Source organism: Saccharopolyspora sp. NPDC045941 (genome assembly GCF_056431445.1).
In genome coordinates this window covers 1-45,194 of record NZ_JBWKKU010000064.1, presented here as the reverse complement: position 1 = coordinate 45,194, position 45,194 = coordinate 1, and the positions used below count along the sequence as shown (strand labels likewise).

At 71.4% G+C, this 45,194-nt stretch carries 38 protein-coding genes, 1 pseudogene and 2 riboswitches; of the genes and pseudogenes, 25 read left to right on the top strand and 14 right to left on the bottom strand.

All coding sequences use genetic code 11. The features are described from left to right. Positions 1-104: 104 nt before the first annotated feature. The 4 genes from gdhA to AC07FN_RS36295 all read right to left on the bottom strand — a co-directional run bounded on the left by gdhA (position 105) and on the right by AC07FN_RS36295 (position 4,816). Positions 105-1,451, bottom strand: a complete 1,347-nt coding sequence (gene gdhA / locus AC07FN_RS36310) for an NADP-specific glutamate dehydrogenase (RefSeq protein ID WP_452616587.1) — start codon at positions 1,449-1,451, stop codon at positions 105-107. A 141-nt stretch (positions 1,452-1,592) separates the two neighbouring features. After that, entirely contained in the window at positions 1,593-2,990 is a 1,398-nt protein-coding gene (locus tag AC07FN_RS36305) for a mycothione reductase (protein ID WP_478399718.1), read from the bottom strand. Positions 2,991-3,004: 14 nt separating this feature from the next. Beyond that, on the bottom strand, positions 3,005-4,030 hold the full coding sequence (locus AC07FN_RS36300) for a VanZ family protein (RefSeq protein WP_478399717.1): 1,026 nt from the start codon (positions 4,028-4,030) through the stop codon (positions 3,005-3,007). A gap of 240 nt (positions 4,031-4,270) precedes the next feature. Further along, positions 4,271-4,816: a YbhB/YbcL family Raf kinase inhibitor-like protein gene (locus AC07FN_RS36295; protein ID WP_478399716.1), complete on the bottom strand. Its 546-nt coding sequence runs from the start codon at positions 4,814-4,816 to the stop codon at positions 4,271-4,273. A gap of 175 nt (positions 4,817-4,991) precedes the next feature. Here AC07FN_RS36295 and AC07FN_RS36290 point away from each other — a divergent pair, with 175 nt between their 5' ends. The 4 genes from AC07FN_RS36290 (at position 4,992) to AC07FN_RS36275 (ending at position 8,878) form a co-directional block, all read left to right on the top strand. Next, complete coding sequence (locus AC07FN_RS36290) at positions 4,992-5,981, top strand: sugar kinase (protein WP_478399715.1); 990 nt, start codon at positions 4,992-4,994, stop codon at positions 5,979-5,981. After that, a complete protein-coding gene (locus AC07FN_RS36285; protein WP_478399714.1) occupies positions 5,978-6,580 on the top strand; it encodes a bifunctional 4-hydroxy-2-oxoglutarate aldolase/2-dehydro-3-deoxy-phosphogluconate aldolase in 603 nt (200 codons plus the stop codon). The genes AC07FN_RS36290 and AC07FN_RS36285 overlap by 4 nt, the downstream gene beginning before the upstream one ends. Before the next feature lie 65 nt (positions 6,581-6,645). Next, positions 6,646-7,557: a D-isomer specific 2-hydroxyacid dehydrogenase family protein gene (locus AC07FN_RS36280; protein ID WP_478399713.1), complete on the top strand. Its 912-nt coding sequence runs from the start codon at positions 6,646-6,648 to the stop codon at positions 7,555-7,557. Positions 7,558-8,071: 514 nt separating this feature from the next. Further along, complete coding sequence (locus tag AC07FN_RS36275) at positions 8,072-8,878, top strand: S1 family peptidase (RefSeq protein WP_478399712.1); 807 nt, start codon at positions 8,072-8,074, stop codon at positions 8,876-8,878. 57 nt (positions 8,879-8,935) lie between these two features. On the opposite strand, the gene AC07FN_RS36270 is transcribed toward AC07FN_RS36275, so the two are convergent. Beyond that, positions 8,936-9,841 (bottom strand): LysR family transcriptional regulator, encoded by a 906-nt coding sequence (locus AC07FN_RS36270; RefSeq protein WP_478399711.1) that lies wholly within the window; start codon positions 9,839-9,841, stop codon positions 8,936-8,938. Positions 9,842-10,059: 218 nt separating this feature from the next. Here AC07FN_RS36270 and AC07FN_RS36265 point away from each other — a divergent pair, with 218 nt between their 5' ends. Then, positions 10,060-11,286 (top strand): MFS transporter, encoded by a 1,227-nt coding sequence (locus AC07FN_RS36265; protein WP_478399710.1) that lies wholly within the window; start codon positions 10,060-10,062, stop codon positions 11,284-11,286. Here the strand turns inward: AC07FN_RS36265 and AC07FN_RS36260 are convergent. After that, positions 11,200-11,832 carry a LysE family translocator gene (locus AC07FN_RS36260; RefSeq protein ID WP_478399709.1) on the bottom strand — a complete coding sequence of 211 codons (633 nt, stop codon included), beginning with the start codon at positions 11,830-11,832 and terminating at the stop codon, positions 11,200-11,202. The genes AC07FN_RS36265 and AC07FN_RS36260 overlap by 87 nt on opposite strands. A 291-nt stretch (positions 11,833-12,123) precedes the next feature. On the opposite strand from AC07FN_RS36260, the gene AC07FN_RS36255 reads away from it, so the two are divergent. Beyond that, positions 12,124-12,939 (top strand): S1 family peptidase, encoded by an 816-nt coding sequence (locus tag AC07FN_RS36255; protein ID WP_478399708.1) that lies wholly within the window; start codon positions 12,124-12,126, stop codon positions 12,937-12,939. Positions 12,940-12,999: 60 nt separating this feature from the next. Here the strand turns inward: AC07FN_RS36255 and AC07FN_RS36250 are convergent, their stop codons facing one another. Further along, positions 13,000-13,149, bottom strand: a complete 150-nt coding sequence (locus AC07FN_RS36250; protein WP_478399725.1) for a hypothetical protein — start codon at positions 13,147-13,149, stop codon at positions 13,000-13,002. Here AC07FN_RS36250 and AC07FN_RS36245 point away from each other — a divergent pair. After that, positions 13,079-13,554: pseudogene (locus AC07FN_RS36245) on the top strand (DUF4291 domain-containing protein). The gene AC07FN_RS36250 and the pseudogene AC07FN_RS36245 sit on opposite strands and share 71 nt — an antisense overlap. A 45-nt stretch (positions 13,555-13,599) precedes the next feature. On the opposite strand, the gene AC07FN_RS36240 reads toward AC07FN_RS36245, so the two are convergent. From AC07FN_RS36240 to AC07FN_RS36225, 4 genes are read right to left on the bottom strand one after another with little or no spacing between them, the layout of a single operon-like run. After that, a complete protein-coding gene (locus AC07FN_RS36240; RefSeq protein ID WP_478399707.1) occupies positions 13,600-14,061 on the bottom strand; it encodes a hypothetical protein in 462 nt (153 codons plus the stop codon). A 1-nt stretch (position 14,062) separates the two neighbouring features. Then, the gene (locus tag AC07FN_RS36235; protein ID WP_478399706.1) at positions 14,063-18,514 is read right to left on the bottom strand and encodes an RHS repeat-associated core domain-containing protein; all 4,452 of its coding nucleotides are present in this window, start codon (positions 18,512-18,514) and stop codon (positions 14,063-14,065) included. Positions 18,515-18,516: 2 nt separating this feature from the next. Beyond that, positions 18,517-18,825, bottom strand: a complete 309-nt coding sequence (locus AC07FN_RS36230; protein ID WP_478399705.1) for a type VII secretion target — start codon at positions 18,823-18,825, stop codon at positions 18,517-18,519. A gap of 20 nt (positions 18,826-18,845) precedes the next feature. Further along, positions 18,846-19,298 carry a YbaB/EbfC family nucleoid-associated protein gene (locus AC07FN_RS36225; protein WP_478399704.1) on the bottom strand — a complete coding sequence of 151 codons (453 nt, stop codon included), beginning with the start codon at positions 19,296-19,298 and terminating at the stop codon, positions 18,846-18,848. Between the two features lie 189 nt (positions 19,299-19,487). Between AC07FN_RS36225 and AC07FN_RS36220 the strand changes: the two genes are divergently transcribed. Then, entirely contained in the window at positions 19,488-19,955 is a 468-nt protein-coding gene (locus AC07FN_RS36220) for a GNAT family N-acetyltransferase (protein ID WP_452616602.1), read from the top strand. Between the two features lie 313 nt (positions 19,956-20,268). After that, a riboswitch (cobalamin riboswitch) is annotated at positions 20,269-20,441 on the top strand. A gap of 32 nt (positions 20,442-20,473) precedes the next feature. Next, positions 20,474-22,492, top strand: coding sequence for a putative cobaltochelatase (locus tag AC07FN_RS36215; RefSeq protein WP_478399703.1), 2,019 nt, complete (start codon positions 20,474-20,476; stop codon positions 22,490-22,492). Between the two features lie 162 nt (positions 22,493-22,654). Here the strand turns inward: AC07FN_RS36215 and AC07FN_RS36210 are convergent, their stop codons facing one another. Then, positions 22,655-23,830, bottom strand: coding sequence for an MFS transporter (locus AC07FN_RS36210; RefSeq protein WP_478399702.1), 1,176 nt, complete (start codon positions 23,828-23,830; stop codon positions 22,655-22,657). Positions 23,831-24,051: 221 nt separating this feature from the next. On the opposite strand from AC07FN_RS36210, the gene AC07FN_RS36205 reads away from it, so the two are divergent. The 13 genes from AC07FN_RS36205 (at position 24,052) to AC07FN_RS36145 (ending at position 39,824) form a co-directional block, all read left to right on the top strand. Continuing rightward, entirely contained in the window at positions 24,052-24,456 is a 405-nt protein-coding gene (locus tag AC07FN_RS36205; RefSeq protein WP_478399701.1) for a hypothetical protein, read from the top strand. Positions 24,457-24,484: 28 nt separating this feature from the next. Further along, a complete protein-coding gene (locus AC07FN_RS36200) occupies positions 24,485-25,006 on the top strand; it encodes a DUF3558 family protein (protein ID WP_478399700.1) in 522 nt (173 codons plus the stop codon). 44 nt (positions 25,007-25,050) lie between these two features. Continuing rightward, positions 25,051-26,463 (top strand): PPE domain-containing protein, encoded by a 1,413-nt coding sequence (locus AC07FN_RS36195; protein ID WP_478399699.1) that lies wholly within the window; start codon positions 25,051-25,053, stop codon positions 26,461-26,463. Positions 26,464-26,546: 83 nt separating this feature from the next. Continuing rightward, complete coding sequence (locus AC07FN_RS36190) at positions 26,547-27,338, top strand: ESX secretion-associated protein EspG (protein ID WP_478399698.1); 792 nt, start codon at positions 26,547-26,549, stop codon at positions 27,336-27,338. Between the two features lie 52 nt (positions 27,339-27,390). Next, positions 27,391-28,005, top strand: coding sequence for a cob(I)yrinic acid a,c-diamide adenosyltransferase (gene cobO / locus AC07FN_RS36185; RefSeq protein WP_478399697.1), 615 nt, complete (start codon positions 27,391-27,393; stop codon positions 28,003-28,005). Beyond that, positions 28,002-29,363: a cobyrinate a,c-diamide synthase gene (locus AC07FN_RS36180; RefSeq protein WP_478399696.1), complete on the top strand. Its 1,362-nt coding sequence runs from the start codon at positions 28,002-28,004 to the stop codon at positions 29,361-29,363. Before cobO ends, AC07FN_RS36180 begins: the two co-directional genes overlap by 4 nt. A gap of 232 nt (positions 29,364-29,595) precedes the next feature. Then, the gene (locus AC07FN_RS36175) at positions 29,596-29,856 is read left to right on the top strand and encodes a hypothetical protein (protein WP_478399695.1); all 261 of its coding nucleotides are present in this window, start codon (positions 29,596-29,598) and stop codon (positions 29,854-29,856) included. After that, entirely contained in the window at positions 29,850-31,154 is a 1,305-nt protein-coding gene (gene cobM / locus AC07FN_RS36170; RefSeq protein ID WP_478399694.1) for a precorrin-4 C(11)-methyltransferase, read from the top strand. The genes AC07FN_RS36175 and cobM overlap by 7 nt, the downstream gene beginning before the upstream one ends. A 281-nt stretch (positions 31,155-31,435) precedes the next feature. Beyond that, positions 31,436-32,638 (top strand): precorrin-6y C5,15-methyltransferase (decarboxylating) subunit CbiE, encoded by a 1,203-nt coding sequence (cbiE, locus tag AC07FN_RS36165; RefSeq protein ID WP_478399693.1) that lies wholly within the window; start codon positions 31,436-31,438, stop codon positions 32,636-32,638. A gap of 534 nt (positions 32,639-33,172) precedes the next feature. Continuing rightward, entirely contained in the window at positions 33,173-34,864 is a 1,692-nt protein-coding gene (locus AC07FN_RS36160) for a cobalamin biosynthesis protein (protein ID WP_478399692.1), read from the top strand. Between the two features lie 381 nt (positions 34,865-35,245). Next, complete coding sequence (locus AC07FN_RS36155) at positions 35,246-36,676, top strand: pyridoxal-dependent decarboxylase (RefSeq protein ID WP_478399691.1); 1,431 nt, start codon at positions 35,246-35,248, stop codon at positions 36,674-36,676. Between the two features lie 707 nt (positions 36,677-37,383). Beyond that, entirely contained in the window at positions 37,384-39,234 is a 1,851-nt protein-coding gene (locus AC07FN_RS36150; protein WP_478399690.1) for a histidine kinase, read from the top strand. After that, positions 39,186-39,824, top strand: a complete 639-nt coding sequence (locus AC07FN_RS36145) for a LuxR C-terminal-related transcriptional regulator (RefSeq protein WP_478399689.1) — start codon at positions 39,186-39,188, stop codon at positions 39,822-39,824. Before AC07FN_RS36150 ends, AC07FN_RS36145 begins: the two co-directional genes overlap by 49 nt. 195 nt (positions 39,825-40,019) lie before the next feature. Here the strand turns inward: AC07FN_RS36145 and AC07FN_RS36140 are convergent, their stop codons facing one another. Beyond that, positions 40,020-40,937, bottom strand: coding sequence for a DMT family transporter (locus AC07FN_RS36140; RefSeq protein ID WP_478399688.1), 918 nt, complete (start codon positions 40,935-40,937; stop codon positions 40,020-40,022). Between the two features lie 91 nt (positions 40,938-41,028). On the opposite strand from AC07FN_RS36140, the gene AC07FN_RS36135 reads away from it, so the two are divergent. Next, entirely contained in the window at positions 41,029-41,883 is an 855-nt protein-coding gene (locus AC07FN_RS36135) for a LysR substrate-binding domain-containing protein (RefSeq protein WP_478399687.1), read from the top strand. A gap of 50 nt (positions 41,884-41,933) precedes the next feature. Here the strand turns inward: AC07FN_RS36135 and AC07FN_RS36130 are convergent, their stop codons facing one another. Then, positions 41,934-42,203, bottom strand: coding sequence for a DUF1876 domain-containing protein (locus tag AC07FN_RS36130; protein ID WP_358504236.1), 270 nt, complete (start codon positions 42,201-42,203; stop codon positions 41,934-41,936). 254 nt (positions 42,204-42,457) lie between these two features. Further along, positions 42,458-42,582: riboswitch (cobalamin riboswitch) on the top strand. 77 nt (positions 42,583-42,659) lie between these two features. On the opposite strand from AC07FN_RS36130, the gene AC07FN_RS36125 reads away from it, so the two are divergent. Next, a complete protein-coding gene (locus AC07FN_RS36125) occupies positions 42,660-43,715 on the top strand; it encodes a HoxN/HupN/NixA family nickel/cobalt transporter (RefSeq protein ID WP_478399686.1) in 1,056 nt (351 codons plus the stop codon). A 145-nt stretch (positions 43,716-43,860) separates the two neighbouring features. Beyond that, positions 43,861-45,084, top strand: a complete 1,224-nt coding sequence (gene cobA, locus AC07FN_RS36120) for a uroporphyrinogen-III C-methyltransferase (protein ID WP_478399685.1) — start codon at positions 43,861-43,863, stop codon at positions 45,082-45,084. Positions 45,085-45,194: the final 110 nt, after the last annotated feature.

Below are 45,194 nucleotides of genomic sequence, written 5' to 3'. Positions count from 1 at the left end.
AGGACCTTTTTCTCTTTTCTTTTGCCCCCTGTCTTTCGCCACTTTTCCCCGTTTTTCCCCCCCCCCCCCCCCCTCCCCCCCCCCCCCCCCCGCACCCCGTTCGGTCAGACGAGGCCGAGGCGGAGCATCGCGTCGGCCACGTTGGTGAAGCCCGCGATGTTCGCGCCCGCGACGTAGTTGCCCGGCATGCCGTACTCCGCCGCCGTGGCGTAGCAGCGGGCGTGCACGTCCTTCATGATCTCTTCGAGGCGCTTCTCGGTGAACTCGAAGCTCCAGCTGTCGCGGGACGCGTTCTGCTGCATCTCCAGCGCCGAGGTGGCCACGCCGCCCGCGTTGGCGGCCTTGCCGGGGCCGAACGCGATGCCGGCTTCCTGGAAGCTGCGCACCGCCTCCGGCGTGGTGGGCATGTTCGCGCCCTCGCCGACCGCGATGCAGCCGTTGGCGATCAGGGTGGCCGCGTCGGCGCCGGTGAGCTCGTTCTGGGTCGCCGACGGCATCGCCACGTCGCACGGCACTTCCCAGACGCTGCGCTGCGCGACGAACTTCGCGCCCGGGCGGCGTTCGGCGTAGGTCGCGATGCGGCCGCGCTCGACCTCCTTGATCTGCTTGATCAGCTCGACGTCGATGCCCTTCTCGTCGACGACGTAGCCGGAGGAGTCCGAGCAGGCCACCACGGTGCCGCCGAGCTGGTGGACCTTCGCCATCGTGTAGATGGCCACGTTGCCCGATCCCGACACCACGACCTGCTTGCCGTCGAACGACTGGCCGCGGGCCGTCAGCATCTCCTGCACGAAGAACGCGCAGCCGTAGCCGGTGGCCTCGGTGCGAACGCGGGCGCCGCCGAAGGACAGGTGCTTGCCGGTCAGCACGCCGGATTCGTAGCGGTTGGTGATCCGCTTGTACTGGCCGAACAGGTAGCCGATCTCGCGGCCGCCGACGCCGATGTCACCGGCCGGTACGTCGGTGTACTCGCCGATGTGCCGGTGCAGCTCGGTCATGAAGCTCTGGCAGAACCGCATGACCTCCCGGTCGGAGCGGCCCTTGGGGTCGAAGTCCGAGCCGCCCTTGCCACCGCCGATGGGCAGCCCGGTCAGGGCGTTCTTGAAGATCTGCTCGAAGCCGAGGAACTTCACAATGCCCTGGTAGACCGACGGGTGGAAGCGCAGGCCGCCCTTGTACGGGCCGAGCGCGCTGTTGAACTCCACCCGGAAGCCGCGGTTGATCTGCACCTCGCCGCGGTCGTCCTCCCACGGCACGCGGAAGACGATCTGCCGCTCGGGCTCGCAGATCCGCTCGATGATCTTCTGCTCGGCGTACTCGGGATGCTTGTCGATCACCGGACCGATGCTCTCCAGCACTTCCCGGACTGCCTGGTGGAACTCGTCTTCGCCGCGGTTGCGCTGGACCACGTTCTCGTAGACCGGTTCGAGGCGTTCGTGAAGCACAGGCAAACTCCTTTGTCCGATGACGTTCCTGGCCGCCCGGCCCGCTCCGCCACGGCGGGAGCGCAACAGCGAGCAGCCCGATCCTCCTAAGGTGACCCGTTAAACTGGAACTACTCAAGATGACGCCCGACACATCGGGCGCAACGGTCACTTCAGCGGCAGGTTGAGCAGCGCGTTCTCGACGAGCTCCGGCATGCCCGGATGGATCCAGTACTGGCCGCGGGCCATCGTCCGGGCGTCCAGGCCGAACTGCATCGCCTGGATCAGCGGCTGCAGCAGCGTCGGCGCCTGCGGGCCGACGATGTGGGCGCCCAGCAGCTGTCCGGTGTCCGGATCCGCCAGGAGCTTGGCGAAGCCGGTCTTGTCCTCCATCGCCCAGCCGTAGGCGATGCCCGCGTAGTCCTGAATGGAGGTCACGTAGTCGACGCCGCGCTGCTGCGCCTCCTGCTCGGTGAGGCCGACCGAGGCGATCTGCGGCGCGGAGAACACCGCGTGCGGCACGAACCGGTGGTCGGACTCGATCGGCTCGTCCGGGTGCAGCAGGTTGTGCTGGACGACGCGCATCTCGTGGTTCGCGACGTGCTTGAGCTCGTACTCCGAGCTGATGTCGCCCATCGCCCACACGCCGTCCACCGAGGTCAGCTGGGTCGCGTCGGCTTTGATCTTGCCGTCGGCGGTGAGTTCGAGACCACCTGCGGCGGCGTCCAGCAGGTCGGAGTTGGGCACCCGCCCGATCGCGATGAGCAGCGCCTCGGCCTCCACCACCTCGGCGCCCTCCGGGCCCTCCAAGTGCAGCCGGACGAGGTCGCCGTCGCGCTCGACCGAGATCTCCTTGCGGTTCAGCCGCAGGTCCCAGCGCGCGGCCGCGAGCTCGGTGAACCGCTCGGAGATGTCGGTGTCCTCGGCGCGCAGCACCCGGCCGGAGCGGCCGATCATGGTCACGTCGACGCCGAGCGCGCTGAACACGTGGGCGAACTCCGCGCCCACGAAGCCGGTGCCCATGATGATCATCCGGGCGGGCAGCTCGTCGAGCCGCATCACCGTGTCGCTGGTGTAGTAGCCGGCCTGGTCCAGGCCGGGGATGTCCGGGATCGCCGGGCGGCCGCCGGCGGCCACCACGAAGCGGTCCGCGGTGATCGTCTCCGGGCCGGTGGCGGTCTCCACGGTCAGCTGCTTGACCCCGGTGAACCGGGCGACGCCCTCGTAGAGGGTGACGTTCGGGCTGCCCTCGGCGCGGTACCGGCGGCCGCCGGTGGAGATCTCGTCGATCCGCCCGAAGATCCGGTCCCGGATGTCGTGCCAGCGCACGTCGCGCAGGTCGAGGTCGACGCCGAGCTTCGCGCCGCCCGCCGGGGCCGCGGCCACGTCGGCGGTGTGCACGAACATCTTCGTCGGGATGCAGCCGACGTTCAGGCAGGTGCCGCCGTAGGCGTCGTTGGGGCCGATGCCCTTCTCGACCACGGCGACGTCCCAGCCGGCGAACCGGTCGTCGAGGATCGAGTTTCCGGAGCCGGAACCGATGATGACTAGATCGAAGTGCCGCACTGGTCCATCCTGCCTCAAGTCGGGCGCGCCAGGTCCGGCGCGCCGTGGCTTCTTCGGGCGTCGATCATCTCCAACCCGGCGACGAGCCCCGTGATTCCGCGATGATCTCGGGTTCTGGTCACACCCCAGGCGTGCGCGGCGCACCACAGCACGCCGAGCACGGCACTGGGTTCCCCGAGCGTTCCCTCCGTCACGCCCTGCGCCACGGCCAGCCCGCCGATGCCGGCGGCCCACCGCAGCAGCGCGGCGGCCGGCGGTGGGCGGCCGTTGGGCGCCCTGGCGCGCAGCATCACCGCGTGCTGGCCGAGCGAGGTGCCGTGCCCGATCAGCATCGTTACCAGCAGCAACGCCGCCGGGGCGAGCCACAGCGCGGCCGCCTCCCACCACCGCGTCGGGGCAGTGCCGGTGAGCCGCAGCGCGATGTCCGCGGCCCGGGCGCAGGCCACACCGAGCAGCCACAGCACCAGGACGTCGCAGCACATGCCCAGCAGCCGCCGGGCGGCGGTGACCGGGCGCGGCTGCGTCGCCGGGCGCCCGCTGGTGCCGACCGGCAGCCGCTGCCGCAGCGGCGCGAGCAGGCCGCCGAGCAGCGCGCCCGCGGTGTTCGCGATGACGTCGTCCACGTCGAAAACCCGGTACGGGCAGGGGAAGGCGAACCAGAACCCGGTCAGCTGGGTCAGCTCGATCAGCACCGATGTCGCCGCCCCGGCCAGCACCGCTGCCGACCGGCCGCCCCGCACGAGAGCGCCCAGCGGGACGAAGAGCGCGACGTTGCACGCGAACTGGGCCAGCATCGCGGGGCTGGTCAGCCCGGCGAGCGGTCGCCACTGCGGCGCGAAGCAGGCCGCGCCGGACGGGAACGGCAGGAACACGTAGGAGAACAGCCCGAAGGCGTAGAGCAGGACGGCGAAGCGCTGCAGCGCGATGCCCACGCGCAGCTCGCCGTGCCGCCGGTGCTCACCGGCGACGAACGGCGCGAACAGCAGCGCGGCCACCCCGGTGGCGGCCAGCGCGGCGAACGACCCCGGCAGCACGCTCATCTCGGCCTCCTGACTCCCGGAAAACCTCCCGCAGATAAAGAGGAGCGAGGTGCCGATTCAGATACATCTCGATCGGGCGATCCCGGTACGCGAAAGGGCCGCGCTTCCCTCGCGGGAGGCGCGGCCCTTTCGCGTACCGGCTCTGCAGCTGTGGAAGCCTGGACGGGCAACAGCGGCGTCAGGCAAGCGGCGAGGCCGCTTTCTCCTGCAACTTGCACCACCGCGGGTTCTCAGGCGACGTCAGTGCTGGTACGTCGGCGTGAGGACGGCTCGGGCGACGGTGTGGAAGGCCAGGTTGAAGCTGACCACCGCCGGGCTCGCCTTCTCGTCCACGCCGAGCTTCTCGGTGTCGACCGCGTGCACCACGAAGTAGTAGCGGTGCGGGCGGTCGCCGGGCGGCGGGGCGGCGCCGGCGAACGCGTGCTCGCCGAGGTCGTTGGCGACGTGGAAGGCCCCGGCCGGGATGCCGTGGCCGTTGCGGTTGCCCGCGTCGGCGGCCAGCTCGGTCACGTCGGCGGGCACGTCCACCAGGGTCCAGTGCCAGAAGCCGCCGGGAATGGGCGCGTCGGGGTCGAAGCAGGTCACCACGAAGCTCTTGGTGGTGTCCGGGAAACCGGTCCAGCGCAGCTGGGGCGAACGGTTCTCGCCGTCGGCGCCCATGCCGTCGTAGGCGTGGGCCTTCGCCATCGGCCGGCCGTCGGCCACGTCGTCGGAGGTGACGGTGAACGCCGGAACCGCGGGCAGCAGCGAGTACGGGTCCGGATCGATCGGGCGCTCCAAGCTCATTCGAGCATCCTCCCTTTCCTGGGGTGTGCGTGATCACCGGGTTCCCAGCCTAGTTGGCCGCCGGGGCTCGGGCCGGAGTCAGTGCGTTGCAAGATGTGCAACGGAGATGTGCATTTCGCAGCATCGAGCGGTTAAGCTGTCCGGCGACGAATGCCGCGGGACCGAGGAGGCGAAGGTGGCGGAGTCCGGCAACGACCCCGAGGTGCTGTGCCTGGGGGAGACGATGTCGCTGGTCGCCCCGGCCGTCCCGGTGTCCCTGGAGCAGGCGCGGACGTTCACGCTCTCGGCCGGCGGTGCCGAGTCCAATGTGGCCATTCACCTGGCGGCGCTGGGCCACCGCGTCGGCTGGGCGAGCCAGGTCGGCGACGATCCACTCGGCCGCCGGATGCTCGCGGCCATCGCCGCCGCCGGGGTGGACACCGGCCTGGTGGAGGTGCGCCCGGACGCGCCGACCGGCGTCTACTTCAAGGACCCCGGCCCCGCCGGCACCAAGGTCTACTACTACCGGGCGGGTTCGGCGGCGTCCACAATGGACGAGAGCTTCCTGGCCGGTGAGCAGCTCGACGCGCCCCGGCTGCTGCACCTCAGCGGCATCACCCCGGCGCTGTCCGACGGCTGCGACCGGCTCGTCCGGCGGCTGCTGACCCGCGAGCGCCGCGCCCGGATCACCTTCGACGTCAACTACCGCCCGGCGCTGTGGCCGGTCGAGCAGGCCGGTCCGCGGCTGCGCGAGCTCGCCCGGCTCGCCGACGTGGTGTTCGTCGGCCTGGACGAGGCGGCCACCCTCTGGGGCGTGGAAACCGCCGAGGACGTGCGGAAACTCCTGGATGGGCCGGGCGTCGTCGTGGTCAAGGACGGTGCCGACGCCGCCTACGCGCTGAGCACCGAGACGGTGATCGTGCCCGCCCCGACGGTCCAGGTCGTCGAGCCGGTGGGCGCCGGTGACGCGTTCGCCGCCGGTTACCTCTCCGGCGTGCTGCGCGGCGAGGACGGCGTCCGCTGCCTGCGGCTCGGGCACATCCTGGCCGCGCACAGCCTGCTCAGCACCGAGGACCACATGCCGCTGCCGGATCGCGGGGCGGTGGCGGCATGGCTGGGCTGCGACGAGGAGCAGTGGCGCACCCTCAGCTTCGGCGGCGGTGTTGCATCCGAAGAGGAGGAATGATCGTGGGTTTCTTCGACGAGCTCTTCACCGGTCCGGTGATGGCGATCCTGCGCGGGATGGACCCGCAGCGGACCGTCGAGCTGGCCGAACGGGCCTGGGACCTGGGCATCGAGGCGGTCGAGGTGCCGATCGAGACCTCGCGCGCCGAGCCGTCGCTGCGCGCGGCGGTGGAGGCCGGGACGCGGCGAGGCCGCCTGGTGGGCGCCGGGACCGTGGTGAGCACGGAGCAGGCGCACACCGCCAAGGAGCTGGGCGCGGCGTTCACCGTGGCGCCGGGGCTGGATCCCGCCGTGGTGCGGCTGAGCGCGGAGCTCGGCGTGCCGCACCTGCCCGGCGTGGCCACGCCCAGCGAGATCCAGCACGCCCACCGGCTCGGGCTGTCGTGGGTCAAGGCCTTCCCGGCGGCCGAACTGGGCGCCGGGTGGTTCAAGGCGATGCACGGCCCGTTCCCCGGGCTGCGGCTGGTGGCCACCGGCGGGATGAACGCGCGCAACGCACCGGAATTCCTCTCCGCCGGGGCCACCGTGGTGGCCGTCGGTTCGGCGTTGGAGGATGCCGAGCAGTTGCCGGCGCTGGCGAAGTTGGTCGAGAGCTCGTGAGCGTTGATTCCGGTTCTCGCCGGAATCAACGCTCGCGACCCGGTCCGAGCCGAGATGGAGAAGTCGTGAAGGTCCACATTGGTCCGGTCGCCCCGCCGGAGCTGACGGCGGCCGTCGTCGCGGCAGGCGCCGAGATCGGTCCGGCGGCGGAGGCGTCCGCGCTGGTCTGGTACGGCAGCGGCCCCGAGCGGTTCGCCGAGTTGGACCACCCCGGCCTGGAATGGGTGCAACTCCCGTCGGCCGGCATCGAAACCTGGGTGACCGCCGGCGTGCTGCGCGACGGGATCACCTTCACCTCCGCCGCGGGCACCTACGCCCAGACCGTCGCCGAGCACACGCTCGGGCTGATGCTGGCAGGGGCGCGGCAGCTGCACGCGGTGGCGCGCGCGGACCACTGGGCGCGACCGGCCGGCATCCGCAGCCTCGTCGGGGCCACGGTCGGCATCCTCGGTGCGGGCGGCATCGGCCGGGCGTTGATGGAGCTGCTGCGGCCCTTCGGCGTCCGGGTGCTGGCGGTGAACCGCTCCGGGAAGCCGGTGGACGGGGCCGCCTGGACGTGCTCGGCCGACGACGCGTCCGGGGTGCGGCGGCTGCTGGCCGAGTCGGACTTCGTCGTGGTGGCCGCGCCCGCGACGGCCGAGACGGCGAAACTGATCGACGCCGACGCGCTGTCCCTGATGAAGCCCGACGCGTGGCTGGTCAACGTCGCGCGCGGATCGCTGGTCGACACCGACGCGCTGGTCGCGGCGCTGGACGCGGAGAGCATCCGCGGCGCGGCGCTGGACGTGACCGACCCGGAACCGCTGCCCGCCGGGCATCCGTTGTTCCAGCACCCGCGCGCGATCATCTCGCCGCACTCGGCCAATCCGAAATCCTTGCTGATCCCGGCCCTGGCCCGGCGGGTGGAGGACAACGTCCGGCGACGCATCGCCGGTGAGCCGCTGCTCGGCGTCGTCGACCTCACCGCGGGCTACTGAGCTTTTCCGATTTCGCCTGGGAATGGGCTTTTCGCTCCGTGACCGCCGGAATCGGCCGCAGGGCGGGCTTTCCGAATTCGCCTGAAATTGGGAACCCCTTCTCGATGCCGACCTGAAGTGGATCTCGCCGTCCGGCCGCGCCACCAGGTGATCTCGATCCGGTGGCCACAGTGGACCGTCTGTTTCGGCTTCGTCGCGCGTGCGGGATGATGCCCTTCGTGCGGTTCGCCCGGGATTGCGAAATGCGGTTGGAGAACCGAGTTTTGCGCAAGCGTGGAACTACTTGCTTCCCGGTACGGTGATCGCCCACGTAACGTATGTCCTATTTGGACGGTCTAGGTAGACCGTTCGAGTGGTAAATGGGCTGATTTTCCACCCGATCGGATTGCCTTGCCTAACTCAGGTGTATCCAAAAACGGGTTCTGATCCTCTTTCTCATGGACACTCTTGGTCGAGCCGGAGGTGGCAGGTCGAACGACGGCGTGCCGATGGCTCCGGGGGAGGAGGCAACGTGATGGCAGACATCAGGCGCCGGATGTGGTCGGTGGCCGGGCTGCTGGCGGCGGCGACGCTGTCGTCGGGCTTGCTGACGACGGTGGCGAACGCGTCGGACCGCGATGCATCGGCGGCGAAGGTTCCGCCGATCGTGGGCGGCCAGCCCGCCAAGATCGCCGATCACCCGTGGGTGGTGTACCTGACGGACACCCAGGGCAACCAGTTCTGCGGCGGCACGCTCGCCAAGGCCAACAAGGTCGTGACCGCGGCGCACTGCGTCTCCGGGGAGAAACCGGAGTCGGTCCAGGTCGTGGCCGGGCGGGAGGACAAGCAGACCAGCGAGGGCAAGGTCGCCAAGGTCACCGGCATCTGGGTGCATCCGAACTTCCAGAACGCCAACAGCGGCGCCGACGTCGCCGTGCTGACCCTGGACCAGGAGCTCCCGCAGCAGCCGCTCGCAGTGGCCGGCAAGGGGGACACCTCGCTCTACGAAGCGGGCAAGACGTCCGCAGTGCTCGGCTGGGGCGCCACCGCCGAAGGTGGCCAGGCGTCGCAGACCCTGCAGAAGGCCGAAGTGCCGCTGGTCACGGACCAGGAATGCCAGAAGGCGTACCCGCAGTACAAGTCCGACGCGATGGTGTGCGCCGGACTCCCGCAGGGCGGCGTGGACAGCTGCCAGGGCGACTCCGGCGGGCCGCTGGTGGTCGAGAACAAGCTGGTCGGCATCGTCTCCACGGGTAACGGCTGCGCCCGGCCCAACGCTCCGGGCATCTACACCCGCGTGGCGACCTACCACGACGACGTCCAGGCACAACTGGGTTCCTGACCCGAACGGACGTGGCCGGGGCGCAGCTGCAGCGCCCCGGCCGCGTCATGCCGGGCGTCAGGTGGCGGTCAGGCCGAGCCGAGGACCGAGCTCCCTGGCCAGGCTGGCGGCCAGCGAGCGGAACGCGCGCACGGCCGGGTTGCGGTCGTCCGCGCGGACGGCCAGGACGCTGTGCTCCGGCGGAGCGTCCAGCACCGGCACGCAGACCGTGCCCGGCCAGGGGTAGTAGCGCTGGAAGGATTCCAGCGCCGATCCGGCGCCGCGCCCGGCCGCCGCCGTGGTCAGGACCTCGTGCGGCGTCACGGCGTGCGAGCTGCTGCGGTGCGGCGACAGGCCGCCGCGCGCCTCGGCGAAGTAGAGGTAGTCGGAGAACTGGCGCGGGGTGTGGTCGGGCAGCGCGATGAACGGCAGGTCGAGCACGTCGGCCATCCGCACCGACGGCGCGTCGGCCAGCTCCCACGACGCGGGCACGACCACGATCCGCCGCTCGGTGGTCAGCACGTCCACCGCCACCCGCTCGTCGTCCGGCGCGGGCCGCACGAACGCCACGTCGACCTTGTGCCGCACCAGCGCGGAGACGTGCTCGGTGAAGTCCAGCGCCACGAACTCGACCCGGATTTCCGGGCAGGCGCGGTGGAAGGCCTGCACCACCGCGGGGGTGAGCTCGGCCGAGCCGTTGCTCATCACGCCGATCCGCAGCGTCGACTCGGCGGCGGCCTCGGCCACGTCCGCGACCGCGGCGTCCATCGCCGCCAGCAGCGAGCGCGCGTGCCCGACGAACCGCTCGCCGGCCGGGGTGAGCCGCACCGGGGAGCGGTCGAGCAGCCGCACCCCGAGTTCGCGCTCCAGTTGCTGGACGTGCGCCGTCACGGACGCGGGCGACCGGAACAACCGCGTCGCGGCCTTGCCGAAGTGGCCTTCTTCGGCGACCGCCAGGAACGACGCCAATCGCCGCAAATCCATGCCTGCAGCGTACGAAGCGCGGGAAGGGTCGGCACCGGTCAGTTTGCGGCAGGGCGCGCGCGAAGCGCCGTGCCGAGCCGGCGGTTTCCGGCAAAACGGGCCAAAGTGCGGCGGGTTTCCGCAGCGCGGAAGGAATGGCGAGGCGCAGATCACGGCCGTGTTCACGAATCCTGAACGGCCGGTGCGGTCGCACGTTCGACCGGCATAGAACCGATGCCGTGCGGAACAAGTGGTTGCCTGCCGCGTTCCTGCTGACCGCGGCGGGCTGGGGCGCGAATCAGTTCTCCTCGCTGCTCGGCGGCTACCAGTCCGAATTCGGGTTGTCCGGGCAGGCCGTGACCGGCCTGCTCGTGCTCTACGTGGTCGGGCTGCTCCCCGGGCTCCTGCTGGGCGGCCCGATGGGCGACCGGTACGGCCGGCGACCGGTCGTGTTCGGCGCGATCGCCATCAGCGTGGCCGGGACAGCCGCGCTGATGGCCGGGGCGATCGCCACGCCGTGGCTGGTGGTGGGGCGGCTGCTGGCCGGGGTCAGCACGGGTGCGGTCCTGGCTGCGGGCAGCGCCTGGGTGCGCGACCTGTCGCACCCGCCGTTCGGCACCGCGGTCGAGGATGGCGTGGGGGCTCGTCGCGCCGGGGTGGTGCTGTCGCTGGGGTTCAGCGTGAGCGGGCTGGTGTCCGCGCTGATCGCGCAGTGGGGGCCGAACCCGCTGGTCATCGCCTACATCCCGCACCTGGTGCTGAGCGTCGCTGGCCTGGCGCTGGCGGTGTCGTGCCCGGAGACGCGGCCGCGCGAGGTCCAGCGCAGCTCGCAGGCCAGCGGCATCCGGGACCCGCGGTTCAGGCGGTTGGTGCTGCCGGTCGCGCTCTGGGTGTTCGTCGGGCCGACGGTGGCATTCGGCGTGCTTCCCGCGCAGGTCGCCGCCGAGGTTCGCGGATTCGAGCTGGTCTACGCCGGAGTGGGGGCGCTGCTCGCGCCGGGGTTCGGGGCGGTGGTGCAGCCCTTGGCCCGGCGCGTCGCGCGGCGAGGTGAGCGCGCACCGGCGATCGTCGGGCTGCTCGCGTTGACCGCCGGGCTCGCGTTCGCGGCGGTCGCGGCGTGGCTGGTTCGGCCGTGGCTGGGGCTGTTCGCGGATCTCCTGCTGGGCGCTGGCTACGGCTTCTGCGTGACCTTCTGCCTGACCGTGGTCGGTCGCATCGCGCCACCGTCCGCCCTGGCCAGGCTGACCGCGGCGTTCTGGGTGATCGGCTACCTCGGCTTCTGCACGCCGCTCGTGGTCAGCCTGCTGGAGCCCGTCGTCGCGGTGCCGGTGGTGTTGGCGGCGCTGGGCGGCCTGGCGCTGGTGACCTGCGTCGTGGTGTCAGCCGGCGACCAGCCCGACCGAGATGGTCAGGAACGCCGCCGCGCTGACCACATCGAGCGACTTCGCGACGCGGGGGTGCTGTAGCCGGGTGGCGATCTTGGCGGCCCCGAGCACGATCGTGAGCTCCCAGATCGCCGCCAGCACCAGGAAGACCACGCCGAGCAGCACCAGCTGCAGCGCTGGTTGCGCGGCGGCGCCGACGAATTGCGGCAGGAAAGCCAGGCTGAACAGCAGCATCTTCGGGTTGGTGAGGTTGCTGAACAGGCCGCGCAGGTAGGGGTTCGCGGAATCCGCCGGGGCCGTGGTGAGCGTGCCCGCGGCGGACTCCTTCCTGGTCAGCCACAGCCCGCGGATGATCGTCGCGGCCAGGTAGACCAGGTAGGCGGCGCCGATCCACTTCAGGACGGAGAGGACCGCCGGATTGCTGGTGATCAGCGCGCCGAGCCCGGAGATCACCACCGCGACCTGGATGATGCTCGCGGTGTGGATGCCGGCGAGCGCGAACAGCCCCGCCCGGCGGCCGGAGTTCAGCGACGTGCGCAGCAGCAGGAAGACATCCACGCCGGGGGTGAGGATGACGACCATGCTGGCGAGCAGGAATGCGGGCAGCGGGGTCAGGTCCAGGAGCACAGCGTTCCTCCTTCGCGGCGGCATGCGGCAGCAGTGATCACTTGATCGGGCGTAGTTCTGTCACCTGTTCAGGCGCAATTCGCGGACCCGGCGCTGTGTGCGTTCCGGGCCCGTGACGGATCGGGAAGGATGAGTAGCCGCCCGCGGCGGCCTGGGCCATAAAATTTCCCGATGTCATCCATATTAACGAAATATTTTCCTGCCGACGTGTGAGTTGTGCCTCGTGATGTTTCGGTATCGGGGTGACTACGGTGTGCGCTCGGCAAGATCGGCGACGGCTGGAGGCACGACGTGGGGTGTGGCAGTGAGCGCAAGACCGGAGCGGCACGCAGCGGTGCGCTGCTGCGCCTCGTGGTCACCGGCGCGGTGACGGCGCTGGCCGGACTGCACCCGGTCGCGGCGAGCGCCGAAGAACGCCCCGAAGCGCGGGTGCTGGGCGGCGCCGATGTCGCGGCGGACGACGCGCCCTGGGCCGTGGCCCTCACCGACGAGTACGGCCGCCAGTTCTGCGGCGGCACTCTGGTGAGCCCGATCAAGGTGATCACGGCAGCGCACTGCGTGGTCTCGCCGATGACGGGCGCCAAGCGGGTCCCGGAGGAATTGCTGGCGATCGCGGGGCGCACCGACCTGCGCACGGAACAGGGCACGGTCGGCGAGGTCGAGGGGATCTGGGTCCACCCCGGCTTCCGGGACTACACCAGCGGCGACGACGTGGCGGTGCTGACGCTGCGGGCGCCGATGCCGCAGCGCCCGCTGGAGATGGTGGGCGCGGGCGAAACGGAGCCGTACCGGACGGGCACGATGGCCCGGGTCTACGGCTGGGGCCGGACCAGCGAGTCGGGGCCGCCGTCGGACACCCTGCGCTCGGTGGAGGTGCCGGTCACCACCGAGGAAGCGTGCCGGAAGACCTACCCGAACTACGACGGCCGGAGCATGTTCTGCGCGGGATTCCCGGAGGGCGGCACGGATGCCTGCGGGGGCGACTCGGGAGGCCCGATCGTGGCGGACAACCGCCTGATCGGCGTGGTCTCCTACGGAACGGGCTGCGGCCGGCCGAACACGCCGGGCGTGTACACGAGGCTGTCGAGCTACAGCGGCGAGCTGTGATCGGGGAAATCTAGGTTGAGCGATCCCGCGGTGTTGCCGCAGGATCCGGGATGTGAAAGATCAGGAAAACCGGTACCGCGCCGTCCGAGCGCGGTACTCGGAGTCCATCATCACCGCGTACCAGGCGTATTCGCCGGCAATCGCGGAAGCGGCCCTGGCGGCGGGGAAGTTCGTGCCGCCGTTCAAGCGCGAGCGGATGACGTGGATCAAGCCGTCGTTCCTGTGGATGGCATACCGGTGCGGCTGGGCGACCAAGCCGGGCCAGGAGCGGGTGCTGGCGGTGGAGATCACCCCGAAGCCGACACCCACGGCAGCCGGGAGGCGTGGGCGGAAGCCAAGAAGGCGAGCCCGGTCCGGGTCCAGTGGGACCCGGAACGCGACCTCCACCACCGCCCGCTGAACTACCGGTCCATCCAAATAGGACTGGGCGGCGAGTCGGTGGCCCACTACGTCGACGACTGGACCGTGTCGATCAGGGATGTGACGCCGCTGATGCGGAAGACGGCCGAACTGGTGGCGGTGGGGAACCTGGAAGCAGCGACGGCGCTGCTCCCGGAGGAGACGCCGTACCCACTCCCGGGGCGCGTCGGTCAGCCCCTCGGCGTCACCGAATAGTGCTGTTGCTCGCTGTACTCCCGGTTGTCCAGGGAGTCGGTCTGCTCATGTTTCGATGTTGCCGTCAGGGCTCACGCTGAGGAAGTGCTTCGTTTCTCTTGGGGTGATCGATTCGGGGATCAGCGCCACTCGCTTGTCCGTGATTCGCGCGATTTCCTTCATGAATTCGACGATGTCGGACAGGTCTTCGAGGCTGGTCGCCCTATCGGGATCGCCCTGAAAGTCGATGCAGTCGGGGGACTGGAATGAAGTCCACCAGGTCTGTGCGCCCACCTTGACGAACAGCGTGGCGTGTACGTCGCCGTCCTCCGTGAACGTGTCGCCGGTGATGTTGATGCCCGGCTCGTTGCGATCTGACTCGAAGGACGAAACGCGGTTCGTCTCGCCGAGTCGTTCGACGACTTGCTGCCAGTCGGCGAGGCTGGTGTCGAACGCGTAGATCTCCACCAGTCCGCCGCCTTGCATGGCGAAAGATTCGAGTATCGGCCGGAAGTCGACTTCTGCCATTTCAGTCCAGGAACCCCACGAATTGACCTGTCTGTGTCCAACGGGCCCCGATGTCGGGGAGTATCACGTCGTATACGGCGCCGTGCTGCCCGTGCGTCCACGATTGTACTGCGGAGCGGGGATTGGTCAGGAGATCATCGATCAGGTGTTCCGCCATGTCCCGCCTGTCCCTGGCCGCCGAGATGGGAATCAACTCGGTGCCGGGGCGGTTCATGTGCTTCTGGTAGGCGCGGCTGGCGTTGGTTTCACCGACCGCGGTTCCATCTGGTTTGTAGCGACCGTTCACCGAGTCCATAGCGCTGTCGCGCATTTGCTGCCGCATTGCCGGACACGGCGAGAGCCCAAGCGGGTCCAGCCAGTTGGAAGTGTTGTGAACATATGTGTGCGGGTTGGGGCCGCCGCCGAGACCGAGCGGATCTGAACTGCCGTATCGACCCGTCATGGGGTCGTAGTGGCGGTGGTAGTTGTAGTTGAGGCCGGTTTCGGGGTCGTGGTACTGGCCCGGGAAGCGCAACGGCGTGTAGGCGCCGGTACGGCTCTGGTCCGTCGTGCCTCCCCACACCGTCGTCCGGTGGAACCAGGCGATTCCGCCTTGGTCGTTGATCAGCTCCGTGGGGGAGCCGACGAGGTCCGTGACGATGGAGTAGAACTGCTCGTCCACCCACTGCTGCGGGGCGTGGCGCAGCGGCGATCGTTCGGTCTGGGTCATCGGCCGGAAGGTGCCGGGTTCGTAGTTCCAGACCGTCACGCGACGATCGCCGAGCTGGGGGCCGTTCGGCACGCCATCCGTGTGCGCCTGTTCGGCGACCACCGTGCCGTCCCAGACGAACTCGGTCTGCTCGACGATTCGCGCACCATCGGGGGTGAGCCGTTGCTTGGCCACACGACGGCCGAGGGGGTCGTAGCGATAGCGCCAGCGGGAGCCGTCCGGCGTGAGCACTTCGACGAGCCGATCGTCGGAATCCCAGAAGTACCGCCAGCTCTCCGGTTTCTGCGACAGGCGTTTGCGCTGGCGCAGCACGACCCGGCCTTGGGCGTCGTGCTCGTAGCGGACGTTTCCGGCGCGGCGCACGAGGGTTCCGCTGTACTCCCGCTCGCCCAGTACCTCGGAATCCGGTGACCCCGGCTGCGCCGGCCAGGCCGCGTCGGCGATGTTGCCTGCGGCGTCGTACGCGTAGCGTTCGGTCCAGCCCGTCCCCCGGACGGCGGTGATCCGGCCGAGCTGGTCGAGTTCGTGGGTGCGGGAGCCGGTGAGCTGATCGTCGACGCCGGTCAGGTAGCCGTCCGCGCGGTAGGTGTAGGCCCGGTGCTGGATCGACCGCCCACCGGCCCCGCTGAGCTGCTGGGACACCAGCTGGTCGTTGGCGTCCCAGTCCTGCGTGAGAACGGCGTTCGGGCCCAGCGCCCGCCGGAGCTCACGCCCTGCCGCGTCATAGTCGAACCGCAGGGTGCGGCCGGAGATGTGCAGTGCCGTGGGGCGGCCGTTCGCGTCGTAGTCCCACACGCTTTCCGCGCCGGATGGCGTGCGGCGGCGGGTGCGCCGGCCCAGTGCGTCGTAAGCCGAGGCGACGGTCCGGCCGTTGATCGTTTCGGTGAGGACGCGGCCGAGCGGGTCGCGGCGGAGCGTGACCTGGGTGTCGGGATCTCTCGCTTCGACGAGCCGGCCCAGCTCGTCGTAGGTGAACGTCGTGGTGCTCGAGCTGTTCCGGCGTTCGATGACGTTGCCGAGCTCGTCGCGGGCGAAGTAGGTGACCTCGCCCGCGCCGTTGGTGCGTTCGAGGAGCCGGCCGGCCGCGTCGTGCCGGTAGGCGATCACTCGGCCGTTGAAGTCGGTCTCACGGACCAGGTTCCCCGCCGGGTCGTAGTCGTAGCGCCAGGCCAGCCCTTGTTCGTTCGTGACACCGGTCAGGCGGAGCTCGGTGTCGTAGGCGAACTCCAGGCGCGTGCCATCGGGCTTGACCTCGGCCGACGGCAGGTCGAAGTGGGTGATCTCGGTGTGCGTTTCCTGGCCCAGGGCATCGATGTGAGTACGGACGTTCCCCTCGCCGTCGTAGACCCACCGCTCGGTAGCACCGTCCGGGAGAGCCCGCCATGCGGGTTTCCCGTCCACGGTCCAGCCGAATCGGGTCGTTCCGCCGAGCGGGTCGACCTTCGCCGTCAACCGGCCGAACGCATCGCGCTCGTAGCGCGTTGCGCTGCCCAGCGGGTCGGTCACAACGGTGGGAAGCCCGGCTGCATCGGTTTCGACCCGGCGGGTGCTGCCGAGTGCGTCGGTGGCCTCGGTGAGATGTCCGCGCTCGTCGTAGGTGTAGCGGGTGACCGAACCGAGCGGATCGACCGTGCCGACCAGGTTCCCGCGTTCGTCGTACTCGCGGCGGGAAACCGTGCCGTCCGGGGCGATGATGGTGATCGGGAGGCGGAGCTCGTTGTACTCCCAGCGCGTTTGGGCGCCGCCCGGGCGGGTCACCGCGACGAGGTTCTCCGCTTCGTCGTACTCGTAGCGGACGGTGCGGCCCAGCGGGTCCGTTCGGGAGAGCAGCCTGTCGTAGGCGTCCCATTCGGACAGCGTTTCTCCGCCGAGCGGGTCGATTTCGCGGACCACCTGGCGCTTTTCGTTCAGGTGGAACGTCGTGACGTGGCCGAGGGAGTTGGTGAGGCGGGTGACTCCTTCTTCGTACTCGAACGTGCCCGTGAGGAAGCCGCCCGAGCCTTCCGTGCCGATGCAGCGGCCTCGGTGGTCGTAGGTGTAGCGGTACCAGTGGGCGTTTCGGTCCGTCCAGCTGGTTATCCGGCCCGCTTGGTCGTAGTCGAACTTCAGCGGTAGGCCCGAGGCGTTGACCACGCCCGTCAGGCGTTGGCCGGTGTACTCGTAGCGCATCAGCAGGAGGTCTTCGCCGTTGTCCGCTTCGCGCAGGTAGAGCGCCGTGATCAGGCCGTTCTCGGCTTCGATCCGGATGCGGTAGCCGCCCGTGTGGCGGATCTCCACCGGCGTGCCGGCGGCGTCGTGGTCGAATTCGATCCGGTTGCCGTTGCGGTCGGTGATGCTGGTCAGCGGCAGGACGCGGTTTCCCGGCGCGAAGTGGAAGCGCTTGCCGGACTGGATCTCGGTCAGCGTGTAGCCGTCGTCCTCGTGCCTGGTGAGCGTGTTGCGCGAGCCCTCGAACTGGACGGTCGAGCCCGCCGCGGGATTCGGGCCGAACAGCAGTTTCCCGTCTTCGGCGGCGAAGGACACGCCCGCGCTGCCGACCTCCAGGCGCTGGTCCAGGGTGGACGTCCAGGGCGGGCCGAAGTGCAGTCCCACCCGGTACGAGGACAGGTGCGTCCGCTTCAGCACCAGCGGGAGCACTGCCGCGATCTCCACATCGGTTTGCGGCAGGATCATCTCTCCGGTGGCGACGTCGATCGGGTCGTTCTCGCACTTCCGGTTGCCATCGTCCCGGTTCGGCGTCTCGGGATCGTCGGTCTTGCCCTGGAGATTGCCGTCTTCGCTCTTGGACTTCGGGTTGTCCGGCGATGTGCCGTCCGGGCTTGAGGACGTGCTGTCGGGGGAGGTGCTCGACGGGGACGTGTCGGGGGAGGTGCTCGACGGGGACGTGTCGGGGGAGTTGGGGGTGGCGTCCGGGGCGTCGGGTTTGGGGCTTGGGGCGTCCACGCTGGACGGTTTCGTGCTTGCCGGGCCGTCCACCTTCCGGAGGCCCTTCAGGGCGTCCTTGATGCCTTCCCAGATCTCGTCGAGCTTCTTCAGCAGCGGCTGCAGCTTGTTCAGGGAGCGGGTCAGCTTGGTGATGACGTCCGAGATCTTGCTGACCCACTTGGCGATCATCCCCGCCGCTTCCGCGACCACCGCCGGGGTGCCGATGCCGAGGGTGCCGCCGATTTCCGCGATCCAGCGCGGGATCCGGGTGATCAGCGCCGCCACGCACTCGGCGACCAGGTCGCGCACCAGCTCGCGGACGATGCCGACCAGCACGCCGACGATCTCGACGACCGTGCTGATCGTGTTCGCCGCGCCGCCCGCCGCCTTGATCTGCTCGGCCTGCTTCGTCGTGGCGTTCTTGTAGGCGTCGGCCGCCTCACCGGTCCAGGTGCCGGTGATGTTGTTGACCTCGTTGGTGAAATCGGCCGCGACCTGCTCCACCGACTTCGCGACGTTGCCCCACGTCTGGGCGTAGGCGGAGATCTGGTCCGGGTCGCCGGCCAGCCAGTCCAGGGCGTCCGACAGCGGCTTGACGTGCTCCATCAGCCAGGACACCGCGTACGAGACCAGCGTGCCGACCGGGTCCATCACCATCGACAGCGCTTCCAGGCCCGTGCCGGCCGCGCCGAGCGCGATCTCCGACCAGGAACCCGATTCGATGCCGGACTGGAGGTCGCCGACGGACTCGAGGATGCCGATGCCGCTCACCGCGGTGGTGGAGTCCTCACGCTGCGCGACCAGTGGGTTGTCCGCCATCGTCACACCTCCCAGCCGGAGAAGCTGTCGGCGTTCGCCTGGTCACCGGATTCGTAGGTCTGCGCGGTGTCCGCGACGTTGCCGGCCTGATCGCTCATGGATTCCGACGCGGTGGACAGGGCGTCGACCCCGGGCTGCGAAACCGCCTGCACGATCGGCACGAAGAACGAGCAGATCACCCCGTATGCCTCGGAGCCCATCGTGACCTGGTTCGCCGCGTCCAACGCGGTCTTCAGCTGGTCTGAAAGCGCGTCGAGCTTGCTGGCGTGCGCCCGGAGTTCCTCCGGCGACACGTCGAATGCGTTCGTCATCGTCATCCCCCAGGCGACGGTCAGCGCAGGTAGGAGTCGTCCTCGAAGTCTTCGTCGTCGGGCGGCCGGTGCTCCGCGCCGTCCTCGGCCTCGGGATCGGGGAAGCGCTCGCGGTAGGCCGACACGACCGCGTTGACGGTCTCGGTGTCGTCGCCGACCGTGGCCGACATGACCTCGGCCACCTGGTCCCGGATGCCTGCCTGCGCCTGCCGCATGGTCGTCAGCACCGACTCCGCCAGACCGGCGCCGGACATCCGGCGCGCGTCGTCGGTGATCTGCAGGTCGGTGACCGCGCCGGCGCTGTCGACCGTCACCCGCACCACGCCGTCGCGGGACTCCGCGGTGGCCTTGACCGCCGTCACCTGCTGCTGCATCTGCTGGTAGCGGTCGGCCTTCGCCTGGATGCCGTCGGCCCAGCGCCTGATCTCCTCCTCGGTTCGCGCGCCGTCGACGCCGAACACCGGTTCGCTCACGAATCCCCCATGGCCGCTCGGCTCCCGATCTCGCGCAGGCTAACCGCGGTCTCGGCGGCGGGTCAGCGATTCGGCGCGAAACTGGCCCGATCAGAGCAGCGCCCGCCCGCCGGCGGCAGGAGTGGCGTTGACTACTCCCGGTGCTGGTGGATGCGGGTTTTGAGACCTCGCTGTGATATCCAGGTAAGGGTGACCCTCCAGCCGCTCGCGACCGCCGTCCACCGCGCCTACACCGCGGACCTGGACGCCGAGGACTTCTACCGGATGCTGCGCCTGCGCGTCGACGTGTTCGTCGTCGAACAGGAATGCCCCTACCCGGAGCTGGACGGTCGGGACCTGGAGGAGACCACCCGCCACTTCTGGATCGACTCCGCCGACGGCTACGTGCTCGGCTACCTGCGGCTGCTGGAAGACCCCGACGGCACCTTCCGCATCGGCCGGGTCTGCACCGCCAAGAGCGCGCGCGGGCTGGGGCTGGCGCGCAAGCTGATGCGCGCCGCGGTCGCCGAGGTGCAGCACACGCCTGCCGTGCTCGCCGCCCAGACCTACGCCAAGGAGTTCTACCGCTCCTTCGGCTTCGTCGAGGACGGCGAGGAATACCTAGAGGACGGCATCCCGCACGTCGACATGCGCCGGGAGCCCCGCCGGCGGGCGTGACCGGCGCCACTCGGGACTTGACCTCGGCCATCTGGGCTGCCGGGCTCCGGAACGTGGAGGAGGGGCAATGGGTGCACGGGACGGCGTGATCGCCGCGATGTGCTGCCCCGCTTCCGTCGCCTGCCACCCGCACCGGCGCTTCGCGGCCGGGTGAATCGCACGTACCCCTCCTGCCGGTCCCGCACCGGCCCCGACGCCGCCTGAGCCACCTTTCGCGAGCACTTCGCCACCCCGGCGACCCCGGCCGCAGTGGTGCTGGTCTCGTCGTCGCCGCGGCCGGTTGGTCCGCCGGGCCGGTTCTGCGACGATGCACCTTGATCCGAATGCAAGGGGTGCGCCAGGAAGCCGGTGGGAATCCGGCACGGTCGGCGCCACTGTGACCGGGGAGCGGCCCTCCCCCCGCGAGCCACCGGGGCGACCTGGGAAGGCCGGAGGGGCGCGGTGATCCGGGAGTCAGGACACTGCCGCCCCTTGTTCCCGCCACCGGGGCGTCCGAACCCCGAGGAAGGAACACCGGCATGACCGCTGCCCCGCGCTTTCCCTTCTCCGCCGTCGTCGGCCACGACGACCTCCGGCTGGCGCTGCTGCTCAACGCCGTGCACCCGGCCATCGGCGGCGTGCTCGTCCGAGGGGAGAAGGGCACGGCGAAGTCGACCGTGGTGCGTGCGCTGGCGTCGCTGCTGCCGCCGCTCGACGTGATCACCGGCTGCCGCTTCGGCTGCGCCCCGCAGGCCGCCGACCCGCAGTGCCCGGACGGCCCGCACGGCTCCGAAGCCGCGCAACGACCCGCCCAGCTCGTCGAACTCCCCGTCGGCGCCACCGAAGACCGGTTGATCGGCTCGCTCGACCTGGAACGCGCCCTGACCGAAGGGGTCCGCGCCTTCCAGCCCGGCCTGCTCGCCGCCGCGCACCGGGGCGTGCTGTACGTCGACGAGGTGAACCTGCTGCACGACCACCTCGTGGACCTCCTGCTGGACGCCGCGGCGATGGGCCGCGCGCACGTCGAGCGGGAAGGCGTTTCGGTCTCGCACGCGGCGTCGTTCCTGCTGGTGGGCACCATGAACCCGGAGGAGGGCGAGCTGCGCCCGCAGCTGCTCGACCGGTTCGGCCTCACCGTGCACGTCGTGGCGTCGCGGGACGTGGCGACCCGGACCGAGGTGGTGCGCCGCCGCCTGGCGTTCGAAGCCGACCCGGCCGGGTTCGCCGCGAGGTGGTCCGGTGCCGACGCAGAACTGGCCGAGCGGATCGCCGCCGCCCGCTCGCGGGTGGACTCGGTCGCCCTCCCCGATGCCGAGCTCCGCCGGATCTCCGCGCTGTGCGCGTCCTTCGACGTCGACGGCATGCGAGCCGACCTAGTGCTGGCGCGCACCGCCACCGCGCACGCGGCCTGGCGCGGCGCCGAGGCGGTCGCCGAGGAGGACGTCGAGGCGGCGGCCCGGCTCGCGCTGCCGCACCGGCGCCGCCGCGACCCGTTCGACGAGCCCGGCATCGACGAGGACCAGCTCAAACAAGCCCTCTCCGAGGCGGCGGAGCACGCCGACGACGGCGACGACGAACCGCCGGAAGGCCCGGACGGCGGCGGTCAGCCGCCGGAGGGGCCCGAAGGACCCACCGGGCCGGACGGCGGAGCCGACGGCTCGGAGGAGCGCAGCGACGACCGGGCGCCCGCGGAGCGGCCGCCGGCGGCGCCGGCGGCGGCTTTTCAGGCGCGGCTGCTGGAGGTGCCGGGGCTCGGCGACGGCGCGCCGGGGCGGCGGTCGCGGTCCCGGGCGCGGAGCGGCCGCACGACGCGGGCATCCACTGTGGAGGGTCACGGCATCCACCTGGCGGCCACGCTGGCCGCCGCGGCGCCGCACCAGGTCGCGCGCGGGCGCTGCGGCCCCGGGCTGGTGCTGCGCGGCGACGACCTGCGGCGCGCCATCCGGGAGGGGCGCGAGGGGAACCTGGTGCTGTTCGCGGTGGACGCGTCGGGATCGATGGCCGCCAGGGAGCGGATGTCGGCGGTGAGCGGCGCCGTCCTGTCGCTGCTGCGGGACGCCTACCAGCGGCGCGACAAGGTCGGCGTGGTGACCTTCCGCGGCGACTCGGCGGAACTCGCGTTGCCGCCGACGTCCTCTGTGGACATCGCGGCCGCGCGGATGCGGCAGCTGCGCACGGGCGGCCGCACGCCGCTGGCCGACGGGTTGCTGCGCGTGCACCGGGTGGTGCAGACCGAGCGGATGCGGGACCCGCAGCGGCGGGCCCTGGTCGTGCTGCTGACCGACGGAAAGGCCACCGTGCCGCTGGATTCCGGGCTCACCGGGCGTATTCGCACGCAGCGTGCCGTCGATGACGCGCTGCGCTCGGCGGGCCTGCTCGCCGAGGCGGGCGTCGCGTCCGTCGTGGTGGACTGCGAGAACGGGCCGGTCCGGCTCGGCCTGGCCGGCCGGCTCGGGGCCGCGCTGGGCGGCCCCTGCCTGCGGCTGGAGGAGCTGTCCGCGGACAACGTCGCCGGCGTCGTCCGCGCGGTCCGGGACGAGCGCCCCCGTGCCGCTTGATCTCGTTTTGATTACGAGATCCGACGTTCCGTCTTCTGGCCCACCCGACCGATTGGTACGGTGACGCCGTCCACCTGACCCCCAGGGGTGGACCCGCAAGATGCCCCCGCGCTCCCGGTAACCCCCAGGCCGGTCGAGTGCGGGGGCTCTTTTAATCGCCCCTCACGCGGCCCGGTCGCCGACCGCGGGCGCGACGACGCGGGTTTGGTAGCGGTGGCGGCAGGCGGCCGCGACGATCAGCAGCGGAACCGCCGTGGCGGCGGCGATCCCGAAGATCAAGCCGTACGAGCCGCGCTCCGCGAAATACCCGGCCGCCGCCGATGCGGCCGCACTGCCCAGGAACAACGCCGACGCGAACAACGCCACGGCGGTGCCCCTGGCCTCCGGGGCCACCGAGGTCACCCAGGTCTGCAACGACGAGTGCATGAACGACCAGCCGCCGCCGAGCAGCAACGCCGTGACCACCACGGTCGCGATGCTCGCGGTGGCGGTCACGACCAGGTAGCCGACGAACATCGACGCGCCGCCGATCGCGATCAGCTGCCAGACCGCCAAGCGCCGCCCCAACACCTTCACCAGCCGGGAGAACACCCACACGCCGACGCCGTACGCGGCGGTGGCGAGCCCGGCCACCGCGACGCCCACGCCCTCGTGAACCAGCGCCGACGCCAGGAACGTCATGGTGCCCAGCAACACCGCGCCCTCGACGAACACCAACCCGAAGACCAGTAGCGCCCAACGATTCGTCAGCACCGCCATCAGGTGGCTGCGCACGCCCTGGGCCTGAGCGCGCTCCGGCTCCGGCAGCTTGCGGAGCAGGACGACGCACACCGCCGCGCAGACGGCGGGTAGCGCGAAAACCGCGCGCCAGTCCAGAAAACCGGCCAGCAGACCACCGACCGCGGTCGCCAGCGCCGTGCCCATTGCCGATGCCGCCATCAGATCGGAAAGCGCGCCCTGCCGGTGCTCCTGCGGCACGGTGTCGCCGACGTAGGTCAGCGACGCGGGAACGACGGCCCCCATGCACGCGCCGGTGACCACGCGCGCCACGACCAGCGCGGTCAGGTTCGGCGCCAGCGCGGAAACCACCCCGCCCGCCGCGGCGGCGAGCATCGTGCCGCGCATGACCGGCAGCCGGCCGAAACGGTCCGACAGCAAACCCCACAGCGGCTGGGAAAGGCCGTAGGCGAGGAAGTAGCCGCTGGCGACGGCTACCGCCGCGGCCAGCGGCTCTTCCATCGCCAGCGCGATCAGCAGCAGCATCGGGGTGACCGCGAAGCGGTCGAAGTTGGAGATCAGCGCGGCGAAGGACAGCACCAGCGGCGGCCTGGTCGGCATCGGGCGACTCCTCGCTGACTGGGACGACCGTCCATGATCGTCGCCTGCACCGGTCCAGAACCCCGTGAGCTCGGCCACCATCGAATCGGTGGCATTGGGCCATTGGGGTTGATCAAGCGGGTGAGCTATTGCGGATTTGTCTCGTATCGGCGTTCGCGCGCGGGATGCGGTGCTAGGTTCGGGCGCGCTGCGGGGAAAGACGAACCTTCTGGGGAGAAGCGATGACGGGGTCGATTGGATCGGCGGCGGCCGGGCTCGCCGCCACGAACGACGCCATGCAGGGCATCATCAGCGCGGCCAACAGCGGCGGCTTCCAGGTCACGCCGGAGGCAGGCGACGAGCTGATCAGGGTTTTTCAGGACTTCCAGGACGGCGCGCTGCTGGATATGCAGAGAGAGCTGTCCAACATTAAATTCCGGACTCCTCTGGGTGATAGCCCGGCAGGTCAGGCCATCGCCGACTTCAACGAACAGGTTGTAGCGGGCGGCGACGGTCGTTCCTATGAAGAGCTGATCCAGCAGATGAAGGAACGAGTGCCTCAGGTGATCGAAGCGATCAAGAAGGGCATTCAGTCCTACCAGGAAGTCGACGAGGGCAACGCTGGCAACGTTGGCGTGCGGGATTGAGAACGGGGATTGCTAGGTGCGTAGGTCGTTGACGAAGTCTGTGATCGCCGGAGCGCTCGCGCTGTTGGCGATGGGTGTTGCGGGCTGTGGATCGTCGGGCACTGGCGGAACCGGCGACGGTTCAGGAGAAACCGGTGAGAGCGCATCGCCGACGAGCAATGCGGCAGCAGCCATCGATCCCTGCGCGACGTTGAAGTCGGCCGATACGGCAAAGCTGGGCGTCAAAGGTCCTGGCACGCCCAAGCGCTACGCGGGTGCTCCTGGCTGTGATTTCAAGCTTGCTGTAGGTGGCATTTCCGTGGTGGTGAACAGCGACAAGTCGGTGGACGAACTGAACCTCACCGAAGGCAAGGTCAATGCCGTCTCGGTGGCAGGCGTGGATGGCAAGCGCGTCCGTGAACTTGTCGGTCCGGGAGACTGCGGGGTGTTCTTGCCGCTGTCTCCAAAGACGTCCATTGCGATTAACGCCACCGCGCGGGACACCGAAGCGGCGTGCCAGGCGGCGCAGGAGGCTGCGCCGTTGGTGCTGGCGAATCTTCCGAAGAGCTGAAGAATTCAGCGCAGAACTTAAAAAGGTAAATCAAGGGGGAAGTCATGACGTCGCCACCGGGTGGCGGGTCGGAGTACATCGCCGATCACGAGCACTCCGCGTACGAGCAGGGGAAGCAGGAGTACGCGGGCGCGTCCAACGTGCCGATCATCGGCGATGTGCTGACGGACGTGTTGTCGAGGGCCAAGGCCACGGCGGAAGCGTCGAAGTACGGGCAGGAGCAGGCCAAGGCCCTGTCGGTCGACCAGGAGCTCCGCGAGAAGCCCGGTTCGCTGGGGAACACGCACTACCTGTCCTTCGAGCACAAGGAGATGGACCGGTTCGTCCGGGAGAACTTCGACCCCGCTGCGGTGCACGACGTCGGCCGCGTCTACCACGGTCACGGCGCCAAGTTCCTCGAGTTCGCCGAGCAGATCCGGCAGGCCGCGACGAAGACGGAGCACACCTGGCAGGGCGAGGCCGGTGACGCCATGCGGAAGCACGTCACCCAGCTGGCCGACCACATGTCGCACTCCGGCAGCGCCGCCCAGCTCACCGCCAACCAGGTCGGCATGCAGGCCGAGGCCGCGGAGCGGGCGCGGAACTCGATGCCCGAGGTCGTCGAGTTCGACATGAAGCAGGAGCTGAAGAACTACTTCTCCGACCCGAACCCGTTCACGGCCCTCAGCCGGGCCAACGACATCGTGGAGAAGCAGGAGAAGAGCCAGGCCGCACACCAGGAAGCGGCCCAGGTGATGTCGAAGATGGAGACCAACTTCGGGACGGCCGCGGCGCAGACACCGGCGTTCGTGCCCGCCCCGCGCGGGCCCGAGGAACAGCCCGGCACGTCGGAGCCGTCGCAGAACACGATCGGTTCCATCAACCCGTCGAGCACGCCCGCGTCGACCCAGTCGGCCTGGTCCAGCCCGAACACCTCGACGCCGCAGTACAGCCCGCCCAGCGCGCCGAACATCCCGCCGAGCAGCACGAACGCGGTGTGGCAGCAGAGCCCGTCGGCCACGCCGCCGTCGGACACCCGCTGGAATCCGAACACCGGCCAGTGGGAGCGCCAGAACCCCTACAACGGACGGTGGGCTCCGCTGCCGCCGAACCAGCAGCGCCCCGGCCCAGGCGGGCCCGGTGGTGGACGCCCGGGCGGCGCCGGCGGCATGGGCGGTGGCATGGGCGGTGCCGGCCGGGTCGGCGGTGTCGGTGGCGGCCAGCTCGGCGCTGGTGGTCGTGCCGGTATAGGCGGCCTGGGGGCCGCCGGTGGTGCGGGTGCCGGTGGCGCCGGAGCCGGTGGTGCGGCCGGTGGTCGTGGTGGTGCCGGGATGGCCGGCGGCGGTGGGGCCGGTCGCGGCCAGGGCGGTAAGTCCGAAGAGGACGACGAGCACGAGAGCAAGTACGTGGTCGACACCGATGAGGCCTGGGACGACCTCGGGTTGCCGAAGGTCGCGCCGCCGGTGTTCGGCGAGTAGCCCGCCCGCGTTCCAAGTTCCGCGCGATTCCCCGAGGAGCACCGGCTCCTCGGGGAACCGAGGCGTGCCCAGAAGGGGAAGAGATGATCGAGTCGTTCACGCTTTCCACGGAGGCGGCGGACGTTCTCGGCGAGGATCTGCGGGTCGACCTTCGGCAGTTCCCGTTCGAGATCCCGCACTTCGCCGCCACGCTCGACGAACGCGCCCGGCTCCGCAAGGACGTCTGGGGTGGGCTGGAGCAGCGCCGGCTGGCCGATCGCGGCCGCGCCGAACCGGAGGTGGAGCAGGCGCTGAACCTCCTGCACCGCCCGGAGATCGGCGTGGCGGTCACCTCCTACGACGGCAAGTCGGACGCCGTCTACCGGGCGCGCGTGGCGGTGGCCGGGCGCACCGGGGTGCTGGCGGTCCAGGAAGAGCAGGGCCTGCGGATCCAGTTCATCGACGTCCGCGGCCTCGCCCGGGTCTGCGTCGGCCTGCTGCCGGAGGTCCCGGCAGGCAAGCTCGACGCGGGGACGATCGCCGCCGGCGGTGAGCCGAAGCCCCAGCCGGTGCGCGAGGCGGAGCCGGATTCGTGGCTGGGTTCGGCGCAGCCGGGCGCGTCCAGGCGCGGCGGCGGGGACCTGCGCAAGGTGGAGAAGATCATGGCCCTGCCGACGCGGCGGGTCGGCTACTTCGTGGTGACCGGCCGGGATGGCGGCGGGCAGCCGGTCCGGCTCCCGGCGATCGGCTGGCGGGACACCGAAGAAGGCCGCTACAGCGTCACGACGCGCCGCAACAACGACGGCGAGCGCTGGAACACCTTCGGCCCGGCGGACAAGCAGCGGCTGGCCCGGTACCTCGACGAGCAGCTCGGGGCCTTCCGGCCCGCCCGCTGAGACCGTTCGGGACGAGTCGGACGGTGCCGGGGCGGCCAGTTAGGGTCGGGGCATGCCTCAGGGACAGCCTTCGACAGTGCCGAACGACGGGTTGACCACTCGCCAGCGCCGCAACAGGCCGCTGCTCGTGGTGCACACCGGCGACATGAAGGGCAAGTCCACCGCTGCCTTCGGGCTCGCCCTGCGCGGCTGGAACCAGGGCTGGTCGATCGGGGTGTTCCAGTTCGTCAAGTCGGTGAAGTGGCGCGTCGGCGAGGAGTCGGCGTTCCGCGCCCTGGGGCGGTTGCACGACGAGACCGGCGAGGGCGGGCCCGTCGAGTGGCACAAGATGGGCGAGGGCTGGTCGTGGGCGCGCAAGAAGGGCAGCGAGGAGGACCACGCGGCGGCGGCGCTGGAGGGCTGGCGGGAGATCGCCCGCCGGATCGGCGAGCAGCGCCACGGCCTCTACGTGCTGGACGAGTTCACCTATCCGCTGCACTGGGGCTGGGTCGACGTCGCCGAGGTCGTCGAGACCCTGCGCGACCGGCCCGGGCACCAGCACGTCGTGATCACCGGACGCTACGCCCCGCAGGCCCTGATCGACGCTGCCGACCTCGTCATGGAGACCACCAAGGTCAAGCACCCGATGGACGACGGCCAGAAGGGCCAGAGGGGCATCGAGTGGTGACCGATTCCTCGCTCGCCCGGGTGGTGGTGGCCGCACCGGCGTCCGGGCAGGGGAAGACCACCGTGGTGACCGGGCTGCTCGGCGCGCTGCGGCGGCGCGGGACCGGGGTCGCGCCGTTCAAGGTCGGCCCGGACTACATCGACCCCGGCTACCACCGGCTCGCCGCCGGCCGCCCGGCCCGCAACCTCGATCCCGTGCTGGTCGGCGAGGAGCGGATCGCGCCGCTGTTCCGGCACGGCGCCGCCGGCGCCGAACTGTCCGTCGTGGAAGGCGTGATGGGCCTGTTCGACGGCCGCATCGGGCCGGGCGAGGGGATCGCCGCCGGATCCACGGCGCACGTCGCGCAGCTGCTGGACGCGCCCGTGGTGCTGGTCGTGGACGCGAGGGGCCAGAGCCACAGCCTCGCCGCGCTGCTGCACGGTTTCCGCAGTTACCGCCCGGAGGTCCGGATCGGCGGCGTGATCCTCAACCGGGTCGGCTCGCAGCGGCACGAGCAGGTGCTCCGCGACGCCGCCGACAACGCCGGCCTCCCGGTGCTCGGCGCGATCCCGCGCGCCGATGATCTCGCCGTCCCATCGCGCCACCTCGGCCTCGTCACGGCTGCCGAGCACGGCGGCGAGGCCGTCCGCGCGGTCGAGGCGATGACCGAAGTCGTTGCCCGGTCGGTGGATCTCGACGCGGTGTGCGCGCTCGCGCGCTCGGCCCCCGGATTGCCCGGCGCCGCCTGGAATCCGCGCGACGAGGTGCAGCCGCAGGCCGGGGCCGTGGTCGCGGTGGCCGGCGGGCGGGCGTTCACCTTCGGCTACGCCGAGCACGTCGAGCTGCTCGAAGCCGCCGGTGCCGAGGTCGCGGTCCTCGACCCGCTCCACGACGAGCGGCTGCCGGAACGCACCGCGGGCCTGGTGCTGCCGGGTGGGTTCCCCGAGCAGCACGTGGCCGAACTGTCGGCGAATGCCGCGCTGCGCAAGGAAATCACGGCTTTCGCCGCCACGGGGGCGCCGATCCACGCGGAATGCGGCGGGCTGCTGTACCTGGCGGAGGAGCTGGACGGTCACCCGCTGTGCGGCGTGCTCGACGCGCGGGCGCGGATGTCGCCGCGACTGACACTGGGTTACCGCGACGCCGTGGCCTCCGCCGATTCGGTCCTGTTCGACGAAGGCGCACGGGTGAGCGGCCACGAGTTCCACCGCACCGTCCTGGAGCCCGGCAGCGGCTCGCGGCCTGCGTGGGTGTGGCGTGCGACGGGCGCGCAGCGGGAAGGGTTCGTCGACGGCGGCGTGCACGCCTCGTATTTGCACACCCATCCGGCCGGGCAGCCCGAAGCGGTGCGGCGGTTCGTGGCGCGGTGCGCGCGGTGAGGCTCGTCCGTCCGGCGAGCCGGGGATGCTGACCCCGGCCGCGCTGCGCGAATTCCGTGGAACGGGAACCGTTTTCGTCCCGGGAGCCGCCCGGGTGCAGCGGCTGCGCGATCAGGACTGCACCGTGGCTTTCGCCACCTCCGAGGATCCCGCCGCGCATTCGGCTTCCAGCCGTCCAGCGGTGGGTGGCACAGGGGTCGGGAGAGCCGGTTCACGCACCGTGATCCAGGCGATGCGGGACGTGACCGCGCTGCGGATCGCTTTGCGGTCACGCGGTACGGTCGTTGCCTACGAAGGCGGCCGGTGGCTCGGCGAGCTGCGCGCCGCGATCGCCGAATGCGGAGCCCCGGAGCGCTCGGTCCGCGCCGAGCACCTCGGCGCGCCGGGCGCGCGAGTGCTCCCGCCGTCCGATGTGTCCGAAGTGGACGACGCGCCGTACCTGTCCACCGTGGTAGTACTTCCACCCCGAGGCGGAAGAGGAGAACAATGCTGACTGGCCGGATCTCGTTCATCGGTGCCGGGCCCGGCGCGGCCGACCTGATCACGGTCCGCGGCGCCCGGCGGATCGCCGAGGCAGACATCGTGGTGTGGACCGCGAGCCTCGTCGCACCGGAATGCATCCAGGAGCACGCGCGCGGCGACGCGGAGCTGATCGACTCCTCCCGGCTGACCCACGAGCAGGCGCTGGAGATCTACCGCCGCGCCGAGCGGGACAAGCTCAACGTCGCGCGGGTGCACTCCGGCGACCCGTCGCTGTGGGGCGCGGTCCAGGACCAGCACGACGCGTGCGCGCGGATGAACGTGGAAGTCGAGATCGTGCCGGGCGTTCCGGCGTTCTCCGCCGCCGCGGCCGCGGTCGGGCGGGAGCTCACCGTGCCGGAGGTCGCCCAGTCGCTGGTGCTGACCCGGCTGGAGGGCGGCAAGACGCCGATGCCGGAAGGCGAGAAGGTGCGCGAGTTCGCCAAGCACGGCACCACGATGGCGCTGTTCCTGTCCGCGTCGCGCGCCGCGCAGCTCGTCGAGGAACTGCGCGCCGGTGGCTACCCGGAAGACACTCCGGTGCTGGTGGCCTACAAGGTCTCCTGGCCCGACGAACTGCTGCTGCGCACGAACCTCGCCGACCTGGAGAAGACCGTCAAGCAGCACAAGCTGTGGCGGAACACGCTGTTCATCGTCGGGAAGAGCCTCAACGGCAGCGGAACCCGCTCGCCGTACACCGCGGGGCACTTCCACACCTACCGCCGTGCCGACCCGGTCACGCGCCGGGCGCTGCGGGCGGACCGTCCCACCCCGGTGCGCCGCCGCGCGGAGAACACCGAGCCGCGCGCCGAGGAACCCGGTGAGAACGGCCGGGTGCGCGAGTCCGACGTCGCGTGGTGGGCGGTGCGCGACTGGCAGGAGAGCGCGCGCGGCGCGGCGCGAGTCGCGTCCACCCGCACGGCCCGGCGGGTCGACGAGGCGCAGTCGCAGCTGTTCTCCGAGGAGCCCGTTGCGGCCGCCGAACGGCCGGTCGATCCGGTGGCGCCGGTTCGGGCGGAAGCGGTTGAGAGCGACCGGCCCGTAGACGCGAGTGAGCAGCCAGTTCGCGCCGAAGCCGAGGAGGCGAAGCCGAAGCGGACATCCGCGGCGCGCACCACGACGAGCCGGGCCACCGCGAAGGCCACCCCCGCGAAGCGGGGGACGAAGGCCGCGGCCGCGAAGCGGACGAAGTCCGCGACCACCACGGCGGCGAAGGCGAAGCCCGCCGTGAAGCGCAAGCCCCCGGCGAAGCCGGATGAGCAGGGCGAATAGCGAGGCGGAGCCGCCGTCCCCGGCGAGGTCGTGAGGCGCCCGCAGGGTCCGAATTGGACATCGGGTCGCCCGGTCGGGGCGAGCGGGCCCCGGCCGCCCACCGGTCATGCGAGATGTGACAGCGGGCGGGCCGTTCTCGGCGTGTGCGGACCGGCTCTGCGCCCCGGTGGCAGCAGTATTGAAGCGGATCAGCCAGTAATGCGGCCGTCGGTCGCGTGTTCGGGTCGCGCGGGCTTCCGGGACGAACACGCGGTGGCGGCCGCCGGAGCGAGGTGGGTGACGTGGCAGTCACGGTGATCGGGGTCGATGGTGGCGACCTGCCGAAGGGCAGCGCCGAGGTGCTGGAGTCGGCGCGGCTCGTGGTGGGCGGCAGACGGCACCTGGAGGCGCATGCGCCGGAACACGCGCGCAAGCTCGAACTCGGGCCGCTGGAACCGGCGCTGAACGCGCTGTCGTCGCTGTCCGGTGACGAGAGCGGCGTGGTGCTGGCCTCGGGCGACCCCGGTTTCTTCGGCGCCGTCCGCGCGCTGCGCGACCACGGCATCCGGTGCGCGGTGCTGCCGTCGGCCTCCAGCGTTCAGCAGCTGATGGCGCGCGTCGGCCGGTCGTGGGACGACGTCGTCGTGGTCAGCGCGCTCGGCAGCGACCTCACCCAGGCGATCAACGTCTGCCGCGCGCGACCGGCCGTGGTGGTGCTGACCGCGCCGAAGGCGGGCCCGGCCCAGATCGGCTCCGGCCTGGCCGGCTGGCGGCGCACCATGATCGTCGCCGAGGACCTCGGCGGACCGAACGAGTCGGTGGTCACCCTCGAACCGGCGGAGGCGGCGAAGCGCAGCTGGCACGAGCCGAACATCGTGCTCTCCCTGACCGACCTCGACGACGTGCCGCAGCGGGGCTGGATCGCGGGCGGCGAGCCGGTGCCGCCGGCGACCGGTTGGGCGCTGTCCGAGGACGAGTTCTCGCACCGCGACGGCATGATCACCAAGGCCGAGGTGCGGGCCGTGGCGCTGGCGAAGCTCGCGCCGCGGCAGGGCACGCTCGTCTGGGACGTCGGCGCGGGTTCGGGCTCCGTGGCGGTGGAGTGCGCCCGGATGGGCGCGGCGACGATCGCGGTGGAGTCCGACGAGGCGCAGGCGGTGCGGCTGATCACCAACGCCGCGAGCCACGGAGTGGACGTCCGGGTCGAGGAGGGCTCCGCGCCACAGGTGCTGCGCAACCTGCCGCGGCCGGACGCGATCTTCGTCGGAGGCGGCGGCACCGAGGTCGTCACGGCGTGCGCGCACGCCGGGGCGTCCCGCGTCGTGGTGGCGCTGTCGGCTCTGGACCGGGTCGGGCCGACCCGCGACGCGTTGCGCGCGGCCGACTACGAGATCGAGGGCGTGCAGCTGTCGGCGGCCCGGCTGGCGGAACTGCCGGACGGCGCATCCCGCCTGGAAGCGGCCGATCCGGTCGTCCTGATCTCGGGCTACCGGAAACAACGCTGACCACATCCCCTCCCGACGGACCAGGTCCCCGCAGGCCGCAATTTCAATGGAAATTGGACCTTCGATTTCAATGGAAATTGCGGATCATCGGCGTGTCGCACCCCGACACGCCGACGCCTGTGGACAACCTCCGCAATTTCAATGGAAATCGGAGACGTGATTTCCATTGAAATTGCGGTGGTAGTGGCCCTGCCCCGGGGCGTAAAGCTGCACGTCGATGGCTGTCGCATGCGCCGCAGGCGCATAACCCGCCTACGACACTCGCGCCGCCGCGGGTTCACGGGTGCCTACCCCTCCGGGGTTCCCTCGGCGAGGACGGCCCCTCCGCCGTGTATTGGGCAATACATCAGAAGGGGCACCCACAGTCCAGGGAGCCTCTGAGGTTCCGCTACCCGCACCGTCACGCAAATCGAGGTTGGAACAACCTCATTGAAATTGCGGTGGTAGTTGGCCTGCCCCGGGTGGGAGGGGGTCATGCGGGTGGCACCATGCTGAGGCGTTCGTGAAAGCAGTCGACCAGGTTGAGGAGTGCCAGTGATCGGTCTGTTCGCGGTGACCGCGGCGGGACGGCGGTCCGCCGCCGAACTGGCCGCGCGGCTGGGGCCGGACGCCGTCGTCGCGGACGGGCCGATCGCGCCCGCCGTGCGCCGCCTGTGGGACCACCTGGATGCGGCGGTGTTCTTCCTGGCCAGCGGCGCGGCGGTGCGGCTGGTCGCGCCGCTGCTGCGGGACAAGCACAGCGATCCCGGGGTGGTCTGCGTCGACGACGACCGCCGCTTCGCCATCGCCCTGACCGGCGGCCACGTCGGGGGCGCGCTCGCCGAGCAGGTCGCCGACGTGCTCGGCTGCACCCCGGTGGTCACCGCAGCCTCCGACAGCACCGGCACCACCCCGCTGGACGAGCTCGTCGACCAGCTCGACGCCACTGTGGACGGTGATCTCGCGGCCTGCGGCGGCGCGATCCTCGACGGCTGGTCGGTCCACCTCGTCAACCCGCACGGCTTCCCGCTGCCTGCGCTGCCGCCCAACGTCTCCGCCCACCCCGAAGCGCCGCTGTGGACGGTCGTGATCGACGATCGGCGGCCGACGGAGGACGAGGAGCGGACGCTGCGGCTCATCCCGCGCATGCTGGTCGTCGGTGTCGGGGCCGCCCGCGGCGTCTCGCGGACGGCGGTGACCGAGACGATCGCCCGGCTGGACCGCGAGCACGGCCTGGACCCGCGGGCGATCCGCGCGGTCGCCAGCGTCGATCTGAAGGCGGACGAGGACGGCATCCTGGAGGCGGTGCAGGACCTGGGCTTCTGGTACTCCGACGGCGGCGAGGAGCTGTCGCTGCTGACCTATCCCGCGGAGGCGCTGGCAGGCATCGAGGTGCCCAATCCCAGCGAGGTGGCGAGCGCGGCGGCGGGCACGCCCTCCGTCGCCGAGGCATCGGCGCTGCGCGCGGCCGCCGAGCTCGGCGGTGGGGCGCCCGTCGAGCTGGTCGTGCCCAAGATCAAGGGCGACGACGTGACCGCGGCCGCCGCGCGCATCCGGCCCCGCGGCAGGCTCGCGATCATCGGCATCGGCCCGGGCAGCCCCGACCTGCGCACCCCCCGCGCCGACGTCGAGCTGCGCCGCGCCTCCGTGGTCGTCGGCCCGGACGAGCACGTCGACCAGGTCCGGCACCTGCTGCGCCCCGGCACGGAGGTGCGCGCCACCAGCGGCGCCGAGGCGGTTGCACTGGCCCAGGAGGGGCGCGCGGTGGCGCTGATCGGTGGGTCCGAGGTAGCGCTGGGGGAGGCCGGTGCCGACATCGAGTTGGTCGGCGTGCCCGGCGTGACGGCGGCGCTGGCCGCGTCCGCGCTGCTGGGCGGGCCGCTCGGGCACGACCACGCGCTGATCAGCCTGTCCGATGCGCACACGCCGTGGGAGGTCATCGAGCGCCGCGTTCGCGTGGCGGCGGAGGCCAACCTGGTGGCGTGCTTCCACAACCCTAGTTCGGGGCGGCTCGGCCGCGCCCTGGAGATCCTGGCCGAGCACCGCCCGGGGACCACGCCGGTGGGCGCGGTCCGCGGGGCCGGTCGCGCCGGGGAGCGGGTGTGGTGCGCGCCGATCGCCGACTTCGACCCGGCGGAGGCGGATGAGTCCACCACGGTGGTCGTGGGCACCTCGCGGTCCACAGTGGTCGATGGCCGGATGGTGATCCCGCGCGGATCCCAGCCGGTGGCGGCGGACGCCCGCTGACGGCGAGTGCTGCAGAGGCTGCCCGAGCGTCGTTCTCGCGCGAAAGCGGCGTTCGCCACGCCTGGCAGGTGACGGTTTCGCGTGAAACCGGCGCCCCTCAGGCCGGAGGACGGCCGATCGAGTTTCTTCCGGATTGCGCAGCCGGGAGGATGCCGTCGGCCGGTCCGCCTGGCAGGTGACGGTTTCGCGTGAAACCGGCGCCCCTCACCCGGCGGCCGAGGGCAACGGCGCAAGCCCGGCCGCTGGCGCGCATCACCTCATCCAGACCCGAATCCAGAGCCGATTCGGCTCCCCAGAGCATCCCGGCAACGTGGAGGCGGAGTCGGCGGCCGCTGGTTTTGGTGGGGTGGGCGTGCGAAGCTGGCTGGGATGAGCGGGCACATGTCTTCTGAGGAGTTCCGGAAGTACGGCAGGCAGGTCGTCGACTGGATCGCCGACTACTACTCCGGCGTCGAGCGGCATCCGGTCCGGTCCCAGGTCGGGCCCGGCGAGGTCCGGGCGCAGCTCCCGGCGCACCCGCCCGAGGAGGGCGAGCCGTTCGAGCGGGTGCTCAGCGACCTCGATGCCGTGCTGGTGCCGGGCGTCACGCACTGGCAGCACCCGAACTTCTTCGCCTACTTCCCGGCCAACGCCACCGGCCCGTCGATCCTCGGCGACCTGCTCTCCAGCGGGCTGGGCGTGCAGGGCATGGTGTGGGCGACCAGCCCGGCGTGCACCGAGCTGGAGACCGTCGTCGTGGACTGGATGGCGGAGCTGCTGGGCCTGCCCGAGCACTTCCGGACCGACGCCGTCGGCGGCGGGGTAATCCAGGACTCGGCGTCCAGCGCCGCTCTTGTCGCCTGCCTCGCCGCGCTGCAGCGGGTCAGCGACGGGCAGGTGGCGAGCCGGGGCATCACCCGGCGGCACACGCTCTACGTCTCCGCGCACACCCATTCGTCCCTGGAGCGCGCGGCGCGGATGGTGGGCATCGGCGGGGACAACGTCCGGATCGTCGACGTCGACCCGGACACGCTCGGCATGGACCCCGAGCACCTCGATGCGCTGATCGCCGAGGACCTCGCCGCCGGCGCGGTGCCCACGCTGGTGTGCGCGACGATCGGCACCACCTCGACGACGGCGATCGACCCGGTCCGCGCGGCCGGCGAGGTGTGCCGGGCGCGCGGGGTCTGGCTGCACGTGGACGCGGCGTACGCGGGCGTTGCCGCGGTGTGCCCGGAACTGCGCTGGATCAACGACGGCGTCGCCGAATTCGCCGATTCGTACTGCACGAACGCGCACAAGTGGCTGCTGACGAACTTCGACTGCAGCCTGCTGTGGATGGCCGACCGGCGGCCCATGGTCGACGCGCTGTCGATCCTGCCGGAGTACCTGCGCAATCCGGCGACGGCGTCCGGTGAGGTGATCGACTATCGGGACTGGCAGGTGCCGCTGGGCCGCAGGTTCCGGGCGTTGAAGCTGTGGTCGGTGCTGCGCTGGTACGGCGCGGAGGGGCTGCGCGAGCACATCCGCGCCACCGTCGGCCTGGCCCAGGAGTTCGCCGACCGGGTCCGCGACGACCCGCGGTTCGAGTTGCTGGAGCCGCATCCGCTGGGCCTGGTCTGCTTCCGGCCGCTTTTCCCGGAGCTGTCCACCGAGGACGCCAACGACCGGGTCTACCGGCTGATGGAATCGCTGAACGACTCCGGCGAGCTGTACCTGACCCACACCAAGGTGGACGGCCGGACGTTGCTGCGGCTCGCGGTCGGCTCGCCGCAGACCGAGCGGCGGCACGTGCTCGCGGCCTGGAAGCGGATCCAGGAGGCGATGGGCTGACCTGCCCGCGAGCAGCGCGTGCCCGATCAGCACGAGCACGTGCACCGGAGCGGGCCAGTCGCCGGCCGAGGCGGCTTGGAGGGCGTGGAGCGCGGCGCCCGGCGCGGTGAGGTCGCCGATCGGTTGCAGCGGGCCCGGAATCGCGGCCAGCGGCAGGCCGGGCAGCAGCAGCGCCGCAGCGAGTGCCGAACCGGTGCGGCGCGGCAGCGCTGCGGTCAGCAACCCGCAGCTGAGCAGAGCGAGCGCGGTGAGCGCGCATGCGACGAGCACGGCCATGGCTCGCTGTGGCGGCATGATGGCCGTGGCGGTCAGCGACAGCCCCGCGAACGCCACCAGGTGAGCGAGGAACGCGGCAACCGGTTCGGTGCACCGCCGCAGGCCGGCGGCCGCGATCATCAGGGCGACGACGATGGCCGCGGGGAGCCCGATCGCGGGTGCGAGGAGGCAGGAGAGCGCCGAGGCGATCGCCGGCGGTTGGCGGGGCAGCCTCGCCAGCTCCGCGCCGACGCGGTTCCCCAGATCATCCACAGTGGACAGGTCTTCGCTGATTGCCATGACCTCGACGCTAGGAACGCCGCGTGCCTGAGGGTATGCGGCCTGCTGCCGTTCGAGGGGGGCTTCCGGCCCGTTCGGGAGTAGAGCTAGCTCCACCTCCATGCGGCAGGCACGGGCAGTGCTTTTCCGCCGGTGCCGGAGAAGATGGACTCATGCGAAATCGGGCACGACAACGTGCGACAACCGCCGGGCGCGGGCTGGTGCTCCTGCTGCTGGCGCTGCCGGGGCCGCTGCTGTTCGTGCTGTACCTGTTCGGTCTGGGTGTGGCGTCCATCGGCCTGCTGTCGCCGGGGGAGTGGCTCATCGGACGCTGCCGGGCGGCCGCGAACCTCGGCCGGCGGCTGGCGCGTGACTGGGGCGGTGTCGAGGTGCCGGTGCCGTACCGGCCTGCCCCGTCGGAACCGCAGCCGGACGCCGAAGGCTGGTACCGGCACGACAAGGCGCTGTACCGGAAGCCGCGCATCCCGCGCTACCTCGCGCGCGTCGTGTGGCTGGCGGAGGACCCGGCGACGAACCGGGACCTGAACTGGATGCTGCTCAACACGGTCGTCGGCGCGGTGCTGGGCCTGCTGGCGGTGCTGGGCGGCCGGACTTTCCTGCGGGCGCACGGGCTTTGGACCCGGATGCTGCTGAGCCCGGTTCGGCCGCGCCCTTGGTGGGAACGCGTTGTGCACGGGTTGCACGCCCTCTGGCACCTGGCGGTTCTCGGCCTGCTGGCCGTGGTGAACCTGGTCGCGGGCGCGGTCCTGGTCGTCATCTTCGCCCTGACCCACCTGCTGGGCGCTTTCCTGTGGTGGCCCTGGTGCAACCGGGTCGCCCGGCTGCTCGCGGGTCTGGGCCGCAGCCTCGCCGGGAAGTGGTCCGGGGTGCCGGTGGACGAGGTCTACCTGCCCTTCGTCGCGCCCGTGCCCACGTCCGACGGGCTCTACCGGGCCGGCCGGATGCTGCGGAAGTCGCCGAGACCCGCGATCAGGCGGGCCCGCTACCGCCAGGCGATGACCGATCCGGCCAGCCCGCGAGACCTGCTGTGGCTGCTCGGCGACGGCCCGGTCACCGCCGCGCTGCTGGCTCCGCTCGCGGCGCTGTGCTGGGTCTTCGGCTGGGGCTTCTGGATCCCGTTCTGGGTCCGGTTCGGCGGCCTGTTCTTCGACGTCGGGCGGCCGTGGGCGGAGCTGCCCGCCCCGGCGAAGTGGCTCGCGGAAACCCCGCTGGCCGGGTTCCCGCTCGGACTGGCCGCCGGGGCGGCGGTCGTGGCGCTGGCACCGCCGCTGGTTCGCCTGCACGGCCGGTGGACCCGCCTGCTGCTGGCGCCGACCGGGAAAATCCTGCTGACGCAACGGGTTCGGCGGCTCGCCGAGACCCGCGCCGACGCGACCGAGGCCGAGGACACCCAGCTGCGCCGCATCGAGCGCGACCTGCACGACGGCGCCCAGGCCCGGCTGATCGCGCTGGGGCTGAAGCTCGCCGCCGCGGAGCAGCTCCTGGACAGCGACCCGCAGCGGGCCAGGAAGTTGCTGGGCGAGAGCAAGGCCGAGTCTGGCCAGACCCTCTCCGAACTCCGCGCCCTGGTGCGGGGAATCCGCCCGCCGGTGCTCACCGAGCGCGGCCTCGTCGACGCCGTGCGCGCGCTGGCCCTCGACCTGAGCGTGCGGATCGAGGTGTCGGCGGACCTGCCCGGGCGATGCCCGTCCGCAGTGGAGTCCGCGGCCTACTTCGCGACCCGGGAGCTGGTCACGAACGCGCTGAAGCACGCCGGGGCGGAGGAGATCCGCGTCGAGCTGGGTTACCGGCGGGAGTCGTTGCGGATCGTCGTGACCGACGACGGCTCGGGCGGGGCCGACCCGGACCGCGGCAGCGGGCTGCGGGGAATCCGGCGCAGGCTCGGTACATTCGACGGAACATTGCACCTCAGCAGCCCGCCCGGCGGTCCGACCCGGGCGACGATGGAGATCCCGTGCGCGTTGTCCTCGCAGAAGACCTCTTCCTCCTCCGAGACGGCCTGACCACCCTGCTCGCCGCGCACGGCTGCGAGATCGTCGCCGCCGTGGAGACCGGTCCCGAGCTGGAGCGCGCGCTGCTGGAGCACCGGCCGGACGTGGCGGTGGTCGACGTGCGGCTGCCGCCCACCCAGACCGACGAGGGGCTGCGGGCCGCGCTGGTCGCCCGGCGCGAGATCCCGGGGCTGCCGGTGCTGGTGCTGTCCCAGCACGTCGAGCAGCTCTACGCCCGCGAACTCCTGGCCGACGGCACCGGCGGGATCGGCTACCTGCTCAAGGACCGGGTGTTCAACGCGGAGCAGTTCATCGACTCGGTGCGCCGGGTCGCCGCCGGCGGCACCGCGATGGACCCGGAGGTGATCTCCGCGCTGGTCGCCCGGCGGACCACCCCGCTGGAGCGGCTGACGGAGCGGGAGCGCGAGGTGCTGTCGCTGATGGCCGAAGGGCGCTCGAACGCGGCGATCGCCGGGCAGCTGTTCATCAGCGAAGGCGCGGTGAGCAAGAACATCGCGAGCATCTTCGGGAAGCTGGGCCTGGAGACGTCCGACGACACCAACCGCAGAGTGCTGGCAGTGCTGGAATACCTCAAGCAGTGAGGGGTTCGCGAGCGCTGTTGCAGCGGCTGCTGGGGGGCGTTCTGCGCGCCGTTTCGCTCGAAAACGGCGTTAGCCACGCCTGAGCGCGCCGCTTTCGCGCGAAACCGCCGCCCGCACCACGCCGCTTCGAGGGCAGAGCGCCGTAGCGCATCCCTGCGCCGCATCCGGAAGAGCGTCTGCAGCAACCGAAAACGCTCACGCCGCGGCGGGCGCTTCCGCGAGTTCTCGGGACTTGGGCTCGCGGGCCGGGTCGGGCCTGGTGCCGAGCACGCACGCCACGGCCCCTAGGGCCATTCCCAGCACGGCGGTGAGGGACGGCGTTTCGCCCAGGATCGGCCAGGACAGCAGGGCGGACACGGGTGGGACGATGCAGAACAGGGCGGTCGTCCGGCTCGCGCCGCCAACCGCGATCGCCCGCAGGTAGAACGCGGTTCCGGCCACCGATCCCGCCAGGACCAGCCACAGCAGCACCGCGGTCGCCTGCCCCCAGTGCGTGACGTGGCCCTGCTCGAACACCGCGATCACGCCGACCGCCAGCGCCGCCGCGCCCGACTGCACGGCGCCGCCGGCCCGGACGTCGACCCCGGCGCAGTACCGCTGCTGGTAGAGCCCACCCGCGGAGAAACCGAGCAATCCCAGCAGGGTGAGCAGGATTCCCGGGTTCACCGCGCCGTCGGCGAGCACCTGGCCGCCGAGCGTGACGACGACGGCGAGCACGCCGAGGACGAGCCCGATCGCGCGGATCCGGCTCAGCCGCTCGCCCAGGAATCCGGCCGCGAGCGCCGCGGTGAGCACCGGGTTCATGGCGAGCACCAGCGCGGTCACCGATGCCGGGACCCCGACGGCCATCCCGCCGTAGCACCCGGCGAACTGCGCTCCGCTGGTGAGGATTCCGGCGACGGCGGTGTGCCCGAACCGCTTGCCGCTGGGCCAGGTCGCGCGGGAGCAGACCGCGATCGCCGCGAACACCGCCGCGGCCAGCGCGAGCCGCACGGAGGTCAGGAGGAACGGGGGAGCGGCGCCGACACCCAGCTTCCCGGTGGGGAATCCGCTGGCCCAGATGACGACGATCGGCGCCGCCAGCGGCAGCGGGATCGAGCGGGTGCTCTGCATGATCCCAAGCCTCGCCCGCCCGGCCCGGCCGCGTCCAACGACGATAAGTAATCACGATCGATTTCAATTGCTGATCGGTTAGGGTGGTCGCATGGGTGCAGTGCTGGACATCGTCGCGTTGCGCAGCATGGTCGCGGTCGCCGACTGCGGCGGGTTCCACCGGGCCGCCGCCGCGCTGTCCCTGACCCAGTCAGCGGTCAGCCAGCACCTGCGCAAGCTGGAGCGGGTGCTGGACCGGAAGCTGGTGGTCCGGGAGGGGCGGCAGGCCAAGTTCACCGCGTCCGGAGAGCTCCTGCTGGCGGAGGCGCGGCGCATCCTCGGCGCGCACGACGAGGCGCTGCGCCGGCTCGGCGCGGAGGAACGCCGCACGCTCGTCTTCGGCTCCACCGAGCACGCCGCCGACCGGCTGCTCCCCGAGCTGGCGACCCGGATGCGAGCCGCCTTCCCTGCGTTCGAGGTGCGGTTCCGCCTGGACCGGACGGCGCGGCTCGCGGAAGCGGTGGACCGCGGCAGCATCGACATCGCGCTGCTGATCGACCCGTCGGTCGGCGGGCGGAGCCGGGACGCGGGCTGGCTCCGGCTGGACTGGTACGCGGCACCGGACTGGGCGCCGCCGGGCCCCGGCGAGCCGCTGCCGATGGTCGTCTTCGACGAGCCGTGCACCACGCGGCGGCTCGCGGTCGACGCGGTGACCGGGATCGGCCGGCATCCGGACCTGGTGTGCGAGGCCGCCGATCTGGCCGGGGTGCTCGCGGCCGCGCGGTCCGGCCTCGGCGTCGCGCTGCTGCCGTCGGCGAAGCCGCGCCTGGAAGGGCTGGTGGTGCGCGACGACCTCCCGCAGCTGGATCCCGCGCCGCTGCGGGTCCGGGCCCGCCCCGGACTCGACGACGACCTCGCGGACCTCGTCGCGAAGACGGCGCGCGAGGTGGTCGAAGCGCATTCGTGAGACATGCCGGAGGGCGCCCCCGACGGATCGGAGACGCCCCCGGCTTCGCGTCAGGCGGGCAGGTGCACGCGGCGGTGCAGGCGCTCGCCGATGTCGCCGGCCGCGTTGTCCAGCAGCTTGTGCGCCAGTTCGAACAGGGCGCGGGCGATCGCGATCTCGTCGCCGATCTGCGGTACCTCCGGGTCGTCCGGGTGGCGGCGCGCGGTGCCGTGCCCGTGCAGCGCCTGACCGCCCGGAGTGGTGAACCCCACGTCGGCGGTGGTCTTCGCGCCCGCCTCCACGACCTGCAGGTTCAGCGTGATGGTGTGGGTCTCGTTCATGGTCGCCTCCTGTCCCCGTCGGCCCGCGTTCCCGCAGGCTCTTGAGGTCGCCGTAGCCCAAGCATGCGCTGGCCGACCAGAGCAGCGGAAGACCGGTGTTCACCCGTCCGGGTCGCCCCGTTCGGCCGCGCAGACCGGTAAGCGCGACGTACCCAACCGGCCCTCGTCGCCAAACAAGGCCTCCGCCGTGATCGACTTCACCCGGGGTTTGACCTCGGGTCGCGGGGCAGGCAAGGATACGGCCGCCGACAGTGCAGGAACCCGGTGCGAATCCGGGACGGTCCCGCCACTGTGACCGGGGAGTGGGCCCCACTCGTTGCCACGGCTGCGTGCAGCTGGAAGGCCGGGGTGCCGCGTCGATCCGGGAGTCAGGAGACTGCGTGCCGGCCCCGCGCCGCGCCGCGGCGTGCGGACACCGAGCCCCTCGGGCGGGAAACCCAGGAGGTCGGATATCCCATGTCTCGGGATGCCGAAGAGAGTCGGCCGCAGGCCGGTTGGGGCGCCATCGAGCGCCGGAAAGCAGCGGTCGTGCTGGCCGCCGTCGGAGTGCTCCACCTGGCGGGTTGGGGCGCGTACCTGCTGCAGCAGCAGGAGTTCGGCGCCGTGGGAGGGCTGGCCGCCGCGGGGATGACCGCGTACCTGCTCGGATTGCGCCACGGGTTCGACGCCGACCACGTCGCGGTGATCGACGACGCCACGCGGCTGCTGATGCAGCGCGGCAGGCGACCGGTGTCGACCGGCATGTGGTTCGCCCTCGGGCACGCCAGCGTCGTGCTCTTCCTCGCCGTCGCGGTCGCTTTCATCGCCGGGCCCGCCGCGCAGCAGTGGGCCGAGGAGGCCGGCGTCCGGGTCGCCACGGCGGTGGACCTGATCGTGATCGCGGTCCTGACCGCGCTGGCCGTACTCAACGCGCTGGTGCTGCGCGACGCCCTGCGGCTGCTGCGCCGCGCCCGCCGCGGCGCGGTCGACGAGGCCGAGGTCGAGCTGGTGCTCGGGCGGCGCGGCCTGCTCGCCCGGGTGCTGCGGGGGCGGATGCGCAACGTGGCCCGCTCCTGGCACCTGTTCGGCATCGGGCTGCTGTTCGGGCTCGGCATGCAGACCGCCACCGAGATCACCGTGCTCGCCATGGTCTCCCCGACCGAGCACCTGTCCGCGATCGCCGTGCTGAGCCTGCCGCTGCTGTTCGCCGCCGGAATGTGCACAGTGGACAGCGTGGACGGCATGCTGATGTCCCGGGCCTACACGTGGTCGCTGGCGCGGCCGCTGCGGCGGTTGAAGGTCAACGTGACGACCACCGCGCTGACGGTGGTGCTCGCCGCGGTCGTCGCGCTGGTCGTCCTCGCCGGGTTGCTCCAGGAGCTCGGCGCGTCCTTCGCGGAGCCGGTCGCGGCCATCGGCGACCACTTCGAGCTGCTCGGCTATCTGACGCTGGCCGCTTTCATGGCAGTATGGGGCGGCGCCGCGCTCTGGTGGAAAGTCGCCGCCCGCGGCGACGACGCGGAACGCGCGTGACCGGCGTCCACCGGCCGTGCCAGGTGGCGCCCCGAGGTCAGGCCGGTGATCGTGAGCCACGACGAGGTGGCCTACCGCGTGGCTGCGCCCCCGAGCACAAGGCCCCGGCGAGTTCGCCGGGGCGGAGCCGACATGGACTACGGACATGACCAAGCACACTGAACAGCACTACTTCGCCGGGCTCGACCTCGCCGGGAAGCGGGTGGTCGTCGTCGGCGCGGGCACCGTCGCGCAGCGCCGGGTCCCGCGCCTGATCAACTCCGGTGCGCTGGTCGACGTGATCGCGCCGGAGGCGACCCCGGCCGTCGAGGCGATGGCCGAGGCGGGCGACCTGACGTGGCACCGGCGCCTCTACGCCGACGGCGACCTGGAAGGTGCTTGGTACGTCGTGGCGTGCGCGACCGGGGCCGAGGTGAACGCCGCGGTCGCGGCCGAAGCCGAGCAGCGCCGCATCTTCTGCGTCCGCGCCGACGACGCCTCGCAGGGGACCGCCGTCACGCCTGCGGTGGCCCAGCACGGCGGGCTGCTGCTCGGGGTGCTGGCGGGCGGCGACCACCGGCGTTCCGCCGCCGTGCGGGACGGGCTCGTGGAAGCGTTGCGCACCGGCGTGGTCGACGAGCGGTCCGAGCCGCCGGCGCCGGGCGTCGCGCTCGTGGGCGGCGGCCCGGGCGACCCGGACCTGATCACGGTCCGCGGGCGCCAGCTGCTGGGCCGCGCGGACGTGGTGATCACCGACCGCCTGGCGCCGCGCGAGCTGCTCGAAGAGCTCGGCCCGCACGTGGAGGTGGTGGACGCCTCGAAGATCCCCTACGGGCGGGCGGCCAACCAGGACGTCATCAACTCGCTGCTGATCGAGCACGCCAAGGCCGGCAAGTTCGTGGTCCGGCTCAAGGGCGGCGACCCGTACCTGTTCGGGCGCGGGTTCGAGGAGCTGCTGGCGTGCGTGGAGGCCGGGGTCGCGGTGACCGCGGTTCCCGGGATCACCAGCGCTTTCGCGGCTCCCTCCGCAGCCGACGTGCCGGTCACCCATCGCGGCGTCGCGCACGAGGTCGTGGTCGTGTCCGGGCACGTCGGGCCGCACGACGAGCAGTCGCTGGTGGACTGGCCGGCGCTGGGCCGGCTGCGCGGCACCCTGGTGCTGATGATGGCGGTCAAGCGGATCCGGGAGTTCGCGGCCGTCCTGATCGAGCACGGCCGCGACCCGAAGTCGCCGGTCGCGGTGGTGCAGGAAGGCACCACGCGCAACCAGCAGACGCTCCGCACCACGCTCGGCGAGGTCGCCGACGCCGTGCGGGACGCGGAGATCAAGCCGCCCGCGGTGATCGTCGTCGGACCGGTGGCGGACCTCGCTCCGGAGTCGCGCCGGTAGTGCCGGAGCCCCGCAATTTCCATTGAGCCTTTTTCATCCTTCGTGTTCGAGGGTGAGGATGGCTCGGGCGAGGGTGCCGACGCGGTGTGGGCAGCAGCGGACGCGGTCGA

Coding starts and splice junctions, on each gene's coding strand:
- AC07FN_RS36140 (WP_478399688.1), bottom strand. CDS start 40,937: ATGCAGAGCACCCGCTCGATCCCGCTGCCGCTGGCGGCGCCGATCGTC.
- AC07FN_RS36150 (WP_478399690.1), top strand. CDS start 37,384: ATGCGAAATCGGGCACGACAACGTGCGACAACCGCCGGGCGCGGGCTG.
- AC07FN_RS36275 (WP_478399712.1), top strand. CDS start 8,072: ATGGCAGACATCAGGCGCCGGATGTGGTCGGTGGCCGGGCTGCTGGCG.
- AC07FN_RS36205 (WP_478399701.1), top strand. CDS start 24,052: ATGACGGGGTCGATTGGATCGGCGGCGGCCGGGCTCGCCGCCACGAAC.
- AC07FN_RS36230 (WP_478399705.1), bottom strand. CDS start 18,825: ATGACGAACGCATTCGACGTGTCGCCGGAGGAACTCCGGGCGCACGCC.
- AC07FN_RS36235 (WP_478399706.1), bottom strand. CDS start 18,514: ATGGCGGACAACCCACTGGTCGCGCAGCGTGAGGACTCCACCACCGCG.
- AC07FN_RS36210 (WP_478399702.1), bottom strand. CDS start 23,830: ATGCCGACCAGGCCGCCGCTGGTGCTGTCCTTCGCCGCGCTGATCTCC.
- AC07FN_RS36125 (WP_478399686.1), top strand. CDS start 42,660: ATGTCTCGGGATGCCGAAGAGAGTCGGCCGCAGGCCGGTTGGGGCGCC.
- AC07FN_RS36135 (WP_478399687.1), top strand. CDS start 41,029: ATGGGTGCAGTGCTGGACATCGTCGCGTTGCGCAGCATGGTCGCGGTC.
- cobO (WP_478399697.1), top strand. CDS start 27,391: ATGCCTCAGGGACAGCCTTCGACAGTGCCGAACGACGGGTTGACCACT.
- AC07FN_RS36285 (WP_478399714.1), top strand. CDS start 5,978: ATGATCGTGGGTTTCTTCGACGAGCTCTTCACCGGTCCGGTGATGGCG.
- AC07FN_RS36175 (WP_478399695.1), top strand. CDS start 29,596: ATGCGGGACGTGACCGCGCTGCGGATCGCTTTGCGGTCACGCGGTACG.
- AC07FN_RS36240 (WP_478399707.1), bottom strand. CDS start 14,061: ATGGCAGAAGTCGACTTCCGGCCGATACTCGAATCTTTCGCCATGCAA.
- cobA (WP_478399685.1), top strand. CDS start 43,861: ATGACCAAGCACACTGAACAGCACTACTTCGCCGGGCTCGACCTCGCC.
- AC07FN_RS36270 (WP_478399711.1), bottom strand. CDS start 9,841: ATGGATTTGCGGCGATTGGCGTCGTTCCTGGCGGTCGCCGAAGAAGGC.
- AC07FN_RS36300 (WP_478399717.1), bottom strand. CDS start 4,030: ATGAGCGTGCTGCCGGGGTCGTTCGCCGCGCTGGCCGCCACCGGGGTG.
- AC07FN_RS36215 (WP_478399703.1), top strand. CDS start 20,474: ATGACCGCTGCCCCGCGCTTTCCCTTCTCCGCCGTCGTCGGCCACGAC.
- AC07FN_RS36130 (WP_358504236.1), bottom strand. CDS start 42,203: ATGAACGAGACCCACACCATCACGCTGAACCTGCAGGTCGTGGAGGCG.
- AC07FN_RS36295 (WP_478399716.1), bottom strand. CDS start 4,816: ATGAGCTTGGAGCGCCCGATCGATCCGGACCCGTACTCGCTGCTGCCC.
- cobM (WP_478399694.1), top strand. CDS start 29,850: ATGCTGACTGGCCGGATCTCGTTCATCGGTGCCGGGCCCGGCGCGGCC.
- AC07FN_RS36195 (WP_478399699.1), top strand. CDS start 25,051: ATGACGTCGCCACCGGGTGGCGGGTCGGAGTACATCGCCGATCACGAG.
- AC07FN_RS36155 (WP_478399691.1), top strand. CDS start 35,246: ATGTCTTCTGAGGAGTTCCGGAAGTACGGCAGGCAGGTCGTCGACTGG.
- AC07FN_RS36190 (WP_478399698.1), top strand. CDS start 26,547: ATGATCGAGTCGTTCACGCTTTCCACGGAGGCGGCGGACGTTCTCGGC.